59 protein-coding genes and 1 other annotated feature (1 of these 60 running past the window's edge) are annotated in these 57,671 nt (G+C 39.0%); of the genes, 7 read left to right on the top strand and 52 right to left on the bottom strand.

The window, feature by feature from the left end; translation table 11 throughout:
* On the bottom strand, window positions 1-402 hold the 5' portion of the coding sequence (locus V7266_RS02345; RefSeq protein ID WP_335465612.1) for a metal ABC transporter ATP-binding protein. The gene continues 372 nt to the left of window position 1, outside the view; the window shows 402 of its 774 coding nt (coding positions 1-402); its start codon is at window positions 400-402; the stop codon falls past the left edge of the window.
* Between the two features lie 166 nt (window positions 403-568).
* Here V7266_RS02345 and V7266_RS02340 point away from each other — a divergent pair, with 166 nt between their 5' ends.
* Window positions 569-826, top strand: a complete 258-nt coding sequence (locus V7266_RS02340; protein ID WP_335465611.1) for a DUF2624 domain-containing protein — start codon at window positions 569-571, stop codon at window positions 824-826.
* Between the two features lie 29 nt (window positions 827-855).
* Here the strand turns inward: V7266_RS02340 and V7266_RS02335 are convergent, their stop codons facing one another.
* On the bottom strand, window positions 856-1,749 hold the full coding sequence (locus V7266_RS02335; RefSeq protein WP_335465610.1) for a deoxyribonuclease IV: 894 nt from the start codon (window positions 1,747-1,749) through the stop codon (window positions 856-858).
* 23 nt (window positions 1,750-1,772) lie between these two features.
* Window positions 1,773-3,089 carry a DEAD/DEAH box helicase gene (locus V7266_RS02330; RefSeq protein WP_335465609.1) on the bottom strand — a complete coding sequence of 439 codons (1,317 nt, stop codon included), beginning with the start codon at window positions 3,087-3,089 and terminating at the stop codon, window positions 1,773-1,775.
* 257 nt (window positions 3,090-3,346) lie between these two features.
* On the opposite strand from V7266_RS02330, the gene vrrA reads away from it, so the two are divergent.
* Together vrrA and V7266_RS02320 are read left to right on the top strand one after the other, a co-directional pair.
* Window positions 3,347-3,991 (top strand): VrrA/YqfQ family protein, encoded by a 645-nt coding sequence (gene vrrA, locus V7266_RS02325; protein WP_335465608.1) that lies wholly within the window; start codon window positions 3,347-3,349, stop codon window positions 3,989-3,991.
* A 199-nt stretch (window positions 3,992-4,190) separates the two neighbouring features.
* Complete coding sequence (locus V7266_RS02320; protein ID WP_335465607.1) at window positions 4,191-5,138, top strand: 4-hydroxy-3-methylbut-2-enyl diphosphate reductase; 948 nt, start codon at window positions 4,191-4,193, stop codon at window positions 5,136-5,138.
* Window positions 5,139-5,257: 119 nt separating this feature from the next.
* Here the strand turns inward: V7266_RS02320 and V7266_RS02315 are convergent, their stop codons facing one another.
* The 24 genes from V7266_RS02315 to rpsU form a co-directional block, all read right to left on the bottom strand.
* The gene (locus V7266_RS02315) at window positions 5,258-6,373 is read right to left on the bottom strand and encodes a Nif3-like dinuclear metal center hexameric protein (RefSeq protein ID WP_335465606.1); all 1,116 of its coding nucleotides are present in this window, start codon (window positions 6,371-6,373) and stop codon (window positions 5,258-5,260) included.
* Window positions 6,373-7,080 (bottom strand): tRNA (adenine(22)-N(1))-methyltransferase, encoded by a 708-nt coding sequence (locus tag V7266_RS02310; protein ID WP_335465605.1) that lies wholly within the window; start codon window positions 7,078-7,080, stop codon window positions 6,373-6,375. Before V7266_RS02310 ends, V7266_RS02315 begins: the two co-directional genes overlap by 1 nt.
* Before the next feature lie 75 nt (window positions 7,081-7,155).
* Window positions 7,156-7,518 (bottom strand): cytochrome c550, encoded by a 363-nt coding sequence (gene cccA, locus V7266_RS02305; RefSeq protein WP_335465604.1) that lies wholly within the window; start codon window positions 7,516-7,518, stop codon window positions 7,156-7,158.
* A gap of 191 nt (window positions 7,519-7,709) precedes the next feature.
* On the bottom strand, window positions 7,710-8,849 hold the full coding sequence (locus V7266_RS02300) for an acyl-CoA dehydrogenase family protein (protein WP_335465603.1): 1,140 nt from the start codon (window positions 8,847-8,849) through the stop codon (window positions 7,710-7,712).
* 380 nt (window positions 8,850-9,229) lie between these two features.
* On the bottom strand, window positions 9,230-10,360 hold the full coding sequence (rpoD, locus tag V7266_RS02295) for an RNA polymerase sigma factor RpoD (RefSeq protein ID WP_215043673.1): 1,131 nt from the start codon (window positions 10,358-10,360) through the stop codon (window positions 9,230-9,232).
* A 41-nt stretch (window positions 10,361-10,401) separates the two neighbouring features.
* Complete coding sequence (gene dnaG, locus V7266_RS02290; RefSeq protein ID WP_335465602.1) at window positions 10,402-12,210, bottom strand: DNA primase; 1,809 nt, start codon at window positions 12,208-12,210, stop codon at window positions 10,402-10,404.
* Window positions 12,211-12,753: 543 nt separating this feature from the next.
* Window positions 12,754-13,563, bottom strand: a complete 810-nt coding sequence (locus V7266_RS02285) for a pyruvate, water dikinase regulatory protein (protein WP_335465601.1) — start codon at window positions 13,561-13,563, stop codon at window positions 12,754-12,756.
* A 24-nt stretch (window positions 13,564-13,587) separates the two neighbouring features.
* The gene (locus V7266_RS02280; RefSeq protein WP_335465600.1) at window positions 13,588-14,226 is read right to left on the bottom strand and encodes a helix-turn-helix transcriptional regulator; all 639 of its coding nucleotides are present in this window, start codon (window positions 14,224-14,226) and stop codon (window positions 13,588-13,590) included.
* A 120-nt stretch (window positions 14,227-14,346) separates the two neighbouring features.
* Window positions 14,347-15,729, bottom strand: coding sequence for a glycine--tRNA ligase (locus tag V7266_RS02275; protein WP_335465599.1), 1,383 nt, complete (start codon window positions 15,727-15,729; stop codon window positions 14,347-14,349).
* A 253-nt stretch (window positions 15,730-15,982) separates the two neighbouring features.
* Window positions 15,983-16,167, bottom strand: a binding site (T-box leader).
* Window positions 16,168-16,216: 49 nt separating this feature from the next.
* A complete protein-coding gene (gene recO / locus V7266_RS02270) occupies window positions 16,217-16,969 on the bottom strand; it encodes a DNA repair protein RecO (protein WP_335465598.1) in 753 nt (250 codons plus the stop codon).
* Between the two features lie 36 nt (window positions 16,970-17,005).
* Window positions 17,006-17,149, bottom strand: coding sequence for a YqzL family protein (locus V7266_RS02265; RefSeq protein ID WP_098529956.1), 144 nt, complete (start codon window positions 17,147-17,149; stop codon window positions 17,006-17,008).
* Window positions 17,150-17,306: 157 nt separating this feature from the next.
* Window positions 17,307-18,227: a GTPase Era gene (era, locus tag V7266_RS02260; RefSeq protein WP_335465597.1), complete on the bottom strand. Its 921-nt coding sequence runs from the start codon at window positions 18,225-18,227 to the stop codon at window positions 17,307-17,309.
* Window positions 18,217-18,600: a cytidine deaminase gene (locus tag V7266_RS02255; RefSeq protein ID WP_420491300.1), complete on the bottom strand. Its 384-nt coding sequence runs from the start codon at window positions 18,598-18,600 to the stop codon at window positions 18,217-18,219. The genes era and V7266_RS02255 overlap by 11 nt, the downstream gene beginning before the upstream one ends.
* Window positions 18,601-18,802: 202 nt before the next feature.
* Window positions 18,803-19,183, bottom strand: coding sequence for a diacylglycerol kinase family protein (locus V7266_RS02250; RefSeq protein ID WP_335465595.1), 381 nt, complete (start codon window positions 19,181-19,183; stop codon window positions 18,803-18,805).
* A complete protein-coding gene (gene ybeY, locus V7266_RS02245) occupies window positions 19,167-19,637 on the bottom strand; it encodes an rRNA maturation RNase YbeY (RefSeq protein WP_335465594.1) in 471 nt (156 codons plus the stop codon). Before ybeY ends, V7266_RS02250 begins: the two co-directional genes overlap by 17 nt.
* On the bottom strand, window positions 19,634-21,811 hold the full coding sequence (locus V7266_RS02240; RefSeq protein WP_335465593.1) for an HD family phosphohydrolase: 2,178 nt from the start codon (window positions 21,809-21,811) through the stop codon (window positions 19,634-19,636). The genes ybeY and V7266_RS02240 overlap by 4 nt, the downstream gene beginning before the upstream one ends.
* Window positions 21,812-21,990: 179 nt before the next feature.
* Window positions 21,991-22,959: a PhoH family protein gene (locus tag V7266_RS02235; protein WP_335465592.1), complete on the bottom strand. Its 969-nt coding sequence runs from the start codon at window positions 22,957-22,959 to the stop codon at window positions 21,991-21,993.
* Complete coding sequence (gene yqfD, locus V7266_RS02230; RefSeq protein WP_335465591.1) at window positions 22,934-24,148, bottom strand: sporulation protein YqfD; 1,215 nt, start codon at window positions 24,146-24,148, stop codon at window positions 22,934-22,936. Before yqfD ends, V7266_RS02235 begins: the two co-directional genes overlap by 26 nt.
* Window positions 24,145-24,447, bottom strand: coding sequence for a sporulation protein YqfC (gene yqfC / locus V7266_RS02225; RefSeq protein WP_335465590.1), 303 nt, complete (start codon window positions 24,445-24,447; stop codon window positions 24,145-24,147). Before yqfC ends, yqfD begins: the two co-directional genes overlap by 4 nt.
* A gap of 76 nt (window positions 24,448-24,523) precedes the next feature.
* A complete protein-coding gene (locus V7266_RS02220) occupies window positions 24,524-24,967 on the bottom strand; it encodes a hypothetical protein (RefSeq protein ID WP_335465589.1) in 444 nt (147 codons plus the stop codon).
* A gap of 30 nt (window positions 24,968-24,997) precedes the next feature.
* Entirely contained in the window at window positions 24,998-25,993 is a 996-nt protein-coding gene (gene floA / locus V7266_RS02215; protein ID WP_335465588.1) for a flotillin-like protein FloA, read from the bottom strand.
* 20 nt (window positions 25,994-26,013) lie between these two features.
* Complete coding sequence (locus tag V7266_RS02210; protein WP_335465587.1) at window positions 26,014-26,649, bottom strand: NfeD family protein; 636 nt, start codon at window positions 26,647-26,649, stop codon at window positions 26,014-26,016.
* 130 nt (window positions 26,650-26,779) lie between these two features.
* Window positions 26,780-27,226: a GatB/YqeY domain-containing protein gene (locus V7266_RS02205; protein ID WP_335465586.1), complete on the bottom strand. Its 447-nt coding sequence runs from the start codon at window positions 27,224-27,226 to the stop codon at window positions 26,780-26,782.
* Between the two features lie 15 nt (window positions 27,227-27,241).
* The gene (rpsU, locus tag V7266_RS02200; RefSeq protein ID WP_007087607.1) at window positions 27,242-27,415 is read right to left on the bottom strand and encodes a 30S ribosomal protein S21; all 174 of its coding nucleotides are present in this window, start codon (window positions 27,413-27,415) and stop codon (window positions 27,242-27,244) included.
* A 186-nt stretch (window positions 27,416-27,601) separates the two neighbouring features.
* On the opposite strand from rpsU, the gene V7266_RS02195 reads away from it, so the two are divergent.
* Window positions 27,602-28,543, top strand: a complete 942-nt coding sequence (locus V7266_RS02195; protein WP_335465585.1) for a Na/Pi symporter — start codon at window positions 27,602-27,604, stop codon at window positions 28,541-28,543.
* A gap of 299 nt (window positions 28,544-28,842) precedes the next feature.
* Here V7266_RS02195 and V7266_RS02190 read toward each other — a convergent pair whose 3' ends face one another.
* The 13 genes from V7266_RS02190 to gpr all read right to left on the bottom strand — a co-directional run bounded on the left by V7266_RS02190 (window position 28,843) and on the right by gpr (window position 45,777).
* Window positions 28,843-30,894 carry a glycoside hydrolase family 3 protein gene (locus tag V7266_RS02190; protein WP_335465584.1) on the bottom strand — a complete coding sequence of 684 codons (2,052 nt, stop codon included), beginning with the start codon at window positions 30,892-30,894 and terminating at the stop codon, window positions 28,843-28,845.
* Window positions 30,895-31,141: 247 nt separating this feature from the next.
* On the bottom strand, window positions 31,142-32,515 hold the full coding sequence (gene mtaB, locus V7266_RS02185; protein WP_335465583.1) for a tRNA (N(6)-L-threonylcarbamoyladenosine(37)-C(2))-methylthiotransferase MtaB: 1,374 nt from the start codon (window positions 32,513-32,515) through the stop codon (window positions 31,142-31,144).
* A gap of 6 nt (window positions 32,516-32,521) precedes the next feature.
* Window positions 32,522-33,271, bottom strand: coding sequence for a 16S rRNA (uracil(1498)-N(3))-methyltransferase (locus tag V7266_RS02180; protein ID WP_335465582.1), 750 nt, complete (start codon window positions 33,269-33,271; stop codon window positions 32,522-32,524).
* A gap of 93 nt (window positions 33,272-33,364) precedes the next feature.
* The gene (gene prmA, locus V7266_RS02175; RefSeq protein WP_335465581.1) at window positions 33,365-34,306 is read right to left on the bottom strand and encodes a 50S ribosomal protein L11 methyltransferase; all 942 of its coding nucleotides are present in this window, start codon (window positions 34,304-34,306) and stop codon (window positions 33,365-33,367) included.
* Between the two features lie 17 nt (window positions 34,307-34,323).
* The gene (gene dnaJ / locus V7266_RS02170; RefSeq protein ID WP_335465580.1) at window positions 34,324-35,451 is read right to left on the bottom strand and encodes a molecular chaperone DnaJ; all 1,128 of its coding nucleotides are present in this window, start codon (window positions 35,449-35,451) and stop codon (window positions 34,324-34,326) included.
* 300 nt (window positions 35,452-35,751) lie between these two features.
* The gene (dnaK, locus tag V7266_RS02165) at window positions 35,752-37,578 is read right to left on the bottom strand and encodes a molecular chaperone DnaK (protein ID WP_335465579.1); all 1,827 of its coding nucleotides are present in this window, start codon (window positions 37,576-37,578) and stop codon (window positions 35,752-35,754) included.
* Window positions 37,579-37,606: 28 nt separating this feature from the next.
* Window positions 37,607-38,206 (bottom strand): nucleotide exchange factor GrpE, encoded by a 600-nt coding sequence (gene grpE / locus V7266_RS02160; protein WP_335465578.1) that lies wholly within the window; start codon window positions 38,204-38,206, stop codon window positions 37,607-37,609.
* Window positions 38,207-38,321: 115 nt separating this feature from the next.
* Window positions 38,322-39,353, bottom strand: a complete 1,032-nt coding sequence (gene hrcA / locus V7266_RS02155; protein ID WP_335465645.1) for a heat-inducible transcriptional repressor HrcA — start codon at window positions 39,351-39,353, stop codon at window positions 38,322-38,324.
* A 124-nt stretch (window positions 39,354-39,477) separates the two neighbouring features.
* Window positions 39,478-40,617, bottom strand: a complete 1,140-nt coding sequence (hemW, locus tag V7266_RS02150; RefSeq protein WP_335465577.1) for a radical SAM family heme chaperone HemW — start codon at window positions 40,615-40,617, stop codon at window positions 39,478-39,480.
* 73 nt (window positions 40,618-40,690) lie between these two features.
* The gene (gene lepA, locus V7266_RS02145) at window positions 40,691-42,526 is read right to left on the bottom strand and encodes a translation elongation factor 4 (protein ID WP_335465576.1); all 1,836 of its coding nucleotides are present in this window, start codon (window positions 42,524-42,526) and stop codon (window positions 40,691-40,693) included.
* 457 nt (window positions 42,527-42,983) lie between these two features.
* Window positions 42,984-43,310 carry a YqxA family protein gene (locus tag V7266_RS02140; RefSeq protein WP_335465575.1) on the bottom strand — a complete coding sequence of 109 codons (327 nt, stop codon included), beginning with the start codon at window positions 43,308-43,310 and terminating at the stop codon, window positions 42,984-42,986.
* Between the two features lie 19 nt (window positions 43,311-43,329).
* On the bottom strand, window positions 43,330-44,535 hold the full coding sequence (gene spoIIP, locus V7266_RS02135; RefSeq protein WP_335465574.1) for a stage II sporulation protein P: 1,206 nt from the start codon (window positions 44,533-44,535) through the stop codon (window positions 43,330-43,332).
* 123 nt (window positions 44,536-44,658) lie between these two features.
* Window positions 44,659-45,777, bottom strand: a complete 1,119-nt coding sequence (gpr, locus tag V7266_RS02130) for a GPR endopeptidase (RefSeq protein WP_335465573.1) — start codon at window positions 45,775-45,777, stop codon at window positions 44,659-44,661.
* Between the two features lie 214 nt (window positions 45,778-45,991).
* On the opposite strand from gpr, the gene rpsT reads away from it, so the two are divergent.
* Complete coding sequence (rpsT, locus tag V7266_RS02125) at window positions 45,992-46,252, top strand: 30S ribosomal protein S20 (RefSeq protein ID WP_335465572.1); 261 nt, start codon at window positions 45,992-45,994, stop codon at window positions 46,250-46,252.
* 50 nt (window positions 46,253-46,302) lie between these two features.
* Here the strand turns inward: rpsT and holA are convergent, their stop codons facing one another.
* Window positions 46,303-47,319 carry a DNA polymerase III subunit delta gene (holA, locus tag V7266_RS02120; RefSeq protein ID WP_335465571.1) on the bottom strand — a complete coding sequence of 339 codons (1,017 nt, stop codon included), beginning with the start codon at window positions 47,317-47,319 and terminating at the stop codon, window positions 46,303-46,305.
* Between the two features lie 307 nt (window positions 47,320-47,626).
* Here holA and V7266_RS02115 point away from each other — a divergent pair, with 307 nt between their 5' ends.
* Window positions 47,627-47,761, top strand: a complete 135-nt coding sequence (locus V7266_RS02115) for a YqzM family protein (protein ID WP_335465570.1) — start codon at window positions 47,627-47,629, stop codon at window positions 47,759-47,761.
* A gap of 261 nt (window positions 47,762-48,022) precedes the next feature.
* Here the strand turns inward: V7266_RS02115 and V7266_RS02110 are convergent, their stop codons facing one another.
* The 3 genes from V7266_RS02110 to V7266_RS02100 form a co-directional block, all read right to left on the bottom strand.
* Entirely contained in the window at window positions 48,023-50,350 is a 2,328-nt protein-coding gene (locus tag V7266_RS02110) for a DNA internalization-related competence protein ComEC/Rec2 (RefSeq protein WP_335465569.1), read from the bottom strand.
* 91 nt (window positions 50,351-50,441) lie between these two features.
* A complete protein-coding gene (locus tag V7266_RS02105) occupies window positions 50,442-50,897 on the bottom strand; it encodes a ComE operon protein 2 (RefSeq protein ID WP_335465568.1) in 456 nt (151 codons plus the stop codon).
* A gap of 70 nt (window positions 50,898-50,967) precedes the next feature.
* The gene (locus V7266_RS02100; RefSeq protein WP_335465567.1) at window positions 50,968-51,618 is read right to left on the bottom strand and encodes a helix-hairpin-helix domain-containing protein; all 651 of its coding nucleotides are present in this window, start codon (window positions 51,616-51,618) and stop codon (window positions 50,968-50,970) included.
* 86 nt (window positions 51,619-51,704) lie between these two features.
* On the opposite strand from V7266_RS02100, the gene comER reads away from it, so the two are divergent.
* A complete protein-coding gene (gene comER / locus V7266_RS02095) occupies window positions 51,705-52,529 on the top strand; it encodes a late competence protein ComER (RefSeq protein ID WP_335465566.1) in 825 nt (274 codons plus the stop codon).
* Window positions 52,530-52,601: 72 nt separating this feature from the next.
* Here comER and V7266_RS02090 read toward each other — a convergent pair whose 3' ends face one another.
* Genes V7266_RS02090 through V7266_RS02055 form a run of 8 tightly spaced genes read right to left on the bottom strand, consistent with a single transcriptional unit; the run spans window position 52,602 to window position 57,650 of the window.
* The gene (locus V7266_RS02090) at window positions 52,602-53,348 is read right to left on the bottom strand and encodes a class I SAM-dependent DNA methyltransferase (protein ID WP_335465565.1); all 747 of its coding nucleotides are present in this window, start codon (window positions 53,346-53,348) and stop codon (window positions 52,602-52,604) included.
* On the bottom strand, window positions 53,345-53,701 hold the full coding sequence (gene rsfS / locus V7266_RS02085; protein WP_335465564.1) for a ribosome silencing factor: 357 nt from the start codon (window positions 53,699-53,701) through the stop codon (window positions 53,345-53,347). The genes V7266_RS02090 and rsfS overlap by 4 nt, the downstream gene beginning before the upstream one ends.
* Before the next feature lie 3 nt (window positions 53,702-53,704).
* Window positions 53,705-54,271 carry a bis(5'-nucleosyl)-tetraphosphatase (symmetrical) YqeK gene (gene yqeK / locus V7266_RS02080; protein ID WP_335465563.1) on the bottom strand — a complete coding sequence of 189 codons (567 nt, stop codon included), beginning with the start codon at window positions 54,269-54,271 and terminating at the stop codon, window positions 53,705-53,707.
* The gene (locus V7266_RS02075; RefSeq protein WP_335465562.1) at window positions 54,261-54,830 is read right to left on the bottom strand and encodes a nicotinate-nucleotide adenylyltransferase; all 570 of its coding nucleotides are present in this window, start codon (window positions 54,828-54,830) and stop codon (window positions 54,261-54,263) included. The genes yqeK and V7266_RS02075 overlap by 11 nt, the downstream gene beginning before the upstream one ends.
* A gap of 35 nt (window positions 54,831-54,865) precedes the next feature.
* On the bottom strand, window positions 54,866-55,156 hold the full coding sequence (gene yhbY, locus V7266_RS02070) for a ribosome assembly RNA-binding protein YhbY (protein WP_335465561.1): 291 nt from the start codon (window positions 55,154-55,156) through the stop codon (window positions 54,866-54,868).
* Entirely contained in the window at window positions 55,156-55,989 is an 834-nt protein-coding gene (aroE, locus tag V7266_RS02065; protein WP_335465560.1) for a shikimate dehydrogenase, read from the bottom strand. The genes yhbY and aroE overlap by 1 nt, the downstream gene beginning before the upstream one ends.
* A 35-nt stretch (window positions 55,990-56,024) precedes the next feature.
* Window positions 56,025-57,131, bottom strand: coding sequence for a ribosome biogenesis GTPase YqeH (gene yqeH, locus V7266_RS02060; RefSeq protein ID WP_335465559.1), 1,107 nt, complete (start codon window positions 57,129-57,131; stop codon window positions 56,025-56,027).
* 3 nt (window positions 57,132-57,134) lie between these two features.
* Window positions 57,135-57,650 (bottom strand): YqeG family HAD IIIA-type phosphatase, encoded by a 516-nt coding sequence (locus V7266_RS02055; RefSeq protein ID WP_335465558.1) that lies wholly within the window; start codon window positions 57,648-57,650, stop codon window positions 57,135-57,137.
* Window positions 57,651-57,671: the final 21 nt, after the last annotated feature.

Raw genomic sequence — 57,671 nt, 5'->3', positions numbered from 1 at the left:
ACTAAATTCCTTCATCCCTACTGCATCCAGTGCTTCCATTACCTTTTCCCTATGTTCTTTTTTAAAAAAGGTAAACAGACCTAACTTTTTGGTTAAACCGCTTGAAACCACTTCAAAAACAGTGGCTGGAAATCCGGTATTAAAAGAATTTGCCTTTTGTGAAACATAACCAATTTTTTGCCAGTCTTTAAATTTACTTATTTCCTGGCCAAATAAAAAAAGGTCTCCTTTTTGCAGCTTTAATAACCCTAATATTAATTTTAACAAGGTAGATTTACCGGAACCGTTAGGCCCGACAATGGCCAAAAAGGATCCATCTGGGACAGTAATATTAATATCTTCAAGAACACTCTCTTTTTCATAACGGTAAAAAAGATGTTTTATTTCAATAATAGCTTGCATGGTTCACACTCTCACTTTTAATTATCAGAATCATTCCGATTTAACTTCAAGTAGTATACAATAGGACGATTCAATTGTAAAGGTTGAGAAACTGAATGAATCACCCTTTATTCCATTGTCACACTCTATCCCCTTCTTCATACATTAGCATGGAGGAGTGATGAAGGTGAAAATATTTGAAAGCATCATTAATCATAAAATTAACACGATTACAGCAGAAGAGCTTGTAAAGTATGCAAATCAATTTAATATAACAGTTAGTCGCCAACAAGCCATCAAAATCGCCGAATACTTAAGAGGTAAAAATATTAATATTTTTGATAATACACAGCGTGCGCAATTGGTAAAGCAAATTGCTAAGGCTGCTGGACCTGAAACGGCACGAGAAGTTAATAATTTGTTGATTCAATTCACAAAGCAATAAAAAGCTGTGCCGGAGCACAGCTTTTTTTCTTATCCTTGCATGATTTCATCTAATAATTTCTCATTAAACACTTGCTCCTTGAGCATGTTGATTTCAAATTTATATGGCGGTTTTTTATTATTTTTGTCTTCACCAACGAAAGGAGTCTCTAATATCTTAGGAACATCCTGTAATTGCGGATGGTGAACCACATAATTTAGTGCTTTAAATCCAATATGACCAAATCCGATATTTTCGTGGCGGTCTTTTCTCATCCCAACTGAATTTTTACTGTCATTGATATGAAGTACTTTAAGCTTATCTAAGCCAATCATCTTATCAAAATCATTTAGGACACCATCAAAGTCTTCGACAATATTATAGCCGGCATCATGTGTATGACAGGTATCAAAGCAAACAGATAATTTATCATTATAGTTAACCCCATCCATAATCATCGCTAGTTCCTCAAATGATTTTCCACATTCGGAACCTTTTCCGGCCATCGTTTCTAAGGCAATTTGAACTTGTTCTTTCCCAGTCAATACTTCATTTAGACCTTCAATGATTTTTTTGATTCCAAGTTCCGTCCCCGCTCCGACATGAGCACCCGGATGGAGAACAATTTGCTTTGCACCAAGTGCCTCAGTTCTTTCAATTTCACTGCGCAAGAATCTAACACCTAATTCAAACGTATCTGGATTAGTGGAATTACCAATATTAATGATATAGGGAGCATGAACAATGATTTCTGCAATCCCGTTCATTTCCATATGTCTTCTTCCTGCTTCAATATTCAGGTCTTCAATTTTCTTTCTTCGGGTATTTTGAGGTGCACCCGTATAAATCATAAAAGTATTGGCACCATAGGATACTGCTTCCGCACTGGCAGCAAGCAGCATATCCTTTCCGCTCATAGATACATGTGAGCCAATTTTCAACATCCCTTTTCCTCTCCCTTTATTGATTATTTCTTTCTCTTTTCAATCTTTCGCTGCCGTTTTTTTATTTTATCCATTTCCCACTGCATCTTCTTTTTATAGCCTGGTTTTACTTTTTGTGGTTTTTTGATAATTGATTTAGCGGCTCGATCCGCTTCATCTTCTTTCCGTACACGAGTCTTCCTTTTATTTCTATCATCAATTTCTACGAATTCCTGGTTCTTCAAATCAACGTGTTTGAATTGTATGCCCATTTTTTCTAATCTGTTCAAAGCATCCTCATCAGCACTCTCATAAATCGTTAGGGCAATACCGGAATTACCGGCACGAGCTGTTCTTCCCACTCGATGTATATAAAAATCTAAATCCGTCGGAAGTTCATAATTAATGACATGGCTGACACCTTCAATATCAATTCCTCTTGAAGCAAGATCAGTTGCAACAATATACTGATACTCTAAATCCTGTATTTGTTTCATCATTTTTTTTCGTTCACGAGGGTTTAAATCACCATGGACACGTCCCACTTTTAGTCCCTTGTCATTTAAGAAATAAGCAACCTCTTCCGCCATCTTTTTCGTATTGGTAAAAACAATTGCAAGATACGGATTATATGCTAAAAGTGCATCAACTACTAGCTGTTTTTTATTGCGATGCCTAGATGGTAACAGATAATGCTCTAAATTCTCTGCTGCTTTTCTCTTTGATTCAATTTGAATAGTCTTTGGATTCTCCATATATTTCTTTAAAAATGGTTTTAACTTTTCAGGAATCGTAGCAGAAAATACGAACATATTTAGTTTTTCTGGCATTTTTGCTGCAACCTGATCGACATCTTCAATGAATCCCATATCTAACATCATGTCGGCCTCGTCCACCACAAGGATGTTGGATGTATGGATGAATAAAGCCTGCTCAACCATCAGATCTTTTATTCTTCCAGGTGTACCAACCACGATTTGGGGCTGAACCTTTAGTTTCTCAATCGTTCTCTGTTTATCAGTTCCTCCTATATAACACCTAGTCATAATTTGCGCATCGGGGTTGCACTGTTCAGTAACCTTTAAAATTTGATGATAAATTTGTGTGGCTAATTCCCTTGTTGGTGCGGTTATTACTGCTTGAACTTCTTGACGGGCTGGGTCAACCCTCTCTAATATCGGCAAAACATAAGCAAATGTTTTACCTGTTCCCGTTTGCGATTGACCAATGGCACTTTCCCCTTTTAAAACTAATGGAATCATCCGTTCCTGAATCTCTGTAGGCTCAAAAAAACCAAATTGGTTCAGTGCTTCTATAATAAAAGGCTGAAACTTAAATCGCTCAAATTGATTTGCTCTCATAAATAGCTCCTTATTCTAATTAATCTTCTTATGGAGTAGTATTTCCTTAAGGTTTTGGCATCCTTCTCTATGTCCATCATGTTATTATAGTAAAATTTCACCTAAATAACCAGTTAACTTATCATTTTATTCTCAGCTTTTACTAATAAGGCAAATTTTAAAACGAAAATAGTTTTTTCCTTGTGTGTAAACCTAAACCAAAATTGGTTTTATGCATACTTTAATGTATGAAGTCATGTAAGAGAGGAGGTCGTGGAATGCAGCCAAGACCAAGAATGCCCTTTAACGGTGGAATGGGACAGCAAATGTTCGGTGGAGGCAGCCCGATGATGGGGCAAGGGGGCGCACCTTCGTTCGGAAGAAATCCGATGATGAGGCCTCAAGCAGGGCCTTTTGGCGGAGGGAACTCAATGATGGGAGCCAGAATGGGGCCCGGATCCGGTCAGATGGGTAGAGCGGGAGGAGGAATACTCTCGAAACTTCTCGGTAAAGGTACTCAGACAGGTACACCAGGCGGACTTATGGGAATGGGCAGAGCAGCAGGAAGCGGTGGCGGCTTAATGCAATCCCTAAGCGCTCCTGGGGGATTAAATGGGATATTAAACAATACCCAGCAAGTGTTAAAGACAGCACAAACCATTGGACCCATGATCCAACAATACGGTCCAATGGTAAAAAATCTACCTGCGATGTGGAAGATTTATCGAGGTTTTAAAAATGCTACCAAGAGCAGTGACTCATCCAGTAACAATCCAAAGTCAGATTCAACTGTAGAGGAATCTTCCAGCAGCGAAAGTTCGGAATCTGTAAATTCTAATAAGTCTGTCAAGCGGAAGTCCAACCAACAGTCACTTTCTCAACAGCACCAAAAGGGTAGTTCAATTCCGAAAATGTATATATAAAATTTCAGAATGCTGAAACCCAGCATTCTTTTATTTTTCAGATAATTTTCACAGGAAAAATGTATCTTTGTATTATATCTATTAGTTTTATATNNATATAATATATAAATAGACTAGCAGAAAAGCCTTAAAACAAGTGAAAACACCTGTTGATGCTTTGTTAACAAAAATCAAAGTTCAATTTAGGAGGACTTTATAGATGCAAATCATTAAAATATCACCGCGCGGTTATTGTTATGGTGTTGTTGATGCCATGGTAATAGCAAGAAATGCCGCATTAGATAAATCATTGCCTCGTCCTATCTACATTCTAGGGATGATTGTTCATAACAAACATGTCACAGATGCCTTTGCAGAAGAAGGGATTATTACCTTGGATGGTAAAAATCGTATGGATATTCTTGATAAAGTCGAATCAGGGACGGTTATTTTTACCGCACATGGCATCTCTCCAGAAGTCCGTGAGCTAGCAAAGAAAAAAGGCCTAGTTGCGATTGATGCAACTTGTCCTGATGTAACGAGAACCCATGATTTGATCGAGGAAAAAACCAAACAAGGATATCAAGTTATATATATCGGTAAAAAGGGACACCCCGAGCCTGAAGGTGCTGTCGGCGTTGCTCCAGGTATGGTTCATTTAGTGGAAACACCAAATGATGTTGAAGCATTAACTGTTCATAGCGACAAACTTATTGTGACAAACCAAACAACCATGAGTCAGTGGGATGTTGCAGATACGATGAAAAAAGTAACGGAAAAATATCCGCATGTAGAAGTCTATAATGAAATTTGCCATGCCACCCAAATCAGGCAGGAAGCTGTGGCCGGTCAAGCAACAGAAGCAGACGTGACCATTGTGGTAGGGGACCCAAAAAGTAATAACTCGAATCGCCTTGCTCAAGTTTCGGAAGAAATTGCTGGAACAAGAGCATATCGTATTGCCGATATAAGCGAATTAGAAATTGATTGGATAAAGGATGCTAAGACTGTGGCTGTCACATCCGGCGCCTCAACACCAACACCAATTACCAAAGAAGTCATCTCTTTTCTTGAGCAATTTGATCCAACTAATGAAGCAACTTGGGAGCGCCAAAAGAAGGTTCAATTAAATAAAATATTACCTCGAGTAAAAAGTACAGAAAAATGATTAGAATAGCGGAAGCGCCTTAATCAGGGAAAAAAGTAGTTCATTTTTTCCTATGAGCTGGACAATTTCCAACTTAAAAAGAACCGTGTCCTAATTAGACCGGTTCTTTTAATGTGTGATTAAACAAACTGAAAAGGATCTGTATTTTCTTCTGAAGGGAAAATATCTACATCATAACCAGCATCTTGACACTTCTTCTGCAGTACTTTTGTCAGACCCATTTTCATCACTTTTTCCACATTATGTCCAGGATCAATCATATTTAGGCCCTCCATCAACGCATCATGGGCTGTATGATAGTAGATATCCCCTGTAACATAAACGTCTGCCCCTTTAAACTTTGCAGTCATAAAATATTTATTTCCATCACCGCCAAGAACGGCAACCTTTTTAACCTGTGCAGTTAAATCGCCAACAACCCGGACAGTTGAAACGCCTAAAGAGGATTTTACCTTTTCTGCGAATTCAGCTAATGTCATTTCCTTTACTTTTCCAATCCTGCCGAGTCCGAGTGTTTCTCCTTTGTTCTCGACGGGGTATATATCATAAGCGACTTCTTCATATGGATGTGCTTTGATCATCGCAGTTATTGTCTTCTTTAAAAGTGGTTCAGGGACTATCGTTTCTAGTCTTACTTCATCCACTTCTTCTAACTGACCTGGCTTGCCAAGATAGGGATCTGTATGTTCACCAGGTAAAAATCTGCCTGTTCCGTTTGCCGAAAAAGAACAATGGCTGTAGTTTCCAATAAAACCTGCACCTGTATTTCCCAACACTTGTCTTATTTCCTCAGCATGACTAGAAGGAACAAAAACCACCAATTTTTTAAGTTTTGTATCAAAAGTAGGCACCAATACTTCTGCACCCTCAAGCCCTAAAGCTTCCGCCAATAGATCATTCACCCCTCCTTTAGCCACATCCAAATTTGTATGGGCTGCATAAACAGCAATATCATGTTTTAATAACTTTTCGATCATTTTCCCCTGTGTTGTATCTGTTAACAAGTTTTTAAGCGGCCGATAGATGAGGGGATGATGAGCAATTATAAGTTGCACATCTTTTTTGATTGCCTCATCAATCACATGATCGAGAACATCAAGAGCAATCATGACCCGTTCAACCCTTTTATTTAATCGTCCAATTTGTAAGCCTATTTTATCACCCTCCATGGCCAATCCCTTTGGAGAGAATTGTTCAAAAAGCTGGATGATTTCATGACCGTTTGGATTTTTCATTATTTTAGGACCTCCTTTACAAGGTTTATTTTACAGATTAACTCTTTCCTTTTTTCGATTGTTTCGGCCGTTTCAGAAGCTCCTTCCAAAGCTTCTGATATCCGCTGCCAGTTTTTCATTTCAGCGGTCCATTTCTTTTTAAAAATCTCATTCTTTTGTTCTAGAAGGAACGGTCCTAGCAAAAGTCCCTCATCCCTCTTTTTCTGGTACGGCTTAGAAGGGTCTCCTCTTTCTGCAACTAGGATTTCGTAGATTTTCGAGTCTTCTTCAATAATTTCTTCTGCAATTAACTCCCAATTGTTTGCTAAAAGCCATGTCCGAATCGAGATTGCGCTAATATTTGGCTGTAATATGAGGCGCTGAACTGAATCCAGTTTGCCCTTTCCATTATCCAAAATACTAGAAATAAGTGCCCCACCCATCCCCGCAATCGTAATACAATCTACTTCATCAGGCTCGATAACCGCTAACCCATCCCCCATACGAACGGCAATGGTATCAGCCAGCCCTTCTGATAAAACATTTTTCTCGGCAGATTGAAAGGGCCCTTGAGCCACCTCACCTGCGACCGCATATGAAATTTTTGATTTTTTAGCTAAGTAACATGGTAAATATGCATGGTCGGACCCAATATCCGCCATCCGTGCCCCTTCAATTACATATTTCGCTACGGTCTTTAATCGAACTGATAACTTATCTGTATTCAAAATTCCACCACTTTTACTTATGTATTTACTTAAATAATAAAAGAAGTCCTTCACTTATGCAAAGGACTCCTTTTTTTATTTAATTTTGGAAACCCATTCTGCCATTGCTTCAGCTTGTTCTTGAGGAACAAGACCTGATGGCATGTTACCTTTACCTTTTGTAATGATGTTGACAATCTCTGCTTTAGAATACTTACTGCCAACACCTTTTAATGTAGGACCTACTACCCCTTGATACTGATCACCGTGGCAAGCAATACAGGTCTGCTTATAAATATCTTCTGGCTTTGTAGCTGCAACCTCTGTTGTCTCGCTGCCTTCCCCTTTATCCTTGGCCATTTCTTTCATGTCTCCTAGTCCTTTAAAAGAAAGGATAAACACTAATACAATCCCAAAAACCATGACAAGAATGTAAGGAATTACCGGATTCCGCTTCATGATCTTACCTCCCTTATGTACGAACGCATGTTAAAATAAATAGTCTACAAACAACTACTATTTTACTTGAAAAATAACAGAAGGAAAAGCCCTAAACTTATTTTATCACTATAATCTTCATAATAAAGGAAAAAGAGACAGAGAAAATAAATTAATTATTTCTTCAGTCTCTCTTCATATAATTCCATTTATCAGCAGCCAATAAGACGGGATATGACGATTCTTTGTACCTCTGATGTCCCCTCACCAATCTCAAGGAGTTTCGCATCCCGCATCATTCTTTCCACTTGATATTCCTTCATATAGCCGTAACCTCCATGAATTTGAACGGCTTGGTCTGTCACTTCCATACACATTTCGGAAGCATATAACTTACACATCGCTGCTTCCTTGGAAAACGGTCTCCCCTGGTCTTTTAACCAGGCCGCCTTATAGACCATATTACGTGCCAGTTCAATTTTCATTGCCATATCGGCAAGCTTAAATTGAACAGCCTGAAAGGAAGATATGGATTTGCCAAATTGTTTCCTTTCCTTTGCATAAGCTAATGCCTTCTCATAAGCACCTTGTGCGATACCTACAGCCATTGCGCCAATTCCGATACGCCCACCATCTAAGGTAATTAAAAACTGTCTAAAGCCCTCTCCACGTTTCCCTAGAAGATGATCAACAGATACTTTTACATTCTCTAAGACCAGCTCCGTTGTATTGGAGGAATTTAGACCCATTTTTTCATAATTATCAAGGATGGTAAAGCCCTCTACATTTGTAGGAACAATAATGGCACTAATCTCCTTTTGTCCATTCTTCTCGCCAGTTACAGCGGTTAAAGCTAAATGATGCGCATAACTGGCATTGGTAATAAAACACTTATTTCCATTTATGATAAATTCTCCATTTTCTTCTTTGGCAGATGTCCTTGTTCCTCCTGCGTCCGAGCCAGCATCGGGTTCTGTTAGACCAAATGCCCCCAATGATTCTCCCGTACAAATGGGGGTTAAATATTTTTGTTTTTGCTCCTCCGTACCAAATAAATTCAGCGGTGCACCACCTAAAGAAATATGCGCAGAGTAGGTTATTCCAGTCGATCCGCATCCCCTGCTTAGCTCTTCCACGACAATCGCAAAGCTGATTGTATCCCCTCCGCCACCGCCATATTTTTCTGGAAAAGGGAGCCCCATTATTCCCAGGCCACTCAGCTTTTTAAAAATCTCTACAGGAAACTGTTTCGTTTTGTCGCGTTCTATAGCTCCTGGTGCCACTTCTTCATCCACGAATTGCCGGATCATTTGTTTAATCATTTGTTGTTCAGTTGTTAAGTCAAAATTCATATCCATCCCCCTTAAACAACATTGTATACGCTTTCTTTTTTATTATATAAGTAATCATAAACAATTCCCAACATTTAAAAATTTTTAAATATATTATATTATTGAAATATATATGTGTGATTTTTACTTTGTAAGGGGCACGGGTTAAGAATTCCATTATAATGCGGTTTGTAAACTCGACCTGTTTAGTTTTATCTTTTTTAAAAAAGTAAAAATAACTCAACAAGCGATTAGAATCAGAAAAGGCTATTTGCAAAATGAGAGATAATTCAGTAAAATAACAATACAGAAAGTGCTTTCATTCTTTCCCAGTCTTCATTTTGAAGAAAAAAATAGTCTACCTCCGTTAAGAAGTAAACTATAATCTGCCCTACATTCAGTTATTCTAAAAAGTCTTTTAAACGTTTACTGCGGCTTGGATGCCGTAATTTGCGCAATGCTTTTGCTTCAATCTGACGAATACGTTCACGAGTGACACCGAATACCTTACCAACCTCTTCAAGGGTACGGGTCCGTCCATCATCTAGTCCAAAGCGCAATCTAAGAACATTTTCTTCTCGGTCAGTTAGAGTATCGAGAACATCTTCTAATTGCTCTTTTAATAATTCATAGGCAGCATGCTCTGAAGGTGACGTTGCGTCCTGGTCTTCAATAAAATCACCTAAATGTGAATCATCCTCTTCACCAATTGGTGTTTCAAGTGAGACAGGCTCTTGGGCAATCTTTAGGATTTCTCGAACCTTATCAGGTGTTAAATCCATATCTTCTCCAATTTCTTCCGGTGTTGGTTCGCGGCCAAGGTCCTGAAGAAGTTGACGCTGAACTCGAATAAGTTTATTAATAGTTTCAACCATATGAACAGGAATCCGTATAGTTCTCGCTTGATCCGCAATAGCTCGTGTAATGGCTTGACGGATCCACCAAGTGGCATACGTACTAAATTTAAATCCTTTACGGTAATCAAATTTTTCAACCGCTTTAATTAGTCCCATATTCCCTTCCTGGATTAAGTCGAGAAATAACATACCACGGCCAACATAACGCTTCGCAATACTGACAACCAGTCGTAAATTGGCTTCGGCAAGACGACGCTTAGCTTCTTCGTCCCCTTCTTCAATCCGGTTTGCGAGCTTAATTTCTTCTTCCCCAGAAAGTAAGTCAACCCGGCCAATCTCTTTCAGATACATTCGAACAGGGTCATTAATCTTGACTCCTGGAGGTACACTTAGATCATTTAAATCGAATTCTTCATCATCTTCTTTTGCCAATTTTTTAACGTCTGGATCTTCTCCATCACTTTCGCCGACTAATTCAATTCCTTGCTCCGTTAAGGACTCATAAAATTCATCCATATGTTCGGAATCCACATCAAAATTAGCCATTTTCTCTGCAATATCATCATAGGCAAGGACACCGATTTTTTTACCCAGTTCAGTTAGCTGGTCTTTTACTTGTTCAAGGGTTAATTCATTTTCAACCTCTTTTGAACGGGCTGATTTTTCAGCAGCCATATGTCCCCCTCCTTCCAAAATCAAAGACAATAAAATGAAATTTATAACAATTTACGCAAGTGATTCATTTCAGTAGCAATCGCTGCGGCCTTACTAAAGTTCTTTTCTCGTTCAGCTTCTTTTAGTTCCACTTCTTTTTCTTTTATCTTTAACATTTTTTGATAATTCAACACCTGTTTGATATAATCAGTTAATTCCTGATTGGTTAGCTCTTCATTTATGGACATCATTTCAATGTCAGCAACCATTCTTCTAAGATTGTCATCTTGAATATAGGTTAAAAAGGCGCTAGTGTCAGGTTCTGTGTGATCTTCAAAAAATCCTAACAGATATGTTATTATTGCCTGATGTTCATCGGTATTAAACGTTTGTCCTTCAAGTAATTCCTGTACCTTATATGCCACATCTCGATCTTTAAGCATATGGGCAATTAACCGCCTCTCAGCTGTAACATATGCCGGTTTCAGTTCATCTGCAGGCTTAACCACTAACATGGGCTTTTGAGCGGGTTCTCTCAGCCCATTTGATTTTTTCTTGTCAGCAAAATAAATTTGCCTTTGCTGCTGTTTTAAAGCCTCTAACGAGAGGGAAAATTCTGCTGCCAGCTGTCTTAGGTAATGATCCCTTTCTACAGCCTTATCAAGTTTACTGATTTCCTTAATTATCTGTTCGATATATGCAAGCTGATCTCCTTCAAGCTGAAGATTTTTTCCCCGCCGGAAGTAAAGAAATTTAAAGGCCATCCAGGTTAAACTCGCACCAATGACTTCATTGCGGAACTTATCTGTACCATTTTTTTGAATGTATTCATCAGGATCCAGACCATCTGTCATCATGGCGACCTTTATTTGAAAGCCAGCTTCTTGAAGATGGTTTCCTGCGCGGTAAGCAGCCTCGATCCCCGCTTTATCGGAATCATAGCAAATGGTAATCGTTTGAACATGTTGTCTTAACAGAGAAATATGCTCATCTGTTAATGCCGTTCCCATTGTGGCTATACCATTTTCTACACCAGCACGATCTGCAGCAATGACATCGGCAAATCCCTCAAATAAAATAGCATACTGCAATTTTTTTATACTTGGTTTTGCCAAGTGATAATTATATAAAATTTTACTTTTATTAAAGATTGCTGTTTCGGGACTATTTAAATATTTGGGCTGATCTGCCCCAAGTGATCTCCCAGAAAAAGCAATCGTATTACCGTGACGGTCAAAAATGGGAAACATGATCCGGTCTCTAAAACGATCAAAGTAAGTTCCATCCCGCTCTCGTTTGATAATTAAACCGGCTTTCTCCATCCAATCAGGTGAAAAATCCCTTTTTGTCAAGAACTTATACACGAAGTCCCATGAATTTAATGAATACCCAATTTGAAACTTATCAATCGATTCTTGGGTAAAACCTCTATTTAGTAAGTACTCAAGTGCATGCTGACCTTCTTTTGTATTTACTAAGAGATGGTGATAAAATTTCCTTAAAAGCTCATGGGCATCCATCATCGCTTGTAGCTCTTTAGAAAGTTTTTTTCCGCCTTGGGATGAAGTCAAGTTAATTCCTAATTCAATATTTACTTTCGCTGCTAGCTTAATGGCGGCCTCTTGGAATGATATTCCTTCGAGCTCCATTAAAAAAGAAAATACATTTCCCCCCGCTCCACAACCAAAACAATGAAAAATTTGTTTGTCAGGTGATACTGAAAATGATGGGGTGCTCTCTCCATGGAATGGGCATAGTCCGAAATAATTTCGCCCCTGTTTTTTCAGTTGAACATAATCGCTTATTACCTCGACTATATCTACAGCCTGACGAATTTGGTCAACCTTTTCTTCGGCTATAAGTTCCGCCATGAAAAAACAACTCCAATTGTACTACAGGTATTCGGCAGGCATTATTAAAATTCCTGCAAATTTCGACAATTTTTTTGTTAATTCCAGCACAAATCTTGTTTGCTCCTAAGATTGATAAGGCTTTAGCCCTTTTCCGTATTCTCCTCTATATGTAATATTTTTCTTTTACATGATGATCATAGGAAGCAACAAAATTAACATTAGCGGAATCTTTGATACGAATCGACAATATGCTCTTTGACCGAGCAAGAATCTGCATCGACAAAAATAGCCGATTTGCCTTATCCATAAGTAATAATTCTACATCAGTCCGCATATTCCTTCTAAAAGAAGTAACTTTTATAAAAAGGATTTATGTCGAATTTTTTTTAGGGGGCTGCCTTGACATCTAACAATAAATAGTTTATTCGTTATAATGCAACTCTAAACCTAAAAAGATATATTTTTATCACAATTTTTTATTATAGTATATTCGTTATCATTTTACCATAACTTTTTTTCAATATTTTTAAGTAAAAAAACACATAATCAATTGATTACGTGTTAGAATCTGCCCTTTTGAACATAATTTAAGATAACATTCGCTGTCTCTTCGACTGCCTTATTGGTCACATCAATTACTGGACACTTAACTTTGCTAACAATTTTCTCAAAGAAGGTAAGTTCCTCCTTGATCCGTTCAATATTAGCATAGCTTGCTTGATCGTTTAATCCAAGAGAAAGCAACCTTTCTCTTCTAATATTATTTAGTTTTTCCGGACTTATTTTCAATCCAAAGCACTTATCAATCGGAACTTTATATAATTCTTCCGGCGGGTCTACTTCTGGCACGAGCGGCACATTAGCCACCTTTAAACGTTTATGTGCCAAGTACTGAGATAATGGTGTTTTGGATGTTCTTGACACGCCAATTAAAACAATATCTGCTTTCAGGAGCCCTCTAGGATCTCGTCCATCATCATATTTTACAGCAAACTCGATTGCTTCCACTTTTTTAAAATAATCCTCATCAAGTTTTCTAACCAAGCCGGGTTCACATAAAGGCGCTTTCCCGCTGAAAATTTGAATTTGATCCATAATAGGCCCGATTAAATCAACAGCTTGTATACTCTCCTCCACTGCTCTTTCCCTTAAATATGTACGCATATCAGGTTTTACAAGTGTATAAGCAATCATACCTTTATCATGGGAAACCAGTGATAAAACCTCTTCGATATGGTCTTTATCCTCTACATAAGGAAATCTCTTTAATGTCATACCAGAACCATTGAATTGGCTGATTGCGGCTTTCGTAACTAATTCAGCTGTCTCTCCAACTGAATCTGAGACCACATAGATGACCGGCGTACTCATTCTCCCTATCAACTCCATTTCTTATTATCTTTCCTCATCACTTAACGCCAAAAAAGCTTTTGTAATGTTTGTTTTAGTTACTCTGCCAATAACCTCAAAACCTCTCTCCGTTCTTTTAACGACAGGCAAGGCATCGATTTGTTTTTCAATGAGTTTCTTGGCTACATCGATTAATAAATCTTCACGTTCACACGTTGTTATGTTCGGCATCCTTGTCATAATAATATTGACAGGGATACTGGTAAGCTCTTGTTTACCGATGCTTGCCCGCAGCAGGTCTTTCCTAGACAGCACACCCACTAAGTTTGAGTTTTGATCCACTACAAATAATGTACCTACATCTTCAAGAAACATCGTACAGATCGCGTCATAAACCGATACGCTTTCACTTACTACTACAGGGATAGATTGATAATCGGAAACATAAATTTTTTGCAGATTCTCTGTCAACAGCTGGGCCCCTGACTTTCCAGTATAAAAATAGCCTACTCGCGGCCGTGCATCTAAAAAACCTGCCATTGTTAAGATTGCCAAGTCCGGCCTTAAGGTAGCACGGGTTAAACTTAATTGATCCGCAATTTGCTCACCAGTTATAGGGCCATTATCTTTTACAATCTGCAATATATGTTCCTGGCGTTTAGTCAGTTCGATTGTCCTCACCACCTTAAAAATCCAATAATCTCTTGCCGCGTTTGATTTAGAAATATTATATACTACTTACCAACTATTTTAAATAATAATGGTTATAGATAAAAGGTGCGGACATCCGCACCTTTAGCTTACTTAAAACGCCATTTTTCCTTGTAAAAAGTTTACTAACTCTGAAATAGGAAGACGGGTTTGTTCCATGGTATCTCTGTCACGAACAGTAACCATGTTGTCTTCTTTAGAGTCAAAATCATAAGTAATACAGAATGGTGTACCAATTTCATCATGGCGGCGGTAACGTTTACCGATAGAGCCTGCTTCATCATAATCCACCGTAAAGTGTTTTGATAAATCAGCAAATACCGCTTTCGCCTCTTCAGACAATTTTTTTGATAACGGCAATACCGCAGCTTTATATGGTGCTAATGCAGGATGGAAATGCATTACCGTTCTAGAAGTACCGTCCTCAAGCTGTTCTTCATCATAGGCATCGATTAAGAAAGCTAGTGTAACCCTGTCAGCCCCAAGTGATGGTTCAATACAATATGGTACATATCTTTCATTTGTTTCCTGATCTAAATAATGGAAGTCTTCACCAGAAAATTCCATATGCTGCTTCAAGTCATAGTCTGTTCTTGAAGCCACGCCCCATAATTCGCCCCAGCCAAACGGAAATTTAAATTCAAAATCTGTCGTCGCATTACTATAGTGGGAAAGCTCATCTTCTGAATGGTCCCGAAGTCTAATATTTTCCTTTGTAAGACCTAGAGACAATAACCAGTTTTCAGCATATTGCTTCCAATAATCGAACCATTTTAGTTCCTCACCAGGTTTACAAAAGAATTCAAGCTCCATTTGTTCAAATTCTCTGGTACGGAATGTAAAATTACCAGGTGTAATTTCATTACGAAAGCTTTTTCCGATTTGCGCTATCCCAAACGGTAATTTTTTCCTCATTGTCCGTTGTACATTTTTAAAGTTTACAAAAATCCCTTGAGCGGTTTCTGGACGAAGAAAAATTTCATTTGTACTAGTTTCCGTAACCCCTTGGAATGTTTTAAACATTAAATTGAATTGGCGGATTCCCGTAAAATCATGGCTTCCACAGTCCGGACAAGCAATGTTATGCTCCTTAATTAATTCTTCCATCTTTTCGAAAGGAAGCCCATCTACAACCATTTCTATGCCTTTTTCATCAAGTGCATTTTCAATTAATTTGTCAGCGCGATGACGGGCCTTACAGTTTTTACAGTCAATCATTGGGTCATTAAAGTTACCAATATGACCTGACGCTTCCCAAGTTCTTGGGTTCATCAAAATGCTTGCATCTAATCCAACATTATAGGGAGATTCTTGAACAAATTTCCTCCACCAAGCCTGCTTGATATTGTTCTTAAATTCAACACCTAATGGACCGTAATCCCAAGTGTTAGCTAAACCTCCATAAATTTCTGATCCAGGAAAAATAAATCCTCTGTGTTTCGCATGTGAAACGATTTGTTCCATTGTTACATCCATTGTTTTCTCGCTCCTTTTTATAAAAATGGCCGTGTTAAACTGGGATGTTGATTTCCGCTCCATGTGCTCGCTTTCCGCGGGCGTGACGGGGAGCCTCCTCGGCGCTGATAGCGCCTGCGGGGTCTCCCCTGTCCCGTACTCCCGCAGGAGTCGAGCACCTTCCGCTCCAATCAACACCGTACAAAATAAAGATGGAATGTGTCATAAACTGCGTTAGAAAATAAAAAACTCCCGCCTCTATGCTTTTGATAAGCATAGGGACGAGAGTTACCCGCGGTTCCACCCTATTTGCTGCAATAAATGCAGCCTCCTTAAATTGTGTTTCTTCAACACGATTGCTCAGGAACGCCTTCATTAGTACCCTATACCCTAGCTCACACCGCCCTAGGTTCGCTTTTATAGAGATCACTAATTACTACTTTCCGTCAATGCAAATATTTTATTAAGGAAATAGTAACGAAAACTTCTAACATTGTCAACAAGGTAATTATAACAGATTACGAAAATGATCCATCGAATTAAGAAACTTTTTAGATTTAAGGTGAAGGCCTGAATACTCATCATAGTAGGCTGTAATAATTTTTTTCAATTCAGCCTTTGTTTCGTCTTTCACTGAAATATTTCCTAAGCGGGTAAGATCAAAATAATAAAATAGCCGTAATAATTTAACAGTTGCTGGTAATAATGGAAAGTGATATGGATCTTTATCCAAACAGCGATGACAGATAAATCCGCCTTCCCGAATTGAAAATGAAAAATGACCGTCCGTACTTCCACAGATAGAACATCTATCTAAAATCGGGTAGAGGCCCATTACATTTAACATCTTCATCTCGTAAATATTCATGAGTATTTCAGGATCAAAGCCTTCATTCATATAGTTCAGTGTCTGATAAAGTAATTCAAAATGAAACGGGTTTGGTTTTTTATCCTCCGTACATCGATCTGTTAATTCAACAATATAACTTGCATAGGCTGTTAAAAAAATATCCTCTCCAATAGAGCGCAAGGAAGTGATGATTTCTCCCTGCTGCAGACTTCCTAAACCAGAACCGGTTTGTAATAGGAAATATCCATGTGTGAAAAGCTGGGAAATAGAGGAAAGGCGGCTGTTTGGCTTCTTGGCTCCACGTGCCATAACGCCAATTTTACCACCTTCTCTTGTATATATCGTTACTATCTTATTAGTTTCACTATAATCCGTGGTTCTAATGACAATGCCTTCATATTTCTGAAGCATTCTTTGTCACCTTCTAACGTCAGAGCGAAAACAAACTTATGAAACGGGAAAATCAATTTGTGCTAGATCTTCATTCTGATTTCCGGGTATTTCTTGGTTTTCCTTCTCAAGCTCCTTAAAGAGAAGATATGTGTCAATATTACCTGTCTGTAGGAATACTTTCCACGTAAAATCCATCATCGAAAACCCCACCTTTCATTATTTAGACTAGCCTAATGTTAAATCCCAAACCTTATAATTATCATAGCCTGCCTCTGCCAAAATATAAGACGAAATAATTGTTAATGTTGTCCATGCATAATCTTATTTAAGAGTTAATATTTTAAATAGGGTTTTGTTAATATTCATCCTCATTGAAGCCATAATCACGAAGCTGGGACATTTTATTACGCCAATCTTTTTGCACCTTTACCCAAAGCTCTAAAAATACTTTTGAACCAAGGAGATTTTCAATATCCACCCGGGCCCGCTTGCCAATTTCTTTGAGCATGCTCCCTTGCTTACCAATAATAATACCCTTTTGTGAATCTCTTTCGACAATGACTGTTGCCATCACATGAATAATATCCTTATTGGGCTGTTTTTCCATTTTATCCAAAACAACTGCCAAAGAGTGGGGGATCTCCTCCCTCGTTAGGTGAAGTGCCTTTTCCCTAATCAATTCGGTAATAATAAAACGTTCCGGATGATCAGTTACTTGGTCAGCTGGATAATATTGCGGCCCTTCTGGTAAAAATCCTTTAATTTGCTCTAATAATCGTTCAACATTGTTTCCTTCAAGAGCTGATATTGGAACGATTTCTTTAAAGTCGTATTTTTCTTTATATGATTCAATAATAGGCAGCAATTCATCTGGATGTATTTGATCAATTTTATTAATAACAAGAAAGATAGGTGTATTTACGGACTGAAATTTTTCCAGGATAAATTCTTCCCCACGTCCAAATCCTTCTTCGGCATTCACCATAAATAAAACTAGATCAACCTCTTTAAGTGTATTTTGTGCTACCTTCATCATAAAGTCGCCCAATTTGTGTTTTGGTTTATGGATACCTGGTGTATCAATAAAAATCATTTGCGCATCCGAAAGGGATAACACACCTTGAATTTTGTTTCTAGTTGTCTGCGGTTTATCACTCATTATGGCAATTTTTTGACCAATCACCCGATTAAGGAAGGTAGATTTCCCAACATTTGGTCTTCCGATAATTGAAATAAATCCTGATTTGTATCCGTTTTCATTCCCTTTAGTTTGCATGTAAATCCTCCGGAGAAAAGGCACCAGGAAGTAACTCAGCTACCGTTAATTCTTTTACATCACCTTTAAGATTGGTTAATATCACTCTCATATCACTTGGGCATAGCTCAGAGATCACTTGCCTGCACGCACCACACGGGGAACAAGGGCGATTTGTATCAGCCACAATGGCCATCATTTGAAAATCTCTGTCACCTTCAGAATAAGCCTTAAAAAGGGCCGTACGCTCTGCACAATTGCACATACTATAAGCGGCATTTTCAATATTACAGCCGTGATATACTTTCCCATCTTTTGTTAGCAAGGCTGCTCCAACTCCAAACTTAGAGTATGGAACATATGCTTTATCTCTTGCCTTTTTTGCTTCTTCCATTAATTGTTCGATATTCACAAAACGTCTTCCCTTCCAGCAGTAATCTGCTGTTTCTTTATTTTACCTCAAATAGTAGAGAAAATCATTACATGTAGCGAAAAAGTAATAAAAAATTTTAAAAAATTAGAATTTTCTCATAATGTAACTTGTCTTATAAAAACAAATTATTTTAGTTATTTTACCGAAATGTTCATTGCNNTTTTTAGAACCATTTTAATACATAGGGCATAAAAATAATGATCCCCACGATTAGTGTTAAGGCTGCATAAACGAAAACAGCACCAGCGGCAATATCTTTCGCCTGTTTGGCAAGTGGATGATATTCTGCTGTAACAAGGTCTACTACCCGTTCAATCGCTGTATTCATTAACTCCAGAGCGAACATCCCCCCAATAGCGAAGAGAATGAAGAGCCACTCTAGTTTTGATATTGAAAAATAAAAGGATAATGCTATAACGATTAGCGAGCTTATAAGATGAAACCGCATATTTCTTTCGTTTTGAGCAGCCGTCAGAATACCAGCTGCTGCAAACGAAAAGGACCTCAATAAGACGAATCGTTTCTTTTTATCGTGTGAGTCCATAATCGTTCAAAATTTCCTTTTGCAATGTAAACATTTCCTTTTCATCTTCCTCTGTCATGTGGTCGTAGCCTAAAAGATGAAGGAAACCGTGAACGGCTAAAAATCCTAGCTCCCGCTCGAAAGAATGACCATACTCCTCTGCCTGTTCGATTGTTCTTGGAATTGAGATAATAATATCTCCTAAGACGCGCGGCATATCCATTCCCGATAATTCTACCTCACCCTCGCCAAGTTCTTCCATCGCAAATGAAATGACATCCGTTGGGGTATCTTTATCACGGTATTCACGGTTAATTTCCTGAATCCTGTCATTCGTAACATAAGTTATAGATACCTCACTACGCTCCTCTATTTGCTGCTTTCTCGCAGCAAAATTAATTAATCTTTCTATTTCAAGCATTTGCTGCTCTGTCAATTCATTTGTTTCATCGACACTGTCAATAAGTAATGTCATGCTTGCTTCACCTGCTTTGTATTTGTTAATTCTGGATATTCAATTCTTGAGTGAAATATCCCCTTTAAAGTCTCACATAATGTATGAGAGACGATTTCAATTTCTTTCATCGTAATATCACATTCATTTAACTGCCCATCTTCAAGCCGTTCAGTGACAATTTTTTTTACAAACGAGTCAATTAATTCAGGTGTCGGCTGGGATAAGGAGCGTACAGCTGCTTCTAAGCTGTCGGCTATACCCACAATCGCAGATTCCTTTGTTTGAGCTTTCGGGCCTGGATAGCGAAATTCTTCCTCTTTAATAGTTGATTCACTCTGAAGGGCTTTATGGTAAAAGAATTTTAGCAATGTGGTTCCATGATGCTGCTCTGCAATATCAATAATTTCCTTAGGCATATGGTATTTCCTTAAAATCTCTGCTCCATCAATGACATGTGCAATGATAATGGATGCGCTTTTATCCGGCGGCAGCTTGTCATGAGGATTATCATGATTTATTTGGTTTTCAATAAAGAAGTTTGGCCTTTTGGTTTTCCCGATATCATGATAATAACTGCCGACTCTCGCTAAAAGCCCATTTGCACCTATGGCTTCACAAGCAGATTCAGCTAAATTTGCCACCATCACGCTATGATGATAGGTGCCCGGAGCCTCCATTAGTATTTTTCTTAGGAGTGGGTGATTTGGGTTAGATAATTCAATCAACCTTATAGTTGATAGAATTCCAAAGCTTGCCTCAAAGAATGGTAATAAACCAACAGACAACACAGCAGAGCTGACCCCTGACACAAGTGCAGTAATAAGATAGTAGCCGTACTCAACCCCTGAATACTGTCCATTTGGGAGGAGCATGAATGCACCTATTGTACACACATTAATCATGGCCGCAAAAGTTCCCGCTTGTAATATTTTTGAGCGGCGGCTTTGGCTGTTTAAAAACAAGATAGCTGCAATACTGCTAAAAAGAAAATAAATCCCCACTGAAAAATTAAGTGTTCCAGTTATCCCTTCATTAAAAAGGATACTCCCACATACAGCCATTAGGATCGACATATAAATTGCCAGCTTTTCATCAATTAATATTTTAATTAACATACCACTCATCGCAGCTGGGAAAATATAGCCGATGCCCTCAAAACTAAAGACTTGCAGCATACTAATGATTTTCATAATAAAAATCGAGAGAATAAAAATAATCCCATACAACAATAAGTAGGTTTGGCGTTTTTCAGGGAGCACTTCCATTTGAGAAAAATAGTAATAAATGGCTGATAGGATGATCGTAATTAACACGACTAAGCCAATAAACGGCTTATAAGAATAATTGTTATTTATAAGACCAACCAATTTTAATTGCCGATAGATATCCTGATTGATTAGTTCCCCTTCTTCAGCAATAATTTGCCCTTGAAGGATTTTTACAGGCTCAACCTTTTCTGATGCCTGTTGTCTGAGTTCCTCCGTCGCGTTTGAGTCATAAAACTCATTTTGAATGACAGCATATCTCCCTAATTCAATAGCAGCTAACTTTAGTTCGTCACTTAAAGTCGTGTACTTTAATTCTTCTTCTACTCTTTTCTTAGCATTTTCCACCTCATCAGCAGAAATTCTTTTGGTCATCACATTACTGACTGCTGTAACAGTTAAATCTTTCGCAATAGATAGTTCATCATTATTCGCATGAATTAAGGCAGTAAAAACTTGATTAGAAAGATCCTTCGAAACACTTGAAGTCAGTTTTGCTTTTAACTGTGACTCTTTGTCGGAATCACTCGGTTCCTTTATGGTTATCGTTTCTTCAGAAGCTTTTTCTTCTTGTTTTCTCAAATCTTCTTCAATTTCATTATTAACCTCGATCACTGATTGAAAAATGGACGTAATTAAATCAACTCGATTTTGCGTGTATTCATTTTTCAAAGCGTATACTGGCTGGACCTGATTTATAGCCTCTTTCCGTTTATTTTCGGTACTTTCTTTATCCTCTACTGTTGCTGGAGAACGAATAGTATTTTCTGCTACTGAGAACAAGCTTAGCTCAAGTTTTTCCGGTTTTACATTGTTGTATATCGCCCCAAACAAAACAATCCCAAGTACGACAAAGAATATAATCCGAAAAAAAGTCATATCAAGTAATTTTCGTATCCGTATGAAGTTCTGCTGTAGTTTATCCAACTAAATCCCCCCAACCACGGCCATTCATCATTGTTATAGGAAAAGAATAACAAAATACTACTAGAAAATGCGCTTTATGTAAAATCATATCAGTTTTTCAGGAAAGTTTCACCTTATTAAAAAAGATATTTGTAAAAATACGGAAAAAGGGATAAACCAATAAGGTTCATCCCTATGCTTTATTGTTGGTTTCCCTTCTTTTCGTAGGCTTCAATGATCCTGCCAACAAGGGGATGACGAACAACATCACTTTGTTCTAAAAAGATAAACGAAATCCCTTTTACATTTAGCAAAATCTCTTCCGCTACAATTAAACCCGATTTTGCACCCTTCGGTAAATCTACTTGGGTCTGGTCACCTGTAATCACCATTTTTGATCCAAAACCCAGCCTAGTCAGAAACATTTTCATTTGTGCATGAGTGGTATTTTGTGCCTCATCTAAGATCACGAAAGCGTCATCTAATGTTCGTCCGCGCATATAGGCAAGGGGAGCAATTTCAATCGTCCCCCGCTCTATTAGCCTTTGGGTATGTTCTGCCCCGAGAACATCGTTTAATGCATCGTACAGAGGTCGTAGATAGGGGTCAACCTTTTCCTTTAAATCCCCTGGCAGGAATCCGAGGCTTTCCCCAGCTTCTACTGCAGGTCTTGTTAAAATAATTCTATTTACTTGTCCTGATTTAAGAGCGTTAACTGCCATGACCACTGCGAGATAGGTTTTACCGGTTCCAGCTGGTCCAATCCCAAAAACTAAATCATTTTTCTTTATGGCAGTCACATAATGTCTTTGCCCCAGCGTTTTGATTCGAATCGTTTTTCCTTTAATATTCTTACCGATTTCTTCTTCGTATAAATTTACAAAGTAGTCTAGAGTACCTTTTTGAGCCATTTGGATGGCATAAAGAACGTCTCGCTGACTTATATTTATACCCTTCCGGATTACAAAGATTAATCTGTCGATTATTTGCCCAGCCATTAAGACCTTATCTTCATCACCGGATAAACTGACAGACTCTCCTCTTGTAATTACAGATACATTCAGCTCTTCTTCAAGTGTTTTTAGGTTTTGATCAGAATTTCCTAGCAGCGTAATTGCTTCTGCTGGATTTTCTAGCTGTACATTAATGGTTGTTAATTTTTCTGTCATCGGGAATCTCCTTGGATATCGGTTGTCCGACTGCAATGTTTTCAATTATCTTAAAATGGATATCTAGTATAACCTTACCATTTTTCATCGTCTTGTGTAAAATTTTTTCATCTTTTATCTTAGCTTCTTCATCTAGACTGCTTTTTATTTGTTTTTTTGCTAGTTCTACCGCCATCTTTTCAGCCTCATTATTAGTATAACTCCGTTCGTACACTTCCCGCTCACGGAGTGTTTTATTGACATAAGAGATAGGCAGTTCCCATTTTAAAAAGCGAATTTTATGCACAGTCTTTTCAGTCTCATAATGCTTAAATTCAGGTTTTCCAAATCCCCAGATAGGTACTTCTAACTTTCCTAATAATAGAGAATGCTTTTGCTGCTCCTTGCCATTATATACTTTAAATTTGGTGACCAGCGGAAGCTCCACATGGCTTTTATACCAAGTTTCCCCCCAAACTTCACCTCTTGCTGCTGTAATTTCTGGGTTATCTTCCTTCCCGAATGCACCCGAAACGAGTAATTGGCCTTTTACAACATGATCATGAATATCAACTGCCTTCTGACCACTCTCAACAAACATTTTTACAATGATTGCCTTCTTTTTAGCTATCAGATTTTGCGGCGAGTATTTTTCTGGCTTTTTAGGCTCATTTTTTTCTACTACTTGCAGATGGTAGGTTGTCCCCTTTAATTCCACACCAACCCATGTTAATGCACCTATATTATTGGTCAATTGTCTTTGAATCCCCTCGACGTTAGCAACCAAGAATTGAACCTTGCCAATTTTAACGCCCATCTTGTCCAATTCTTTGCGAATTTGATACTCAGTTGCTGGTTTTGCCCCCTTTATTTCTACCCCCCAAATCATATTGGACAGGAGCAATATAAGAAATAAAAAGGCGGCGGCTCCTAACATAAAGCCGCTGTTTTTCCACAATCTTTTCAACAAAAATGGAACACCACTCCGCTGCAAAAAAGAAATTTTGCATTCACTTTTCCTCGCAAACCTTCTAATCTTAAGGGCATCTTGAACCCTCATTTTGAATGTAATTGTCTCTGTGCCATGCCGTTTCACATGCCAAATATGTAAACCGTTTCTTGTTAACACATTTAAAAACCGTTCTAGCCCTTTGCCGGATACTCTTACAGTAACTCTGCCATAAAGAAATTCAAACCACTGGTTCTTCATTTTGTTCCTCCCGCATTATCATTTATATAAGTGACCTGATCTATCTTTCCTTCCAATAATATCTCTTCAGGTAAAATGGTCTTGATTACAAATCCATTACCTTTAATTAACAATTGGCCCTGTTTTAACAACAGACGGAGTTCTTTATCAGTAAAAGAGAGCAGGCCGCGGTGATTTTCCACATATATATGGATTTGTCCAATCATCGTAATTCGAGGCAGATCCATCATGACATCTTGAGGAAGATCCATTTTATTAGCCATCCAATTTCGAACCCGTTGGCCCCATTTTTTTGCCATAAAAAAGAACCCCCTTTCATCTCATATTTATGAGGTGAAAGGGGGTTCTAGCACACCTTTTTCTAGTCGTTTCAATTCAGCTCGAACGTTTTTTCACTATATAAGGATTTTTTGAACGTGGTTCAGCTAGTATCTCCGACCAAATTATTCCATTTATAACTGTACGCGAATCGAGATTTTCTGATATGGAGGTTATTTCTTCTTGAATTTTTATTAATTCTTTATTAGCTGCTTGGTTTCGCGCTGCCGCCATCCCTATTCTGCCAGCTTCAGACTCTTGTCTTACCTGCAGGTATTCCTTTTCAAGCTTATTTTGTTTACTTTTCAGCGGACCCTGCTTCTTTTCTGTTTGTATAGCCATTGTATCTTTCGGAAATTCAGTAATTTCTTTTACCCTGGTTTGAAAATCCCTCATGTGAATGCCGGATGGTCTTCTTCTTGTTTGTCCTTGGTTGTTTTTTGTTTTGCCAAAAATCATTGAGATCACTCCAACGACAATCATGATTAAAATGGTTTCCAACCTTGCCACCCTCCTTTTTTAATTCGGGGATTATTGTTCATTCTTTTTTTCACCGGTCATCTTTCCAATCGAGCCTCTCATATCAGTATCAGCGGAAATATTTTTAAAATTCATATAGTCCATTACACCGATATTCCCTGATTTAAGTGCTTCCGCCATTGCAAGTGGTACTTCAGCTTCTGCTTCGACCACTTTTGCTCTCATTTCTGAAACTTTTGCTTTCATTTCTTGTTCTAGAGCAACAGCCATTGCCCGCCGTTCTTCTGCTTTTGCCTGAGCAATTTTCTTATCTGCTTCTGCTTGTTCTGTCTGCAATTCGGCCCCAATATTTTTACCAATGTCAACATCAGCAATATCAATCGAAAGGATCTCAAAAGCTGTACCAGCATCAAGACCCTTAGACAAAACGGTTTGTGAGATTAAATCCGGATTTTCAAGTACTTTGCTGTGACTATCTGACGAACCAATGGTGGATACAACACCTTCCCCCACTCGGGCTACAACTGTTTCTTCACCAGCCCCACCGACAAGCCGCTCTATATTGGCACGGACGGTAATTCTTGCCTTTGCTTTTACCTCTATCCCATTCATCGCGACACCTGCAATAAATGGCGTTTCAATCACTTTTGGATTAACACTCATTTGCACAGCCTCTAATACATCACGACCTGCGAGGTCAATGGCCGCACATCGTTCGAATGATAATTCAATATTGGCACGGTGCGCCGCGATTAACGCATTGACCACTCGATCGACATTACCGCCTGCAAGATAGTGACTTTCAAGCTGATTAGTGGTAACATTCAAACCTGCTTTATGTGCTTTTATAAGTGGGTTTACAACCCTGCTTGGGGTTACTCGTCTAAGTCTCATACCAACTAAAGTAAAAATACTAATCCTGACTCCTGCAGCCAGTGCGGAGACCCACAGCATGACTGGTACAAATGATAGTAATATTCCTAAGAAAATAAGGGCAATGATAACAACTACAATAATAAAAATAGTTCCCCCTGATACAATATCCATTTACAATCTCCTCCTGCCATTTAGTGTACTTCTCTAACGACAATCCGGGCCCCTTCAACCTTGATGACCTTAACTTTGGTGTTCTTCTCGATAAAATCGCCTTCCGATACAGCATCCACGCGCTCATTATTTATTACAATAGTACCCGCCGGCCGTAAGATGGTGAGCGCATGGCCTTCTAACCCTAAAAGATCAGTTCGGTTAATATTTGACACATATCCATCCTCTTTTCTGGCTGTTTCCGTTAGTATCATCTTATTAAATAAAACAAGTTTTTTGCCAAATGTCTTAATCATTAGAAAAAATATAAAAATAGAGACAGCTATGGCTATTAAAATAGAAACTCCCATTTGTAAGGCATTTTGGCCAGCTAAAAACAGACTTAATATTAAAGCTGCTACACCAAGAGTACCTGCTATCGCCCCTGGTAGAAAAAACTCTAAAAAAATAAGCAGGATTCCGGAAACAAATAGAAGTAATGTTCCAAATCCTGCTAAACCTGCTTGAAAATGACCATAAAAGAATATGAGTAGTGCAAATATTCCTATTAAACCTGCAATCCCGAATTTAGCTGAAAACAATTCCAAAACAATACCAACTCCGGCAATGGTTAAAAGGAACGTGACAACAACAGGGTTTGTTAGAGTTTCAATCATTTAATGCCCCCCTTTCTATTCAGTTCTTCTAACAATATGTTATACGTCTTTAATCAAATAAAGTTTCATATTTATCAAAATATGTAAAAAGACTGCGGGCAATTTACCTGCAGTCTTTATGTCAGAATACTTATGAAAGGTGTTGTTGTACAAATTTATTAACGAGCGAACCATCTGCTTTACCTTTAACTTTAGGCATAATAGCAGCCATCACTTTTCCCATTTCTGCTTTTGATGTTGCGCCGACTTCAGCGATCGTTTCATTGACAATCTCTGACAGTTCCTCTTCAGAAAGCTGTTTCGGTAAATACAGGTCGAGAATCTCAAGCTCTGTACGCAATTTATCAACTAGGTCTTGACGACCAGCCTTATCAAATTCATGGAGGGAGTCTTTGCGTTGTTTTACTTCGCGAGAAAGGACTGTCAACTCTGCATCTGCGGATAGCTCTTGTGTACCGAGCTTAATCGCTTCATTTTGTATCGAAGCTTTAACCATCCGAATAACTGAGAGTTTGTCTTTTTCCTTGTTTTTCATCGCTTGTTTCATATCATTGTTTAAACGCTCGAGAAGACTCATGTATTACACCCTCTCTTAAAACTTACGTTTTCTTGCTGCTTCAGACTTTTTCTTACGTTTTACACTTGGTTTTTCATAAAATTCGCGCTTTCTTGCCTCTTGCAAAGTACCAGTTTTTGATACTGTACGTTTGAAGCGACGAAGAGCATCTTCAAGCGATTCGTTTTTACGAACGACGGTTTTAGACATTCTCTTTCCCTCCCTCCGAAACACAACACACTTACATTCAATCCATGTACCTTGCAATTATAATATAACCTTGATACAAGGTCAACTGAATTTCACACTATATCATGAAACTTCTCAAGATGTTTGTATAAAAAATGGCATGTCCCTTCAGGTGCGGCCATACAATGAAGAGAGGGGGCCTGCAATATGCTATACATATTATTATTTATACTTTGTATTTTATTATTTATCTTTGGAATGACGATTATTCGATTTGGGTTATTCAATTTGTCAGCCAATAAATTAAAAACTTGGTTAATTAAACTAACCAGTACACCATTAAAAGGAATGTTAACCGGAACATTTATTACCGCCCTTTTGCAGAGCAGTACGGCGGTAATGGTTATTACAATAGGACTAATTTCGGCGAGGATTATGACATTTCCGCAATCCATCGGCATTATCCTTGGCACCAATATTGGGACGACCTTTAAAACTGAATTAATTACGTTTGACATAGATAAAATTCTTGTTCCATTAGCTGTAAGTGGCGCATTGCTTATTTTATGGAAGAATAAAAAGGCAAGAAGTATCGGGATGCTGCTTTTTGGAATTGCTTCTGTCTTCACAGCAATGAAAGGTTTTGAATTACTGGCCCAGCCTCTCACAGGCATGCCGTTTATCAACAAATTTATATTGTCCATGAACGACAATATTACCTTAGGTCTGCTCACGGGGACCGTTATCACCTCAATCATTCAGTCAAGTACTGCAATGACGGGGATTGCGATGGGATTTTTAGCAGCCGGCCTGCTTCAGCTTGATGCAGGTATCGCGATTGTTCTTGGAGCAAACATTGGGACCTGTATTACCGCTGTTATTGCATCGATTGGGGGCGGCAGAGAGTCAAGATTAGCAGCATTTGCCCATGTTTGGCTTAATGTATTTGGAGTATTACTTTTTATCCCGCTCATCCCTTTTTTAACGGAGAATGCCAAGCTTCTTGCAAGTGAAACAGATATACAATTAGCACATATAAGTGTTATTTTTAATGTTGCCAGCTCTTTAATCGTACTGCCCTTCGCTACTAAATTTGGTGAAATGATTCTCTTTTTGCATGACAGAGCTCCAAAAAAACCTATTTCTTAAGAAAAGGCTGTGTTAAAGGTTATTCTTGATTTTGGGACGATGTTGATTGGAGCGGAAAGCGAGCGACTGCAGCGGAAATCAACATCCAAGTTTAACACAGCCTAAAAAAAAGATGGTATAACATAAAATTTAAGCATTACTTATTAACCTAAACAACAACGAAAGAGAGAAGTGCATCGAACACTTCTCTCTTTCGTTGAGAAAATTTTAATACAGTATTCCCCTTAACCTATTAGGCAAAGAAGTTTATCAATTTTTCAGGTCGGACCAAGTGAGAACAGTCCATATATTCCTTCAATTTATTTATAGCTTAGACCAAATCCAAAAGTGTAGTCATCACCAACTGTATTTGTGTAGGTGTAGTCGAATTTTTCAGCATAGCCCGGGACGTCAGATGCATTCTTTTCGACAGCCTCTTGATTAGCAGGGATTGTGATTGGTAGCTTACCTGTTGGATTGAAGCGTCCTCGCAGTACGTCTAGCAGTGCTTCAGATTTGACACTATAAGTGGCCAAAACAGCTGCTGCTCCAGGCTCTACCTCATCAATAACCCATGGATTCGTCATATTGATCACAAGGGCTGTTGGGACGGCAGCTTCAATTTGTTTCACTTTTTCAACATCAATGCCAGTGTTTGTACCAAGTTTAATATCTACAGTAGAGTTGTCAGGTAACTCATATGGACTTGGACGCAGCCAAACAAGTGCGGCATTCGCTTCACTAAGCTTGCTTACGATGGTCACAGATGGATCTTTTTTTGCAATTATCTTCTTAAGAGCATCTGTTTGAGTAGCACTATTTTTACCGTTAAAAACTTCTACATATAACTTTGTTTGCGCGATTTTTTCATTAGTCAGCGGCAGCAAACCTGCATTGTTACGGAGGAGGGTAATCGACTTAAGGTGCGCTTCGTCGGCTCTAGCCTGTGACTTTTCTGAGCTAGCGATAGCTTGAGCTTTTGCCGAGTCTGTATATGGATCTTCAAAAAGTCCAAGATTGAACATTTCAGTAAGGAGATTGGACACTGAAGGATCGAGATCCTTCTCCTTTATTAAACCTTTATGGACCGCTGAGATAAGACCGCTTGGGTCATTGTTGTCAGAAAAAATGTTGGTCCCTGCATCGATTGCTTTCGCAAATTTCTCCTCAATCGTCAGGTTATGAACGCCCCAGTCACGGTTGGTCAGCACGCCGCTGTCACTATTGACATAGCCTTTAAAGCCCATCCTGTCACGCAGAAGGTCAGTAAGAAAGGTCTTGTTGTAAGCACCAGCCACCTCTTCAAACTGCTGAGTGTCTGTTTGCCAAAGCTCACGCGGAAGCTGTTCGGCACTGCCCTCGTTTTTCGGCACATTATAATAGGACATGACGGAGCTCACGCCCGCATCAATAGCAGCTTGGAACGGAGGCAGCTGATATTTGAATAGGCTGCCAGGAGTTGGATAAGTAGCGTACTGCCCTGGCTCATTGTGCGGATCAAGACCTCTGACAACCGCACCGTCACCAGGGAAATGCTTAACTGTCTGTGCGACAGACTGGCTGCTAAGCTCTTCCCCTTGGAAGCCGAGGACTAGTTCTTTGGCAATTTTCGCATTTAAAATCGGATCCTCACCGAAGGTACCGGAGATACGGCGCCACCGTGGTTCAGTAGCAGTCTCAATTTGGTATCCGTAGTCCTTCTGTATTCCAGCTGAGCGCCACTCGTCTCGTGCAATTTCAGCAAAATCTCGAATCAAGTCAAGATCTCGTGTTGCAGCAAGCCCTAAAGTCCCAGGCCAGGTTGAAAATTGTCCGGATGCTTCGCTTATGCCAAATTCATTCTGCTCATTAATGTGATTTCTAGGATTGGAGGTAAAAACGAGCGGGATTCCCAGAGGCGTTGCCTCGGCAATTTCTTGATATTGATTTGCCCGCTTAGCTAGATCTGCGGCTGTAGGGTTATCTCGGATGATTAAGTAACGGATGTGGCGGCTGTTAATATAATCGTTGATATTATCAACATTGAGCGATGTAATTTGCATTATTCCTGCCTTTTCTTCCATGCTCATGCGGGGGAGAAGATCGGCAACCCGTTCTTCCGTCGACAAACGCCAATCCTCATAAGGATCGAGTTTACCGTTGGCGTTTAGATCCCTAAACTGGCGCTGGCCAATTTTAATTATAGGCTTAACATGAGCCTCAACAGAAGGTGCCTTTTTACCACCAGCATTTGAATGCTCTGGCGGGTTAACGCCAAAACTGGAATTACTAGGCGGTGCAGCGGATGCCCCTCCCGCAATGGCTGCAGCTGCTACACTCGAAACAAGTGAAGACATGACAATTTTTTTAATAGAATTTGAGCCTTTTGACAAATACGTTCCCCCCTTGAGAATTCTTAAGTTATTCTTCTAGATATGTTTGGTTCTTAAACTCTCTCCTTTCTTTTTGATGTAACCGGTTACAAAGTAGAACAAGTTAATTATACGAAAATCACAAAAAAACTTAATTGTATAATTTTTATGTTTTTTTGTGATATTTTTAGGAACAGCACCATTAACGCTATCTAAAAGTCTTCAATATCAGGGCAAAGAAAAAAAGGACCTAATGAGGTCCTTTACCTTAAATGGCTGCTTCTTCCTTATTATAAACTTCTTCTTTCATTAACTCTCTATCTTCCATTACTTTGACAAATTGCCCTTCATTATATGGGTAACCAGCTTTAGTAATTTTAACTTTAACAATCTTACCAATCATGGCTTCGGTTGCTGGGAAGACTACTTTTAAATAATTATCTGAGTATCCCATAAACAGACCAGTATTGGCTTCCTCCTTGTATTCCTCTTCCGGAATGACCTCTAATACTTCACCTTCAAAAAGGGATGCGTATTCTTTGGCAAGTTGATCTGAAAGAGAAATTAAGCGGTGTACACGCTCGTTTTTAACTTCCTCATCCACTTGATCCTCCATCCTTGCAGCAGGAGTACCTGTCCGTTTAGAATATGGAAATACATGAAGCTCAGAGAATTTATGCTCTTTAATAAAATTATAAGTTTCAATAAACTCTTCTTCCGTTTCACCTGGAAAGCCTACAATAACATCAGAAGTGACTGCAAGACCTGGAAGTACTTCCTTGAGACGCTCCAACCGTTCTGCAAAAAATTCCATAGTATATTTACGGCGCATACGTTTTAGTACAGTATTAGAACCGGATTGAAGCGGAATATGCAGATGACGGACAATAATATTGGAATGTTTAATTACCTCAATGACATCATCCGTTATCTGACTTGCCTCAATCGATGAAATACGCAATCTTTCTATGCCTTTTACACTTGCTTCTAAATCACGGAGCAAGGAAGCAAGATTATAGTCTTTCATGTCTTCACCATAACCGCCTGTATGAATACCCGTTAAAACAATTTCCTTGTATCCGGCATCCACAAGCTGCTGTGCCTGGTGAATGACTTCTTTTGGATCACGGGATCTCATCAGTCCGCGTGCCCATGGAATAATACAAAACGTACAGAAATTATTACAGCCTTCTTGAATTTTTAGAGAAGCACGCGTTCTGTCTGTAAAGGCTGGAACATCAAGCTCTTCATAAATTCGGTTTTTCATGATATTTCCTACGCCATTAATAGGCTGGCGTTCTGCTTTAAATTGTTCAATATAATCCAGCATTTTCACACGATCCTGGGTTCCTACTACAATATCAACACCTGGGATCGCCATAATTTCAGCTGGAGAAGTTTGAGCATAGCATCCGGTTACACAAATAACAGCATCTGGATTTTTTCGAACAGCACGCCGGATAACTTGACGGCTTTTTTTATCGCCAGTATTTGTAACAGTACATGTATTTATAATATAAACATCGGAGATTGATTCAAAATCAACCCGGTCATATCCTTCTTGTTTAAACAACTGCCAAATGGCTTCTGTTTCATAATGATTCACCTTACATCCTAGTGTATGAAACGCAACTGTTGCCATTTAATCTCACCTCAATAGTTCAAAATGATAGGAAATAGCCGCAAGTGAATATAATGGTGCGGTTTCCGTTCTTAATATTCGTGGTCCTAAACCACAAAGCCCAAATCCAAAATCCTTTAATTGTTGAACCTCTTCCTCCGCTAAGCCGCCTTCCGGTCCAAAAACGATAAGGAGCGTTTCGCCATTTTTCATCTTCTTTAAGGTAGAAGAAAGCACCGAGGTCTCACCTTGCCTGCTTTCTTCCTCGTAGGCTGCTAATTTATAATCGAAGTCATTGCTCTTTATCAGCAACTCTTTAAAGGACAATGGATTAATGATAGTAGGTAAGATGGTTCGATGAGATTGTTCAGCTGCTTCTTTAGCAATCTTTTGCCATCTATCTATTTTTTTTGCAGCCTTTTTTTCATCCCATTTCACAACCGAGCGGGCAGCAGAAAAGGGCAAAAATTGTTGGGCGCCTAATTCCGTCCCTTTTTGAATAATCCACTCTAGCTTGTCCCCTTTGGGTAACCCGCTTGCTATAGTGATCGAGATTGGAAGCTCGGAACTCTCATCTATCCATTGTACAACGTCTGCAACGACACTTGAATTGGTAATTTCTGAAAGCCTGCAAACAGCCTGTTTTCCTTCTGGATCAACGCAAATAATTCGATCATTGATTTCCATCCGCATGACCTTTACGATATGATGACGGTCCTCTTCATCAATGATAAAGTGATCATGATTGGCTTGCTGTTGAACAAAGTAGCGTTGCATACATTGCACCCCTCTTAACATTTACACTTAATATTACTATTTTATAGATGTACGGAAAATAAAAAGGGGTTGTCTACACCCCTTTTTCAGTCATTATTTCCTTTTTGCAATAATTGCAACCCAATCTTCCATTAGAATGGTTTCAACAATTTCAAAACCGGAATCTGTTAGGGCATCCTTCACCTGATCTTTTTTAGGCTGGATGATTCCAGAAGCAATAAAAGAACCTCCTGGTTTTACAACACGAGCAACATCATCTGTGAACCTGAGAATAACTTCTGCTAAAATGTTCGCGACAATCACATCTGCAGAGTTTTCCTCAACAGCGTCTAAGAGATTGTTCTGTGCAATGGCAACTTTATCATGTACCTTATTCAGCTTGATGTTCAGCTTTGCGGATGCAACAGCCACTTCATCTAGATCATAAGCCCTAACGTCTTCTGCCCCAAGCAATGCTGCTGCGATGCTAAGGACTCCTGAACCTGTTCCTACATCAATAACCCGGTCACCCGGACGGACAGTTCTTTCTAAAGCCTGGATACACATGACCGTTGTGGGATGTGTTCCGGTACCAAAGGCCATACCAGGGTCCAATTCAATAATGAGTTCATCACTGCTAACAGGCTCGTAAATCTCCCATGTAGGCACAATCGTGAACTTTTCAGATATTTTCACTGGATTATAATACTTTTTCCAAGCAGTTGCCCATTCTTCTTCATTGACTTCACTTATGGTTACTTTATTTAACCCTAAATCAATGTCATGAAGAATAAGATCATTAATCGATTCTTTGATTGCGTCTACCGTTTCACCCAGGAAACTGTTAACAGATAAATAGGCTTTTATAATGACGCCCTCTTCGGGATAATCGTCTGGATTAAGTTGGTAGATTTCTCCGAATTGATCTTCCCTTTCTTTCGTCAATTCAAAGGGGTCTTCTATGACTACACCGCTCGCCCCAGCCTCATGTAAAATATTTGAAATAGGTTCGATCGCCTCGTTTGTCGTGTGGATACTAATCTCTGACCACTTCATCTCTACCAACTCCATCCTTACTCGCTTTTAAAAGCTCTTTTTACTTTTGAGAAAAAACTTTCTTCGTGTTCACCAATTGGCGACGAACCACTAATATCCGCAAATTCTTTAAGAAGCTGTTTTTGTTTATCAGACAGCTTGGTTGGGGTAATAATACGGACTATTATATACTGATCTCCGACGCCGTATCCACGAACGTTTGGAATCCCTTTTCCTTTGAGGCGGAATTTTTTACCTGTTTGTGTACCGGCAGGGATTTTAAGTTTAACTTTTCCTTGTAGGGCTGGAACCTCAATTTCATCACCCAAGGCTGCTTGAACAAATGTAATTGGCATTTCACAATAAATATCATCGCCATCCCGTTCGAAAAACTCATGTGAACGAACATGGAATACTACGTAAAGATCGCCAGACGGACCTCCGTTGGTTCCACCTTCACCTTGACCTGCCATGCGCAGTTGTTGTCCATCATCAATACCTGCAGGAATCTTGACATGGATTTTTTTGCGCTTTTGAACTTTCCCTTTTCCGCCACATGTTGAACATTTATGTTTAATCTCTTTTCCAGTACCATTACAATAATGGCAAGATCGGCGATTGACAATTCTGCCAAATGGCGTATTTTGTTCTACATTTAGCTGTCCTGTACCATGACAATGCTGACATGTCTCTGGATTAGTTCCAGGTTTGGCCCCTGAGCCATGACAAGTTTCGCATGTTTCTTCTCTTGGTATTTCTATATCTGTTTCTTTTCCAAACGCAGCTTCTTCAAAAGAAACCGTCATTGTATATTGCAAGTCAGCACCTTGTCTTGGCGCATTAGGGTCACGTCTTCTAGATCCGCCGCCACCGCCAAAGAAAGTATTAAAGATATCCTCAAACCCTCCAAAGCCGCCGCCAAAGTCTCCTCCACCGAAGCCCTGGTTTGGATCGGTATGTCCGAATTGGTCATAGTGGGCCTTTTTTTGGTCATCGCTTAGCACTTCATAAGCTTCTGCAATTTCTTTGAATTTATCAGCAGCATCTGGCTCTTTATTGATGTCCGGATGATACTGTTTAGATAACTTACGATAAGCCTTTTTTATTTCATCCTTAGAAGCACTTTTACTAACACCAAGTACTTCATAGTAATCCCGTTTACTCATGATTACCACTCCCGAATCTGTCACATAAAGATTATTCTAACACCGTTTAGTTGGGTATTGCAATAAAAAAGCCAAAGCCTGTAACTTTGACTTTGACTTTTTTTAGTATAGGCTCTGTTAAATTGGTTGTTGATTTCCGCTCCAGTCGCTCAGCAAACCCGCGGGCGTGCGGGGAGCCTCCTCGGCCCGTACTCCCGCAGGAGTCGAGCGCCTTCCGCTCCAATCAACAGTGTATCTAAACATATATATCGTTTAATAGAGCCTAAGAATAATAAATTTGCTTTAGATTTTTCACTACTTTTATTTGTCGTCTTTTACTTCTTCAAATTCTGCATCGACGACATTGTCATCTTTTGGACCCGCAGCACCCGCATCTTGGGCACCTTGTTGTGCTTGTGCAGCCTGTTCGTAAAGCTTAACAGTTAATGCTTGCACGATTTCCTGTAAAGCATCTTTTTTAGCACGAATCTCGTTTAAATCATTGCTCTCAATAGCTTGTTTTAAAGCGTCTTTTGCATCATTTGCTTTTGCAACCTCTGCAGCATCCACTTTACCCTCTAGATCTTTTAACGTTTTTTCTGTTGTAAAGACTAGTTGGTCAGCCTCATTGCGAAGTTCCACTTCTTCCTTACGCTGTTTATCTGCTTCAGCATTTTCTTCGGCTTCTCTGACCATTTTTTGAATTTCTTCATCAGAAAGGCCTGTGGAAGATTTAATGGTGATTTGTTGTTCTTTATTTGTGCCAAGATCTTTCGCACGAACGTTAACAATACCATTTTTATCGATATCGAACGTAACCTCGATTTGTGGAATTCCACGAGGTGCCGGCGGAATATCTGATAATTGGAAGCGTCCTAGGGTTTTGTTATTAGCCGCCATTGGACGTTCACCTTGTAATACATGAATATCAACAGCTGTTTGATTATCGGCAGCAGTTGAGAACACTTGTGATTTGGATGTAGGGATTGTAGTGTTACGATCGATTAATTTCGTAAATACACCGCCCATTGTTTCAATACCAAGAGATAATGGAGTTACGTCTAGTAATACAACGTCCTTAACGTCTCCTGTAATTACTCCACCTTGAATAGCAGCTCCCATTGCCACCACTTCATCAGGGTTTACACCACGGTGCGGCTCTTGACCAGTTGCTTTTTTGATTGCTTCTTGAACAGCTGGAATTCTCGTAGAACCACCAACAAGGATAACCTTATCAATTTGTGATGGTGATAATCCTGCATCACTTAAAGCTTGACGAACTGGCCCCATTGTCCGTTCAACAAGGTTTGCAGAGAGTTCATCAAATTTTGCTCTTGTCATCGATACTTCTAGGTGAAGTGGCCCAGCTGCACCAGCAGTGATAAATGGTAAAGAAATTTGAGTCGTAGTTACACCTGATAAGTCTTTTTTCGCTTTTTCAGCTGCATCTTTCAAACGTTGTAAAGCCATTTTATCTTGAGCAAGATCAATTCCATTTTCCTTTTTGAATTGTTCCACTAAATAATCAATAATGACTTGGTCAAAGTCGTCGCCGCCAAGACGATTATCTCCTGCCGTTGCTTTAACTTCGAATACACCGTCACCTAATTCAAGAATCGAAACGTCAAATGTACCACCGCCAAGGTCATATACAAGGATCGTTTGATCTTGGTCCGTTTTATCTAAACCATAAGCAAGTGCAGCTGCTGTAGGTTCGTTAATAATACGTTCCACTTCTAATCCTGCAATTTTGCCGGCGTCCTTTGTTGCTTGACGCTCTGCATCATTAAAGTAAGCTGGTACAGTAATAACCGCTTTTGTAACTGGCTCTCCCAAGTAATCTTCAGCATATGATTTTAAATATTGAAGAATACTAGCGGATAACTCTTGTGGAGTGTAGTCCTTTCCTTCAATATTCACTTTGTAATTTGTACCCATGTGGCGTTTAATCGAAATAATTGTATTTGGGTTTGTTATTGCTTGGCGTTTTGCCACTTCCCCAACTTGGCGTTCTCCATTTTTAAACGCAATTACAGAAGGAGTTGTACGGTTTCCTTCGGGATTTGGAATTACTTTTGGTTCTCCGCCTTCTAAAACGGATACACAAGAGTTTGTTGTTCCAAGGTCAATACCAATTATTTTACTCATTGCCTTTTCCTCCTAATAATATGTAGAATTATTGATTTACTTTTACCATTGAAGGTCGAATAACTCGGTCCTTTAACAGATAACCCTTTTGGAATTCATCCGTTACAATGTTCGAACCATAATTCTCATCTTCTCCCTGCATAACGGCTTGGTGCAGATGTGGATCAAATTCTTTGCCAACAGCTTCAATTGGCTCAACACCTTCTTTTTTCAGTGCATCCACCATCCCTCGGTATACCATATCCATGCCTTGCAGTAAAGACTTAACTTGTTCATTATCGGTTTCTACTTTCATGGCTCTTTCAAAATTGTCTAAAGCCGGCAATAGGTCCGTAATTAATTTTTGAGCTCTATATTTTTCGCCTGCCTCTTGGTCTATTCTTGTACGGCGGCGGAAATTATCAAAATCTGCTTGTAGTCTGAGGTATCGATTGTCTGCTTCCTCAAGCTTACCCTTAAGCTGCTCGATTTCTTGCTGATATTGTTCAACAGGATTAACATCTGCTTCTACTGATCCTGCCTCATCACTAACCACAGCTTCACCAGTATTTTCCTCAGTAAGTTCAACTTGTTCAGTACTTTCGATTTCTACTTCTTCATTGATGGTATGATTTTTTTCATTCGTCAACTTACTCACCTCCCTTAAAGGATTCACTAACGCTATCACAACTGAAATATGACAAGGAAAAGGGGGTGAAATCTAAATGGCCTTTGCCTTTCACCCTTACTCAATATTACCAGCACTAATTACTTTGATACAATTTTGTTAAAACGGCAGTCAAATCCCGGCTTAAAAATTGCAGCAGGCTGATAACCCTTGAATATTCCATTCTTGTAGGACCTAATATCGCTATAGTTCCTAATTTTTCAACACCAACGGAATAAGAAGCCGTAATTAAACTGCAATTATCCATGGCACTATTATTATTTTCCCTGCCGATTTTCACATGGATTCCAGCTGACTCGTTTCGGATTAAATTGTAAATCCAATCTTCTTGGTCAATCATGGTCAATAAACTTCGAATCTTAGTTATATCATGAAATTCCGGCTGGCTTAACATATTTGTTTTTCCACCGAAGAATAACTTCTCTGTTACCGGCATTTTAAAGGATTCTGCGATCAAATGGAGCATTAAATCGTAGTTATGGATGTGCTGCCGTAACAGCATGGCCACTTCCTTATAGATCTTATCATTTAATTCTTCCAGCGGAACTCCAGATAAACGCTCATTCAGAATGTTTACCGTTTTTTCGATATCACTTGCATCCACCATATCCGGTAAAGAGAATGTCCTGTTTTCAACATGACCCGAATCTGTTACAAAAATAGCCACCGCTGTTTCCTTATTTAGAGGAATAATTTGTATTCTCTTTAATTTATTAATACTAACAGCTGGTCCTAAAACGATGGATGTATAACTGGTTAACTCCGATAAGATTTTCGCGGATTTTTGGATAATTGCTTCAAACTCAAATATTCTTTCTGCAAAAATCGATTGAATGATCGAAATATCATTTTGATTTAATGCTTGAGGCGAAAGTAAATGATCCACATAATACCGATATCCTTTTTCTGAAGGCACACGCCCTGAGGAGGTATGTGTCTTTTCGATAAACCCCAACTCTTCAAGGTCGGCCATTTCATTTCGAATGGTAGCGGAGCTAAAGGAAATTTCCTCTTTTTTCGACAAACTTCTTGAGCCGACTGGTTGGGCAGATCGAATAAAGTCATCAACAATAACCTGAAGAATCAACAACTGACGATCTGTTAGCAACATTCATCACCTCTGTTAGCACTCCTCATTAACGAGTGCTAATTATATTAATAAATTATCAAAAAAAGTGGGATGGTGTCAATCAAAAAGAACGCAAAATGACACTTCATCCTAAAGACTTGGTTTAGATGACACCTAAAAAGGCTTGGAACACTTCATTCCCCAATAGGCGGCCCTTTTTAGTTAAATATATATTATCGTTTTGGACTTCTATCCATTGTTTCGCACTTAGATCAGCGAGTTCTTTTGCAAATAATTTTAAAGGATCAAGGGCAAATTTTTCATAAAAGTGAGCAATGGAGACCCCTTCCGTTTTTCGGAGCCCGAGGAACATTTCTTCTTCCATCTGCTCTTCTTTTGTTACGAGATGATCTTCAAAAAGAGGAAGAACATGATTGTTGATTTGTTCCATATATTTTTTTAATGGTCCAGAATTTGACCTTCTATGTCCGTTTATATAACTATGTGCACCTGCACCAAAACCATAGTAATGTTCATTATTCCAATAAGTTAAATTATGCTTACTTTCAAACCCCGGTCTAGAAAAATTACTGATTTCGTATTGATGAAACCCGTGAATTTCCATTTCTTCCATTAACATTTCATACATTCTTGCCTCCACATCTTCACCGGGAGTCGGCAGCTTGCCCTTTTTTAATAAATTGTAAAAAACCGTTTTAGGCTCAATGATGAGCGAATAAGCCGAAAAATGTGGAATATCCAGCGAATAGGCCTCTGTTAATGACTCTTTAAAGTCTTGGACAGTTTGAGTTGGCAGACTGAATATCAAATCAATGCTGATATTCTCAAAGCCAACTTTTTTTGCGTTTTCAACCGTCTGGTAAACATCCTTTGCTCTGTGGACACGCCCAATTTTTTTAAGCAGTTCCTCATTAAAGGTTTGAACACCAAGACTGATTCGATTTACACCAGCATTCTTTAATATTTGTAATTTTTCTTTTGATAAATCACCAGGGTTGGCTTCAAAAGTAAATTCGACACTATCACTTTTTGACAGATTGTTGTTAATGCTTTCACAAAAAGTGTAGAGCTGTTTTTCATTTAAGGAAGTGGGGGTTCCACCGCCAACAAAAATCGTGTCCAAGGAATTAGTTGGAAATTCTCCAAGGGTCATTTTCATTTCTCGGTCGAGAGATTTTAAATAATCATCAACCGGCTGTCCCTTCAAAAACACTTTATTAAAGTCACAATAGTGGCAAATATGCTCACAAAAAGGGATATGAAGGTATGCTGCTTTAATCATATTTCTTCCTCTATTCTATAATAAAAAAAGGCTAGGAAAACCTGCTATCAGGCAATCCCTAACCTCTCTTTGTTTATTTTTTCGTATTGTTATCGTCCATTTTCAATACTGCCATAAACGCTTCTTGTGGTACCTCAACAGATCCTACTTGCTTCATCCGTTTCTTACCTTCTTTTTGCTTTTCTAACAATTTACGTTTACGAGAGATATCTCCGCCGTAACATTTAGCTAATACGTTTTTACGCATCGCTTTAATCGTAGAACGAGCCACAATTTTTTGCCCAATTGCCGCTTGAATAGGCACCTCGAACTGTTGTCTTGGGATCAGTTCTTTCAGTTTCTCAACAATGATCTTGCCTCGGTCATAGGCAAAATCTTTATGGACAATAAAACTTAAGGCATCCACTTTTTCGGCATTTAGTAATATATCCATTTTAACCAGACTTGAAGGTTGATAACCGATCAATTCATAATCAAAGGACGCATACCCTCGGGTACTCGATTTTAACTGATCAAAGAAATCATAAACAATTTCAGCCAATGGAATTTCATACACGATGCTGACTCGGTTTTCACCTTGATATTGCATGTCAATAAAGACTCCGCGCTTTAATTGGCAAAGCTCCATAATAGCACCAACATAATCATTTGGGGCCATCATCGTTGCTTTAACATACGGCTCTTCCACACGATCAATTTTTTGCGGGTCAGGCATATCAGATGGGTTGTCGACATTCTGTTGAGTGCCATCTGTTAAATGAACATGGTAGATAACACTTGGTGCTGTTGTAATTAAATCAATCTTAAATTCACGTTCAATCCGTTCTTGAATGATTTCCATATGAAGAAGTCCAAGGAATCCACAGCGGAAACCAAATCCAAGTGCTTGAGATGTCTCTGGCTCAAATTGAAGTGCAGAATCATTTAATTGCAGTTTTTCCAAAGCTTCACGAAGATCATTAAATCTTGCAGTATCAATTGGGTAAAGACCGCAATATACCATTGGATTTAATTTTCGATAACCTGGAAGCGGTTCAGTCGCACCGTTTTTAGCGTTGGTAATCGTATCACCGACACGTGTGTCCCCAACATTTTTAATTGAGGCTGTCAAGAAACCAACATCCCCAACGGAAAGCTCGTCCCGCATAACTGCCTTTGGTGTGAAAACACCCACTTCGTTTACTTCAAACTCTGCTCCAGTCGCCATCATCTTAATTTTATCACCGACTTTAACGGTACCTTCGACGACACGGATGTAGGCAACAACGCCACGATAAGCATCATATAAAGAGTCAAAAATCAATGCTTTTAAAGGGGCTTCCGGATCTCCTGTTGGAGCAGGAACCTTCTCAACAACCTGTTCGAGAATCTCTTCAATTCCAATGCCAGCTTTTGCTGATGCAAGAACGGCTTCAGAGGCATCCAGACCAATTACTTCTTCGATTTCAGCGCGGACCCTTTCCGGTTCAGCACTTGGCAAGTCAATTTTATTAATAACGGGTAATATTTCAAGGTCATTATCCAGGGCTAAGTATACGTTTGCTAGTGTTTGTGCTTCAATTCCCTGCGCAGCATCTACGACTAAAACAGCCCCTTCACATGCTGCAAGACTTCTTGAAACTTCATAGGTAAAATCGACATGTCCCGGTGTATCTATTAAATGGAAAGTATATTCTTCCCCATCTTTTGCTTTGTAATTTAATTGGACAGCATTTAACTTAATCGTAATCCCGCGTTCTCTTTCTAAATCCATTGAATCCAACAGCTGATCTTTCATTTCACGAGAGGATAAGGCATTGGTTTTTTCTAATATCCGGTCAGCTAATGTTGATTTCCCATGGTCAATATGGGCAATAATGGAAAAATTTCTAATTTTCGATTGTCGTTTGAGTTTTTCTTCTCTGTTCATGGTCTTCCACTCCTACTATACTCGCACATGTACACTATTTTTGATTATATCAGTAGGGCTGTTAAGATTCAATACAGAATGCCTCTCTGCCAAATTAGCAATGATTGGAGCAAATTGAAAAGGATGATGCCAGTATCATTCAATTAAAACAACAAAGGTATAATCCTCTTAATCATGAGAACTATACCTTTTTAAATAGAGACTAAGTAAAAGAACTCTGTTGATTGGAGCGTAAGGCGGCGAAGACTCCTCGAAAATGCTAACGCATTTCCTTCGTGCGTGGGCAGATTCGAGGATGTAAAATCAATGTCCTGCGGGAGACCTCGCAGGCGCTAATGCGCCGAGGAGGCTCCCCGTCACGCCCGCGGTAAGCGAAGCCGCCTGGAGTGGAAATCAACAGCCAATTTAGATACACACTTACATTTTTTCAATGCCCGCCAAATGGATCCGTCTTTACCTAATCCGCAATGAAATGAACTAATTTTTCTGAAGCTCCTGTAATCCCGTCTGACATTTTTCTGCCCATGGAAGAGAAGAAATTAAAGGCACTTATTTCCTCTAGTTTTTTCTTTTTTGCCGCAATATCATGGCTGGATATATCATTTCCAAGAACCGAAGCTCGAATTTGATTATCTTTTTTTTGGAAACTGACTGCTGTTTCTAAACTGGGGTCGTCATACCCTTTCATTTTTTGAATTCCATTGTTCGCCAATTGCATGCCTGTTAACACAGCAATTAGCAATACAGCAGCTAGACATAAGCTTTTTAACATAAACATTTTCATAAAGATGTGCTCCTAACCACTATTGTTTAGTAGACGGTTGCTCTGTATCCTGATTTACTTTTTCTGCCTGCCAGTAATAATCACTAAAAACATCTGCGAGTGCGTCGGCGGAGCGGTTTAATTCAGCAAAAGTATTATCAACACCGCCAAATTCCATTAAGATGGCATTTGCCGAGAGGTTTTGATTGTAAATACTATTGGATCCTGCAGCATTTTTTATAATGACTCCTCTACTTAATCCTTTATATTTTTCTTGAAGTCGATCATGGAGTTCTTTAGCCAGTTTTGCATTCTTTTCGTAATTTGGGTTTTTCCCGCCAATGATAAAGGCTACCTTTGCATAAGCTTTTCCATTAATTGTGACGGTTGTTTTATCTCGTCGCTGCGAGTCGCGATGAATATCAATAAAATAGTTTAAATCGCGATTGTTTGCCATGGCAGTCTGAACAACGGTCCTCGATTCATCATAGGACTGCCAGAACTTCCAGCCCTTTTTGTTTAATTCCGCTTGGATATCCGTCTTATCTATAAAACTGCCAATCCCTCTGTCAGCCAAGCTTGTTTTTAATTGGTCGCCAATCTTGGTCACGTTTATTTGTGAATGATACGCTAAATCCGGGTCCGTTACCCCTTTAAGATATGGTAAATAGGATTCCCGGTTATGAGAGAAGTAAACGTAGACAACCTTTCTGCTCCCAGTAGTTTGACCAGGTGCTTGTGAAGAATTTTCATCTGAAGGCTTGTCCAATCCCTCCAGATTTTGCAAGGCAGCTTCACGCTGCTCTTTCATAATTTCAATCGGCGGTGCGGATTCAACTGGCATATTTGTATAATTTGTTCCCTCTCCGGCCACAAGAATCTTTCCATCGAATTGGTAGAATCCAGGTAGTTCTCTGCCAAGAAGACTGCGCGGGTCATTTAGATTAATATTGCTCGAAAGTTTAAATATCAAATTGGTTAGCTTTGGTGTCGTTACCCAACTGTTCTCTACTTTTAAAAAATGGTGGTTTTCCCAGCCCATTAGTTGATAAAGGAGTTCACCATTCACATTAGTAGCAGCTTGATTGACGGATGTGGACATAAGTCTATATTGCGGCTTTAATGACGTTAACAGCCCGCTGATAGAGAAAATCAATATTATAAATAAGGAAAGTGCGGCAAATATTTTCAAGATGCTCGTACCTTGGACAATTAAAAATGCACCTGATGTTCTAGTATTTTTCATAGTTCCACCTCGCTAAACGATTCTAGTAAATTCTATGACCTTACTAGAATTGGTAGAACTATGATTTATTTTAATAGTTGAAGGAAAGAGGTCTATGGATAGCTAGACCTCTTTTTTTAATTATTATCTTGTAGTAAATCCAGCGTTCTCTTGATCAATAGCAGAATGTAATGAGGCATTTAATCCATTGGCAATAAGATTTGCCATATCCTCAATGAACACATCCACTTCTTTAGGGGTCACCATTAAATTATGACCAATTGGGGAGAGCACTTCGTAGATTAATTTTCTTTTTTCGTCATCTGGAAGCGCGCCAATCATGCCTAAAAAAGTTTTACGATGTTTTTCTTCCGGCAGATCCTCTTCTGTTAACTTTCTTTTCTCACCAAAAGTCATGCCAGCTGGTGCAAGAGCTCTCGAAGGGCGATTTCCTTCCTTAAGCTCTTTTCCAAAGTGTTTTAAAATAAAATCAATCGTATCACTAGTGATTGAAACAGCGTCAACGACCGTTGGAATCCCAATTGCGATCACCGGAATCCCTAGTGTCTCCTTACTTAGTTCTTTTCTTTTGTTTCCGACACCTGAACCAGGATGGATACCGGTATCAGATATTTGAATGGTTGAATTCACTCTCTCAATGGAACGTGATGCTAATGCATCGATAGCAATCACGAAATCCGGCTTCGTTTTTTCAACCACCCCAAAAATGATGTCGCTTGTTTCAATTCCCGTTAAGCCCATTACACCTGGTGATAAGGCACTAACAGAGCGGTATCCCTCTTCAACATTCTCCGGCTGTAGTTGAAATAGATGACGGGTTACCAACAGATTTTCACAAACCATTGGACCGAGTGCATCCGGGGTAACATTCCAATTTCCCAATCCTACCACGAGACAAGAATCCGTTTTTTTTATACCTGTTCCTTCTAAAAAATGGGCAAACTCCCGGGCAAAGATTTCCTGCACCTTCTGCTGAACTTCGGAATTCTGCTGCCTAATCCCCTGAACTTCTAGTGTTAAATACCGCCCTGCTTTTTTGCCCAGCTGTTCCTCCCCTTGCTTTGTGACCTCAACAAGAGAAATTTTTATATCATCAACATCTTTTTCTTTAATTATGACACCTTCGATTTTCGAAAGGTTCTCTTCTTCTCCAACGGATCTTCCAGCAAGCACCATTTCTCTAGCTTCAATCGCTAAATCTGTTCGTACCGAATATTTGCTTAAATCAATAGACTCATTCATGAAGTTCACTCCTAATAGAGAATATCCAAAATAGAAACTATTTCCTATTTTTGCCCCTAAGCCCGTAAAACATGCATTTTAAATTTTCTCACCTTTTAATTGTGTATTGCAATCTAGCCATTGTTTTGATAAAATACTTCTTGTTCTGAATTATTATGGATGAATGTAAAGTCGAGTTCATATAAGTCTCGATTCCTTGTAGGAGGTGAATGTAATGCCTAACATTAAATCTGCTATTAAGCGTGTGAAAACAACTGAAGCTCGTAATGCTCAAAATACAACTGCTAAATCTGCAATGCGTACGGCTGTTAAAAAAGTAGAAGCTGCTGTTACTCTTAACGATGCTGCTGCTGCAAAAGAAGCATTAGTTGCTGCTGCTAGTAAATTAGACAAGGCTGCTGCTAAAGGTCTTATCCACAAAAACGCTGCTGCTCGTAAAAAATCACGTCTAATGAAAAAGTCTAACGCTCTTTAATTTTTAAAAAGCGTACAAAAAAACGATTCCTACCCGGAATCGTTTTTTTATTATCTTTTTAATCGGAACAATAGCATTTCAATTAGTAGCGACTTATTCATTCCGCCGGTTTTCATCTGATAGTCAGCATCTGCTAGGATCCCCATCAAGTTAGCTAATTCTTCATCCGTAAAACTGCCAGCCTGACCTAGGGCAAGCTTGACACGAAACGGATGAATCTTTAAATAGGCGGCAATTTGCTGCTGCCCATACCCCCTCCTTGAAAGCTCCTTTACCTGATAGATTAACCGAAATTGTCCAGACAAAAGTGCCAGTATCTTAATCGGTTCTTCATTTTGTTTTAACAAATCATAATAAATCCTTAGCGCCTCATCTAATCTTCTCTGGACCACTCGTTCAATAAGGGTAAAAATGTTTTGCTCAAGTGTTCTGGCAACCAATTTTTCTACTAGCTCGCTAGAAATACAATTTTGTTCAGCCGCATACAGGGACAATTTGTCCACCTCACTGGCAAGCATAAACATATTAGTCCCAGCTAAAGCCAGCAATTGGTCAATTGCACTTTCCTCAATTTCAAGACCATTGCCTTTTACCCGATCCCTTATCCATTTTTTCAACTCATGTTCAGATAACTTTTTGGCCTCAACTAATTCAGCATGTCGCTTAAGTTCTTTGGTAATCTTTTTTCTTTCGTCCAACTTTTCATATGGAGCTGAAATGACCATTACCGTATATGGTGCTGGCTCTTTTAAATATGCTTCCAATTTAGCCAGATTGTGTTCTACTTTTTCTTTTGTTTTCTCCGCTGTTAAAAACACGGGATTATGTAAAAATACAACCTTTTTCTCGCCTAAAAAAGGAAAAGTCTCAGCGTCCTCTAATGCCAAATCAACCGGAGTTTCCTCTAAGTCATATGCTGAAAAATTAAAATCCTTGTCTTCTTCGTCAAGAATGTTGTTTAAAAGCATTTGTTTTGTTTCATTGATTAAAAATGCCTCGGTTCCGTATAATAGATAAATAGGAGCTATTTCCTTTTTTTTAATTTTTCTCCATATCTCTTGTACCATATTGTCCAGCGCTCCCCTAAATTTTCACTCATCTCTTATGGTAAAGAAGCTCGGACCTTTTGACAAGTACTTAAAGGGAATTAGCACGGTTTCACCAACAAATGCCAATTCCCGAATCTATTTGAACGCCAGTAATATTTGACCTAGGATCTTATATTGCCTGGCGGGATTCCTGTTACTTATATTGTAGCCCTTACCGAGTCGAACTATTTTGACAACTCTTGTCAGTACAGGAAAGAAGCGAAAGCGTGCTGGATTTTTTTAGACAAATAGCTTATACTATACTTGAAAATAGGAGGGGTAGAGCGTGAATCATTTTGAAAAAGAAGTGCAAAGCAAACGTAATGATGCGATCGATTCTGGGGTAGGGTTTGGAGTTTCTTTCGGTTTTTTTGCTGTAATATTTATCATTGCAACAGTCATTAAGTTAATCGGTTCCTAATGAAAGCTACATAATTTATTAAAGAGGCTGCATCAGTGCAGTCTTTTTTTATTAGCTCTGTGCAAATTGGCTGTTAATTTCCGCTTCAGGCGCTCACTTTCCGCGGGCGTGCCGGGGAGCCTCCTCGGCGCTTAAGCGCCTGTGGGGTCTCCCCTGCCCCGTACTCCCGCAGGAGTCGAACGCCTTCCGCTCCAATCAACAGAGTATAAAAAACATCAATGTCGTTCAACAGAGCCTTTTTATTAAAAGTTTTACTATACCTTATGGTAAATAGGTTGAAAAGGTTCCTTTTCCTCCATAAAAATAATAGGTGATTGCCCCCTGTAAATCGGTACGATAAATCTTTGTATTAGCAGCGGCCAAACGGTTTAAGACTTCTTGATGTGGATGCCCAAACCGGTTATGTTCACCGACGGAGATAAGCGCGACCTTTGGTTTGATTTGATTAATAAAGACCTCGGCGCTTGACGTTTTACTGCCATGATGGCCAACTTTTAGAACATCAATAGTTAAATTAGGATGCTGAACGATTACATTCTGTTCCCCTTCCTGATCGAGATCTCCTCCAAAAAACCAACTGATACCGCCTATCTTTGCCACAATGGTTATGGACCCTCTATTTCTTTCGCCCGTAAAGTTTTTCTCTGGAGAAACAATATAAAAATCATTTCCGTTTTGATGCCAATCATCCCCTGATGATACTTTTAAGATTGGTATTACTTGTTTTGCTGCTTCCTTAGCAATAAGCTCCTCTGTCTCCGACGGTTCAGTTACTGATGGCATTAAAATTTGTTTGACCTCAAGTTCTGAAAGAATCGAACTTGCACCGCCAATATGATCCATATCGCCATGGGTTAGGATTAACTTATCAATTTTTGTAATCCCTTTCCCTTTTAAAAATGGAACAACCACATCCCGTCCAACTTCGAATGGTTTGGACCTCATTCTCCACTCTTCCTCTTTGAAGTTCAACGAACCGCCTGTATCAATGAGATAGTTGCCTCTTCCATGTGGAAAATGAATCAAAATACTATCCCCCTGTCCTACATCAATCATGGTCACTTCACCATAAGGATTCAACCAATTCCAGCAGGGTTGTATGGAAAAGATGGTAAAAACAACAATCATTAAATGCACTCTCTTATTTAAATAAGGCCTCCTTTCCCAAACGTAAAAGAATAAAGCAATAAGGATCATGTAAACGAGAACGATTATGGAGTGTGGTTTTCCAGGTGTAAAACTGGTGTAAGGCAAATTCCCCAAAACCTCAAGAAGTGTATCAGAAAGTTCAATTGTCTTTTGTAGGAGGATCATCAAAATCCTTGGAGTTGTTCCGAATAGCAATTGAATGAAAAATAATACATATACGGCAGGGAGATATACAAAGGAAAAAAGAGGGATATACAACAAGTTTGCAGCTATACCTATCATGGAAACCCCGAAATAATGGTAAAGTAAAAGCGGCATGGCTGACAGCTGCGCAGTCACGGAGGTGGCAGCCATCTTTGCTCCATTTCCTTGATATCTTTTGAGGATGATGGGGGCAGCTAAAATAATGGCAAAACTGACTAAAAAGGAAAGCTGGAAGCCAATATCAAAAAGGACCAATGGCGAAACAAATAGATAAAGGATAAAGGCCAAACTTATGGCATCAATGGTAATAATCCTTAGATGGCTCCTCCACTTTTCAGCCACCAAAATCAGAGCGATCATCAAGCAAGAACGAATGACAGAGGGGGAACTTCCGGTTAAAACAACATAAACAGGTAAGAGGATTAAAAGAAAATTCGTCATAAACTGTCTAGTCAGCCCGCATCTAATTCCAATAAAAAAAATCATCCCAATGAACAAGGAAACATGGAGACCGGAAATGGCCAATAAGTGGACGATGCCCGTACGCTGGTAATCGCTTAATAGTTCTGGGTCAAGGGTATTGGTATCACCAAATATTAATGCAGCTGACAACCCTGAAATCTCCTCAGGAAAATGCTTTTTTAGATAGTTTATTCCTGTAAAGCGAAGCTGTTTTATAAAAATGGAGGGAGAGGATTTAATGGGTTTGCAATTTTGAAGCGGACTTTGCTGGAGATCGATTACCCAAAAAATATTTTTCGCTGCTAAATATCCTCGATAGTCAAATCCATTCGGATTTTTTGCCGTGGAAGGCTTTTTTAATGTCCCTTTAACTTGGCAAAGGCAGCTATAAAGGCTATGATTTTGCAGAAACGTTTTTTCTTCCTCAGATTTAATTTGATAACGCAGCAGAACTTTTTCTTTATATTTAAGTTCTTTACCTTGTACCTTCAATAAATCGCCATCAACAGTGGGATCTTGCATATACTCTATGTAAAAAAACGTTTTATCTGGCGAAAGTTTAGATTGATTATGTGTAGTTACCCAATTCGCTCTTAAATAAAAACCAATCCCTAAAAAGAGAATCAGTAAAATTTGAGTTTGTTTGAACTTTTTAAGTTTAACTAATGCAAGGATATATAAAAAACCTATTATAAGAAATGGGAAAAGCTTTATAAGTGAACATATTACACCTAAAAATGCACCTAGGGCGACATAAAAATATTTTCCGCTCATTATTTAATCTCCATAATGGAATATTTTGAAGATAGTGGGGATGACTGATTGCGTGGATGGACGCCGAAAGTCATTCGGCGCCATTTAGAGGTTAAGATTTGCCTAATTGGATTACTGGCTCTTTTAATTCGACCTTCTCAATTTTTACCTTTGCCTGTTCAAACAGCTCAATGGCATATGGATGATTTTTATAATCCTCAGCATAATACACAGTTTTGATCCCAGCTTGAATGATCGCCTTACAGCATTGAAGACAAGGGAAATGGGTCACATAAATTTCTGCATCAGCAGTTGGTACACCGAACTTTGCACATTGCAATAGTGCATTCATTTCAGCATGAATGGTTCTTACACAATGATGATCAATTACATAGCACCCTTTATCAATACAATGATCGCCGCCTGCGATCGAACCGTTATAGCCTCCGGCAATAATTCGTTTATCCCTGACAATGGTTGCGCCCACGGTCAATCTTGTACACGTACTTCTTAAAGCAAGTAGATGGCTTTGTGCTATAAAATATTGATCCCAAGAAATTCGTTCCACGTTTCTCCACTCCTTTAATAACTTTTCTTTTAAGTTTACTGGTACAAGTCATTTTAGGTCAATGGAAGTTTTATTTTACGACGATTAGGTCTTTTAGTTTTTCAAATGTCTTATCACCAATTCCGCTAATGTTCTTTAAGTCCTCAATCACTTTAAACGGGCCGCTGGTATTTCGAAACTCGATAATCGCTGCTGCTTTTGCTGGTCCAATCCCTGGAAGATTTTGCAGCTCCTGTTCATCCGCTTTATTAACATTAATTTTCCCTTGATTTTGACTCATCCCGCTCGAGACCGTTCCACTATTCCCCGTTGCTGAAGGTAAAGTACTGACCTCCTCACCCTTGGCTGGTATGTAAATGACCATTTCATCTTCCACATGCTCCGCAAAATTAACTTGTGTCTGGTCAGCCTGTGCCGTTAATCCGCCTGCTCGTCCTATTACATCAATTACCCTTTCCTCTGTGTTAGATTGATAAACGCCTGGACGATTGATTTGTCCCTTTACATCCACCATAATCGTTTCAGGCTTGTCAGCCGCTGCTGTGACTTTCTTTTCTGTTTGTGTCTCTACATTTTCTTTTAGAACCTCGTTCTCTTGACTAATGGAATTCAGTGGGGCAGAATCCTCAGGACCCTGAACATAAAAATAATAATAACCTCCGAGAGCAAGCATCAGCACTACAGCAATATGAATCTTGTGTTCAATTAACCAATCTTTCAAGAATATCCATCCTTTCTAAAGGTATATTTCACATTTCATTTTCATAATGTTATAAAAGAATACGGGATGCGAAGGAGGGTCGAGTAGTGAATATAGGCATTATTGGTACAGGTAATATGGGGCGAATCATAGTGGAGGCTTTGATTGACGGAAAGGCCGCTTTCCCTTCTTCCATGATGATAACGAATCGAACAAAATCAAAAGCCTTGCTGCTTAAAGATAAATATAAGGACATTTTGGTTGCACAAAGTCCGGAAGAAGTAGCTGCACAATCCGATTTAATCTTTATCTGTGTAAAGCCATTAGACATCCGTAATCTGCTTGATCAAATTAATCCACATTTAACCGCTGATAAATGTCTGGTTTCAATAACAAGTCCTGTCAGTACAGGCCAAATCGAAAAAAGAGTAGCCTGTTCAACTGTCCGAGTAATCCCTAGCATTACAAATCGAGCATTAGCTGGGGTTTCACTCGTTACGTATGGGGAGAATTGCAGTGACCATTGGAAAACGAAATTAGAAAAGCTAATTTCCAAAATTTCAGTGCCGGTTCATATTGATGAAAAAATTACAAGGGTAGCCTCTGATATTGTCAGCTGCGGTCCTGCTTTCTTTAGCTATTTGCTTCAGAATTTTATACAGGCTGCAGTGAAAGAGACTCAGATTGATACGGAAACAGCGACAGTTTTTGCGAGTGAAATGATTGTAGGACTCGGGGAACTAATTAAGCAAGGGCATTATACATTACCGTCATTACAAGAAAAGGTGTGTGTAAAGGGCGGGATAACAGGTGAAGGAATTAAGGTGTTAGATGCTGAGCTTGGGTCTGTATTTGAACACGTGTTTCAAGCCACTCATGCAAAATTCAAAGAGGATTTGGAAAAGGTAGAGAATCAGTTCTCTAGACAATAATTCGCTATCGATTTACAAATTCCTTTAATAAATGATAAAAAAGCCATCTTTTTGTCAAAAAGATGGCTTTTTTTATTTTTTCTTAGCAACAAAGAAGATTCGTTCAGATGCTTGAGTTGGTTCTGAATGTTTAAAATCGGCACTAATCTCAAGCAATTGAAAGCCAGCAGCGTCCAACCAGTTAGAATATTGATTAATTGGATAAGTTCGCTGGTAATGAAGTTCATCGATTCGATCATATTTTCCTATTCGTTCGTCTAAAACAAAAAAACTCAGTTCATGTTCCACACTATTGGGATCATCCCCAGGGAAACTATTCCAAATATAGGAAATTTCATCCTCATTCAAGGCAAAGGTTTGTTTAATGAACACTTCTGCCATTTTATAGATAGAATGTACATCAAAAACAAACAATCCATTATCCTGTAAATGTTGATGTACATTTGAAAAAGTCGAAATTACTTCTTCTTCTGTTTGCAAATAATTTAAGGAATCACAAAAGATACTTACTACATCAAATTGACCTTGCCCTTCCAAATTTGCCATGTCTTGTTGAAAAAAAGGGATCTTAACTCCCAGCGACTCTGCCTTTGCTTGAGCTACTGACAGCATATCTTCTGATAAATCGATTCCCGTAACCTCAAAACCTTGGTTAGCCAAGCGAACGGAGATCTCCCCTGTCCCGCAGGCTAAATCTAACAGGCTGGTTGCTTCAACATCATATTTGACAAGAATGTCTTGAACAAACGATACCCATTGGTCATATGGGGCATCTTTCATAAGCTCATCGTACAAATAGGCAAATTGCTCATAACTCATGAATTTAACTCACTATGGATATCAACATGTGGTGCATCGCCCCACAAACGTTCTAAATTGTAATAACTCCGTTCATCACGGTGGAACACATGGGCTACAACATCCCCTAAATCAATTAGCACCCATCTTGCTTCATCAAATCCTTCGATTCTTTTTACATCATAACCGTTCTCTTGGGCCTTTTCTTTCATTTCTCGAGCAATCGCCTGTACCTGCTTGTCAGAGTTACCATGACAAATAATAAAATAATCAGCAATTAACGAGATCCCTTTCATATCTAACGCCAAAATTTCTTCAGCTCTTTTATCATCTGCTGCTTTTACCGCAATCTTTAGAAGTTCTTGATTATCCATTCATCAGTCCTCCAGTTTTTGGATTAAATCATTATAAGTGTAAAATGTCTCCGGATAAATCGTTTGGTTCTTTTTCAATAAAAAGAGGATCGTATTTTGAATAGCTTTTACGAGTGCCTTATCTAAATTTTCTTTTGCAATTTCTCTTACTTCCTCTACACCTGGAAAATGCCTGCCCGGCTCAATATAATCTGCTAAATAAATCACTTTTTCCAGCAATGTCATATTAGGTCTTCCAGAAGTATGGTAGCGGATGGCATCCAATACATCTTGATCGCTCACCCCTGCCTCTTTTTCTACCAGGTATGCACCAACTGGAGCATGCCACAATTCGGTATTATATAAAAGCAAATCCTGCGGAAGATCTTGTGACTCAATGATTTCCTTCATTTCAGCTTTTGGGCGAAATTTGGCATAATCATGAAAAATGGCTGCTATTTCCGCTTGTTTTGCATCTGCTCCATATTTCTCTGCCAAGCGAATAGCTGTTTCCATTACCCCGATTGTATGCTGATAGCGATGTTCCGTTAATTGAATTTTCACCAATTCTAAAGCTTTTTCACGTTCCATATAAATGTTTCTCCTCTATATAATCAATAACGGAATCTGGCAGCAAGTAACGAACCGATTTCCTTAATTTCACTCTATCCCTTATCATACTAGATGACACATCAATGGCAGGTATGTCAACATAAAGAACAGGGTAGTCTGTTTGATGGCTGTAAGATGGTCTTTCAACCCCAACAAATTGGACAAGGTTAACAAGTATATCAATATCATGCCATTTGGGCAAGTATTCAATCATATCAGCACCAATTATAAAGAAAAATTGATGGTCAGAATACTCATCATTCAGTATTCTCATTGTATCAACTGTATAGGAGGGCCCGTTCCGTTCGAGTTCGATTGGTTGAACCCTGAATGCCGAGTTTCCCTCAATTGCCAGCTCCAGCATACGAAGGCGGTCCTCATCCTTAACAGACTCCGGTTTTTTCTTATGTGGCGGTTCATGGTTTGGCATAAACCAAATTTGATCGAGCTTAAGTGCCGAAAGAACTTCATTGGCAATCAAAAGATGTCCATAATGGGGCGGATCAAACGTGCCGCCCAATATTCCAACTTTCTTCATGCATTCGCCATCCTTTACTTTTAAAGGTCACCTTTTTAGGGAAGAACAATTGTTTTCTTTTCTGCAGATTCTTTATACAAGACAATCGTGTTTCCGATGATTTGAACAATCTCGGCTCCCGTACCGTTGGCCAGCTGGTCAGCTACCTCCGTTTTATCTTCCTCACAATTCTGCAAGACACTTATTTTAAAAAGTTCCCTTGCCTCTAAGGCATTAGCAATTTGTTTAATCATATTCTCATTTACCCCGCCCTTCCCAACTTGAAAGATCGGATCTAAATGATGTGCTTTTGACCGTAAAAATCTTTTTTGTTTACCTGTTAGCATTATTTTCCTCCTAGTTGTTGCAACACATTTTCTTTCATTCTTTGTATATCAGGAAATATACCTGTCCATTTTTCAAAAGCCAAGGCACCCTGATAAACAAACATATCAATACCGTTCTGTACCGTTGCCCCTTTTTCACTCGCTTCATGTAAAAAACTTGTTTCAAGCGGGTTATAGATGATGTCACAGACAACAGACTGCTCACTTAAATTTTGCAGGTCTAACGGCGTTTCTGTAATGTTTGGAGACATACCGATCATCGTTGTTTGAATAAACAGATCATATTCACCAACAAGTTTGCCTGCTTCTTCCATGGAAAACGCCCTTGAAGAAGCAGAGTAAGGACATTCCTCGATGAGGCTGATCGCATTGTCAACTGTACGATTAGCAATATCAATCTGAATTGGGTTTTCTTTGGCTAAGGTAAAGTAAATCGCTCTAGCCGCACCACCCGCTCCAATCACTAATATTCGTTTCTCTTTAATCTCTGGAACAATAGCATTTAACCCTTTCAAAAAACCAAGTCCGTCGGTGTTATATCCAGTTAATTTTCCATCTATATTCACAACGGTATTTACAGCCCCTATACTAGCTGCTGATTCATCGACTTCATCTAAAAAGGGAATAATCCTGCTTTTGTGGGGAATCGTGACATTAAAGCCAACTGCTCCCATTGCCCTTAATCCGTTCACTGCGTCCTTTAAGTCTTCTTCTTTTACTTGGAAAGGAAGATAGACCGCATCCATGTTATAAAGTGAAAACAAATCATTGTGCATTGCCGGCGACATCGAGTGCCCGATTGGATTCCCCAAAACTGCAAATAGCTTTTTCACCTGTTCCCCCACCCTGTTTTTATAATTCTCTTTCTTTAGATTAATGACCTTCGCATTAGGGTTTGAACACCTTTTGGCACATAAGCAGCTACCTTTGCGCCCGGCTCATTAATCGTTATCCATCCAAGTCCTGAAAAAACAATATCTGTCTTGGCTTCTTTGACCGTAAATTCTTGTCTGACCAGCTCTGGAAAAGAGTCTAATTCATCCGGTCCTGGCGGTGTCAAAAGTTCCCCAACATGTTTTTCATATAGACTTTCCGCATTATCCATTTTTGTACGATGAATATTTAATTCATTTGATACGTAACAAACAAAGGATCTTCTGCCTCCCGAGATATAATCAAAACGTGCCAATCCCCCAAAGAACAAGGTTTGGCCTTCATTTAATTGAAATACCTTTGGCTTTATTTCTTTCTTAGGGGTGATGATTTTTAAATCCTTTTTGTTAATAAAATGGGCCATTTGATGGTGATTGATAATCCCTGGCGAATCAATCAAGGATCTTTCATCATCTAACGGGATTTGAATGATATCTAATGTTGTTCCAGGGAAATGTGAGGTCGTAATAACGTCTTCTTCGCCCGTAACTTCCTTAATAATTCGATTTATAAAGGTTGATTTTCCAACATTCGTACATCCGACCACATAAACATCTTTTCCATCTCGTAATACATCAATAGCTGCGGCCGTATCTTTAATATTCAGCCCCTTCGCAGCACTAACTAAAAATACTTCTTCCGGTCTTAGACCCAATTCTTTGGATTCATTCTTCATCCATTGAATTAGCTTATTATGCTTTACAGACTTTGGTAATAAATCAACTTTATTTCCCACAAGTACAACCTTATTGTTACCAACGAATCGGTGTAAGCCCGGCAGCCAGCTCCCGTTAAAATCAAAGATATCTACAATCATGACTATGAGGGCATCTGACTTGCCTATCTCATTTAAGATCTTTAAAAAGTCATCATCCGTCAAATTAACGTCTTGAACTTCGTTATAGTGTTTTAAACGAAAACATCTTTGGCAGATAATGGTCTCTTTCTCCAAGGCAGACGAAGGTGCATACCCCAATTCATTTGGTTCTTCAGTTTGGACTTTTACACCACAGCCCATACAGATATATTGTTGTTCACTCACAGACTAATCCTCCCATTGAAGCATTCCTTTTTTACGGAACCAATTTAAAATTCTTCTCTCCGCAAATCGATTGAACTTGGTCCAAAACCCATCAGACGAGGCAACAGGGACTACCAAGATGGTGTGAAATCCGCTCCGATTTCCCCCAAGGACATCAGTTAATAATTGGTCTCCAATTACCACTGCCTCTTCCCTTTTAATTCCCATTTGTTTTACTGCTCTGTGAAAGGCTGGCCCCATTGGCTTCCGTGCTCTATAAATAAACGGTATGTTGAGAGGGTCTGAAAAAAACTTGACTCTTTCTTCATTATTATTAGAAACAATCGTTACCAGGATATTTTGTTTTTTTATTTCATCAAACCATTTGATCAATTGGGGAGTTGCACTCGGACGATCCCATTCGACAAGGGTATTATCCAAATCGGTAATAATCCCCTTTACCCCTCTTGATTTTAATTCTTCAGGTGAAATATCAAGAATGCTTTTCACATGTTCATTCGGTAAAAATTGTTTTAACACTAAGCTTACACCTCATTAGTT

The organism is Neobacillus drentensis (assembly GCF_036965645.1).
Classification (GTDB): domain Bacteria; phylum Bacillota; class Bacilli; order Bacillales; family Cytobacillaceae; genus Neobacillus; species Neobacillus drentensis_D.
This window is presented reverse-complemented; position numbering and strand designations above follow the sequence as displayed.

Coding starts and splice junctions, on each gene's coding strand:
- V7266_RS02335 (WP_335465610.1), bottom strand. CDS start 1,749: ATGTTGAAAATTGGCTCACATGTATCTATGAGCGGAAAGGATATGCTG.
- V7266_RS02330 (WP_335465609.1), bottom strand. CDS start 3,089: ATGAGAGCAAATCAATTTGAGCGATTTAAGTTTCAGCCTTTTATTATA.
- vrrA (WP_335465608.1), top strand. CDS start 3,347: ATGCAGCCAAGACCAAGAATGCCCTTTAACGGTGGAATGGGACAGCAA.
- V7266_RS02320 (WP_335465607.1), top strand. CDS start 4,191: ATGCAAATCATTAAAATATCACCGCGCGGTTATTGTTATGGTGTTGTT.
- V7266_RS02315 (WP_335465606.1), bottom strand. CDS start 6,373: ATGAAAAATCCAAACGGTCATGAAATCATCCAGCTTTTTGAACAATTC.
- cccA (WP_335465604.1), bottom strand. CDS start 7,518: ATGAAGCGGAATCCGGTAATTCCTTACATTCTTGTCATGGTTTTTGGG.
- V7266_RS02300 (WP_335465603.1), bottom strand. CDS start 8,849: ATGAATTTTGACTTAACAACTGAACAACAAATGATTAAACAAATGATC.
- rpoD (WP_215043673.1), bottom strand. CDS start 10,360: ATGGCTGCTGAAAAATCAGCCCGTTCAAAAGAGGTTGAAAATGAATTA.
- dnaG (WP_335465602.1), bottom strand. CDS start 12,210: ATGGCGGAACTTATAGCCGAAGAAAAGGTTGACCAAATTCGTCAGGCT.
- V7266_RS02285 (WP_335465601.1), bottom strand. CDS start 13,563: ATGAGTACGCCGGTCATCTATGTGGTCTCAGATTCAGTTGGAGAGACA.
- V7266_RS02275 (WP_335465599.1), bottom strand. CDS start 15,729: ATGGATGTAACAATGGAACAAATCGTTTCACATGCGAAACACAGAGGA.
- recO (WP_335465598.1), bottom strand. CDS start 16,969: ATGCTTCAGAAATATGAAGGCATTGTCATTAGAACCACGGATTATAGT.
- V7266_RS02265 (WP_098529956.1), bottom strand. CDS start 17,149: ATGATGGATTTTACGTGGAAAGTATTCCTACAGACAGGTAATATTGAC.
- era (WP_335465597.1), bottom strand. CDS start 18,227: ATGCAAACTAAAGGGAATGAAAACGGATACAAATCAGGATTTATTTCA.
- V7266_RS02255 (WP_420491300.1), bottom strand. CDS start 18,600: ATGGAAGAAGCAAAAAAGGCAAGAGATAAAGCATATGTTCCATACTCT.
- V7266_RS02250 (WP_335465595.1), bottom strand. CDS start 19,183: ATGGACTCACACGATAAAAAGAAACGATTCGTCTTATTGAGGTCCTTT.
- ybeY (WP_335465594.1), bottom strand. CDS start 19,637: ATGACATTACTTATTGACAGTGTCGATGAAACAAATGAATTGACAGAG.
- V7266_RS02235 (WP_335465592.1), bottom strand. CDS start 22,959: ATGACAGAAAAATTAACAACCATTAATGTACAGCTAGAAAATCCAGCA.
- yqfD (WP_335465591.1), bottom strand. CDS start 24,148: ATGAAGAACCAGTGGTTTGAATTTCTTTATGGCAGAGTTACTGTAAGA.
- yqfC (WP_335465590.1), bottom strand. CDS start 24,447: ATGGCAAAAAAATGGGGCCAACGGGTTCGAAATTGGATGGCTAATAAA.
- floA (WP_335465588.1), bottom strand. CDS start 25,993: ATGGATATTGTATCAGGGGGAACTATTTTTATTATTGTAGTTGTTATC.
- V7266_RS02210 (WP_335465587.1), bottom strand. CDS start 26,649: ATGATTGAAACTCTAACAAACCCTGTTGTTGTCACGTTCCTTTTAACC.
- V7266_RS02205 (WP_335465586.1), bottom strand. CDS start 27,226: ATGAGTCTTCTCGAGCGTTTAAACAATGATATGAAACAAGCGATGAAA.
- rpsU (WP_007087607.1), bottom strand. CDS start 27,415: ATGTCTAAAACCGTCGTTCGTAAAAACGAATCGCTTGAAGATGCTCTT.
- V7266_RS02195 (WP_335465585.1), top strand. CDS start 27,602: ATGCTATACATATTATTATTTATACTTTGTATTTTATTATTTATCTTT.
- mtaB (WP_335465583.1), bottom strand. CDS start 32,515: ATGGCAACAGTTGCGTTTCATACACTAGGATGTAAGGTGAATCATTAT.
- V7266_RS02180 (WP_335465582.1), bottom strand. CDS start 33,271: ATGCAACGCTACTTTGTTCAACAGCAAGCCAATCATGATCACTTTATC.
- prmA (WP_335465581.1), bottom strand. CDS start 34,306: ATGAAGTGGTCAGAGATTAGTATCCACACGACAAACGAGGCGATCGAA.
- dnaJ (WP_335465580.1), bottom strand. CDS start 35,451: ATGAGTAAACGGGATTACTATGAAGTACTTGGTGTTAGTAAAAGTGCT.
- dnaK (WP_335465579.1), bottom strand. CDS start 37,578: ATGAGTAAAATAATTGGTATTGACCTTGGAACAACAAACTCTTGTGTA.
- hemW (WP_335465577.1), bottom strand. CDS start 40,617: ATGATTAAAGCAGCATACCTTCATATCCCTTTTTGTGAGCATATTTGC.
- lepA (WP_335465576.1), bottom strand. CDS start 42,526: ATGAACAGAGAAGAAAAACTCAAACGACAATCGAAAATTAGAAATTTT.
- V7266_RS02140 (WP_335465575.1), bottom strand. CDS start 43,310: ATGAAAATGTTTATGTTAAAAAGCTTATGTCTAGCTGCTGTATTGCTA.
- spoIIP (WP_335465574.1), bottom strand. CDS start 44,535: ATGAAAAATACTAGAACATCAGGTGCATTTTTAATTGTCCAAGGTACG.
- gpr (WP_335465573.1), bottom strand. CDS start 45,777: ATGAATGAGTCTATTGATTTAAGCAAATATTCGGTACGAACAGATTTA.
- rpsT (WP_335465572.1), top strand. CDS start 45,992: ATGCCTAACATTAAATCTGCTATTAAGCGTGTGAAAACAACTGAAGCT.
- holA (WP_335465571.1), bottom strand. CDS start 47,319: ATGGTACAAGAGATATGGAGAAAAATTAAAAAAAAGGAAATAGCTCCT.
- V7266_RS02110 (WP_335465569.1), bottom strand. CDS start 50,350: ATGAGCGGAAAATATTTTTATGTCGCCCTAGGTGCATTTTTAGGTGTA.
- V7266_RS02090 (WP_335465565.1), bottom strand. CDS start 53,348: ATGAGTTATGAGCAATTTGCCTATTTGTACGATGAGCTTATGAAAGAT.
- rsfS (WP_335465564.1), bottom strand. CDS start 53,701: ATGGATAATCAAGAACTTCTAAAGATTGCGGTAAAAGCAGCAGATGAT.
- yqeK (WP_335465563.1), bottom strand. CDS start 54,271: ATGGAACGTGAAAAAGCTTTAGAATTGGTGAAAATTCAATTAACGGAA.
- V7266_RS02075 (WP_335465562.1), bottom strand. CDS start 54,830: ATGAAGAAAGTTGGAATATTGGGCGGCACGTTTGATCCGCCCCATTAT.
- yhbY (WP_335465561.1), bottom strand. CDS start 55,156: ATGCTAACAGGTAAACAAAAAAGATTTTTACGGTCAAAAGCACATCAT.